The following is a 57,294-nucleotide window of genomic DNA, read 5'->3' as shown; positions in this document are numbered from 1 at the left end:
GCTGCCCGGCCTGGACGGCCTCGACATCCTGCGGCAGGCGCGGCGCCACACCCAGCACCCCATCATCCTGCTCACGGCCCGCGTGGAAGAGGTGGACCGCCTGATCGGCCTGGAGCTGGGCGCGGACGACTACATCTGCAAGCCGTTTTCGCCACGCGAGGTGGTGGCCCGCGTCAAGGCCGTGCTGCGCCGCACAGCGCCCCTGGTGGGCGTGGAAGGTGTGGCCGTGGCCCTGGTGCTGGACGAGCCCCTGTGGCAGGCCACGCTGCATGGCACGCCGCTCAACCTCACCCGCCGCGAATTCAAGCTGCTGCAGGTGCTGGCGCGCCAGCGGGGCCGCATCTTCTCGCGCGCCCAGCTGCTGGACCAGGCCTATGACGACACGCTGGACGTGAACGAGCGCGCCATCGACAGCCACATCAAGAACCTGCGCAAGAAGCTCAAGGCCGCCAGTGGTGATGACACCGATTGGATCCGCTCGGTGTATGGCGTGGGCTTTGCGCTCGACCCGGGCGCAACGAACTGAGCCAGCGTGCCGCAGTGTCGCGCAGGTGCGGCCACGGAGGGTGGCCGACCGGGGCCCGCCGCTAAACTGGCGCTTTCGCCCCTGCCGACCCTGCACAGCGCAGTGCCCCCTCCGGCCCTGTGCCCAGAGAGCCCGCCACCATGTCCGCCACCACCCTGCCCGAGCCCTCCGCCAGCCTTGAACACCCCCTGCAGCGGCCCTTCTTGAGCCCGGCCGAGCGCGAGGCCATCAACCGCGGCCGCTGGTTCGCGGCGCTCACGCCCTCGCTGCGGCACGACATCTTCCGGCTGGGCCGCGTCACGCGCTATGCGCATGGCCAGGCGATCGTCCTGCAGGGCGAACCCGCCCAGGACTGGTTTGCCTGCGCCAGTGGCGCCATCCGCTTTCGGCGCACCACACCCGCAGGCAAGCAGGTGACGCTGGCCTATGTAGAGCCCGGCATCTGGGTGGGCGAGGCCGAGGTGCTGCACGGCGGGCCCAACACCTACGACGGGCATGCCCACGGGCCCACCACGGTGCTCAGCCTGGCCGAGGGCGTGTTCCGCCAGCTGCTGCGCGCACACCCCGAGTTTGGCGAGGCGCTGCTCACGCTGCAGGCACGGCGCATGCGCTACCTGTACTGGATGATGGAAGACATGGCCACCCTGCCCCTGCGCGCACGGCTGGCCAAGCAGCTGCTGCATGTGCTGCGCCGCTTTGGCGAGCGTGCCGCCATGCCGGGCCAGCGCGGCGCCATCGGGCTGTCGCTGGTGCAGGACGAGCTGGCGCAGCTGCTGGGCGGCTCGCGCCAGCGCATCAACGTGGAACTCAAGTGGATGGAGCGCGAGGGCATCATCGGCATCCACCAGCGTAGCATCGTGGTCTACCAGCAGGATCAGCTCGAAGCGCTGGTGCAGCAGGAGGTGTCCGACGCCCGGGCCGAAACAATGGGCGGGAGCCAGGGCGATTCGCCGCGCTGAGAACCGGTGAGGAGGCAGACCGCCCCGTCAGCCCGATCCCTCCCGCCACACCTCAAACCATCAAATTTGATAGCAAACAGCGCTTGATGGACGCGCGCAAACGCCTGTTTTCTTCATAAATCCAGTGGCATACAGGGCACACTGGGGGCGCAGCACCCCACGCTGGCGTCAACGCCCCACCATCTGCGCGGGCACCACCCACTGGTCAAACTGCTCGCCCGTCACATGGCCCGAGGCCACGGCCGCCGCGCGCAGGCTGGTGCCTTCCTTGTGCGCCTTCTTGGCAATGAAGGCGGCCTTGTCGTAGCCAATGTGGGGGTTGAGTGCCGTCACCAGCATCAGCGACTGCTCCACCAGGTCGTTGATGCGCGCCTGGTTGGGCTTGATGCCCACGGCGCAATGCTCGTTGAAGCTGGCCATGCCATCGGCCAGCAGGCGCACGCTCTGCAAAAAATTGTGGATGACCAGGGGGCGGAACACGTTCAGCTCGAAGTTGCCCGAGGCCCCGCCGATGTTGATGGCCACGTCGTTGCCCATCACCTGCGCGCACAGCATGGTCAGCGCCTCGCACTGCGTGGGGTTGACCTTGCCCGGCATGATGGACGAGCCCGGCTCGTTCTCGGGGATGGTGATCTCGCCCAGCCCGCTGCGCGGGCCGCTGGCCAGCCAGCGCACATCGTTGGCAATCTTCATCAGGCTGGCCGCCAGGGTCTTGAGCGCGCCATGGGCATGCACCAGCGCATCGCAGCTGGCCAGGGCCTCGAACTTGTTGGGGGCGGTGACCAGCGGCAGGCCGGTCAGGTCGGCCAATTCCTTGGCCACCGCGTGCGCATAACCGGCGGGGGCATTGAGCCCCGTGCCCACGGCCGTGCCGCCCAGGGCCAGTTCGCCCAGGTGGGGCAGCGCGGCGCGCACATGCTGCTCGCCATGCTGCAGCTGCGCCACCCAGCCCGAAATCTCCTGGCCCAGCGTGAGCGGCGTGGCGTCCTGCAAATGCGTGCGGCCGATCTTCACGATGCCGTCCAACGCCTGGGCCTTGGCCGCCAGCGTGGTGCGCAGGCCGTGCAGCGCGGGCAGCAGGCGGTGCATCAGCGCGTCCACCGCTGCCAGGTGCATGGCGGTGGGGAACACGTCGTTGCTCGACTGGCTCTTGTTCACCTCGTCGTTGGGGTGCACCAGGCGCGCCTCGCCGCGCGGGCCGCCCAACAGTTCGCTCGCACGGTTGGCCAGCACCTCGTTCATGTTCATGTTGGTCTGCGTGCCCGAGCCGGTCTGCCACACCACCAGCGGGAACTCCTGCAGGTGGCCGCCGCCTATCACCTCGTCCGCCGCTGCCACGATGGCGGTGGTCTTGGCCGCATCGAGCAGGCCCAGCGCGTTGTTCACATAGGCACTGGCCCGCTTGACCTGGGCTAGCGCGCGGATCAGCTCCGGCGCCATGCGCTCGCCCGAGATGGCGAAGTGGTGCAGCGAGCGCTGCGTCTGCGCGCCCCACAGGCGCTGGGCAGGCACGTCGATGGGGCCGAAGGTGTCTTTTTCGGTGCGGTATGCGGTCGCGTCGGGGGTGGAGGTTTTCACGGTGGGGCCTTGCCGCTCGGTGAGCGAATGGGAGTGGAATGAAACACCAGACCGCAGCATACCCACCGCAGGCCACGGCGCGCCACCACCCCTCTTCTCCCCTGACAGGCCCGCGCAAGCCCGGCAGGGGATAATTAAGGGTTCGCGTTTTCCCTTAAAACCCCACCGCCATGACCACGACGACCATTCGCCAAGAAGACCTGATCGAATCCATTGCCGGCGCGCTGCAGTACATCAGCTACTACCACCCCACCGACTACATCGCCCACCTGGCCCGCGCCTACGAGCGCGAGAAGAGCCCAGCGGCCAAGGATGCGATCGCGCAGATCCTGACCAACAGCAAGATGAGCGCCACCGGCCAGCGCCCCATCTGCCAGGACACCGGCATCGTCAACGTCTTCCTGAAAGTGGGCATGGACGTGCGCTGGGAGGGCTTCACCGGCAGCCTGGACGACGCCATCAACGAAGGCGTGCGCCGGGGCTACAACCACCCCGACAACACCCTGCGCGCCTCGGTCGTGGCCGACCCGCAGTTCGCCCGCAAGAACACCAAGGACAACACCCCCGCCGTGATCTTCACCGAGATCGTGCCCGGCAGCACCGTGGACATCACCGTGGCGGCCAAGGGCGGCGGCTCGGAGAACAAGTCCAAGATGTACATGCTCAACCCCGGCGACAACGTGGTGGACTGGGTACTCAAGACCGTGCCCACCATGGGCGCTGGCTGGTGCCCGCCCGGCATGCTGGGCATTGGCATTGGCGGCACGGCCGAAAAGGCCGTGCTCATGGCCAAGGAAAGCCTGATGGACGACCTGGACATGTACGAACTGCAGGCCAAGGCCGAAGCCGCCAAGACCGGCGGCCCCGCGCTCGACAAGGTCGAGGAGCTGCGCCTGGAGCTGTTTGAAAAGGTCAACGCCCTGGGCATCGGCGCCCAAGGCCTGGGCGGCCTGACCACGGTGCTGGACGTCAAGATCAAGATGTACCCCACGCACGCGGCCAGCAAACCGATTGCGATGATCCCCAACTGCGCCGCCACGCGCCACGCGCACTTCGTGATGGACGGCTCGGGCCCCGTGTACCTCACGCCCCCCAGCCTGGACCTGTGGCCCAACGTGGACTGGGCGCCCGACTACAACAAGAGCAAGAAGGTCAACCTCGACACGCTGACCAAGGAAGAAGTGGCCAGCTGGAAGCCGGGCGACACGCTGCTGCTCAACGGCAAGATGCTGACCGGCCGCGATGCCGCACACAAGCGCATCCAGGACATGCTGGCCAAGGGCGAAAAACTGCCCGTGGACTTCACCAACCGCATCATTTACTACGTGGGCCCCGTGGACCCCGTGAAGGGCGAGGCCGTGGGCCCCGCAGGCCCCACCACCGCCACGCGCATGGACGGCTTCACCGAGATGATGCTGGCCCAGACCGGCCTGATCGCCATGGTGGGCAAGGCCGAGCGCGGCCCGGTCGCCATCGAGGCCATCAAGAAGCACCAGAGCGCCTACCTGATGGCCGTGGGCGGCGCCGCCTACCTGGTCAGCAAGGCCATCAAGACCGCCAAGGTCGTGGGCTTTGCCGACCTGGGCATGGAAGCCATCTACGAATTCGACGTGGTGGACATGCCTGTGACCGTGGCCGTGGACGCTGGCGGCACCAGCGCCCACATCACCGGCCCGGCCGAGTGGCAAAAGCGCATCGCCTCGGGCGAGTTCAAGGGCATTGGCGTGGCGGCTGCCTGAGATCCGCGTATCGCCCGGCGCCGGTTCACGGCTCCCGGGCACCGCCCTGCCACAACCGCCTTCGGGCGGTTTTTTCATGGGTATCCGCCATGCCCGGCACGGTGGCCACGTCTTTCCTACAATCCACGCTTTACTCCAACTGCCAGCGCTTGGTTTCTGATGCCACAGGCCTCCTCTCCCATCGGTGTTTTTGACAGTGGCGTCGGTGGGCTGAGCGTGTTGCGCGCGCTGCTGGCCGCGATGCCCCACGAACGTTTCGTGTACCTGGCCGACAGCGCCAACGCGCCCTATGGCGAGCGGGGCGACGCCTATGTGGCGGCACGCACCCATGCCATCACGCAGTACCTGTGTGAGCAGCACCAGATCAAGGCCCTGGTGGTGGCCTGCAACACGGCCACGGCAGCAGCCATCCATGAAGTACGCAGCCGCCACCCCGCGTTGCCCCTGGTGGGCCTGGAGCCTGCCGTGAAGCCCGCCCTGGCAGTCACCAAGACAGGGCATGTGGGCGTGATCGGCACCCGGGGCACGCTCACCAGCGCCAAGTTCGGCAAGCTGATGGCCTCGCTGGCCGACCAGGCCCATTTTGTGGTGCAGCCCTGCGATGGCCTGGCCCATGCCATTGAGCGCAGCGTGGCGCAGCCAGAGCCGCCCCCAGAAAGCACCGGCGCCGCCGTCGGCAGCACCGAAACCGGCGCCCTGTGCCAGCGCTACATCGAGGCCATGGGCCCGTTTGGCACGGCGCCCGGGCAGATGGACACCCTGGTGCTGGGCTGCACGCACTACATCTTCGTGGCCCATGAGCTGCGCGCGCTGGTCGGGCCCGGCGTGCAGTTCATCGAGACCGGCGAGCCCGTGGCGCGCCAGACACAGCGCCTGCTGGCGGCGGCCGACTTGCTGCGTGTGCCTGCGGAAACACCGCCAGGCCAGCCCCCTGCACAGCCGCCTGGGGCCACACCCCCGGTGCAGCTGTTGACCACCGGCCCCGTCACCATGCTGGAGGCCGCTGCGCAGCGCTGGCTGGACCTGCCCGCGAGTTGCTGCCAGTCTGTGCAGGTGCCCTGATTCAAAGCCAAAACTGGCTTCTGCGCCCGCCCACCAAGCCCATAAAGCTATTAAAACAATAGCAAATCAAGCCTTGGCGGCATAGCCCTCAAGACAGCTCCGCGCCCCACAGCCGGGTGCCTGCATGCTCCACATGCGTCAGGTACAGGCGCAGGTCGAACTCGTACTGGTGGTACTGCGGCTCCATGTGGGTGCACAGCTGGTAGAAGGCCTTGCCATGGTCCTTCTCGCGCAGGTGGGCCAGTTCGTGGACAACGATCATGCGCAGGAATTCGTCCGGCGCCTGCTTGAACATCGCGGCAATGCGGATCTCGTGCTTGGCCGTCAACCGGTTGCCCTGCACACGCGACACTGCGGTATGCAAGCCCAGCGCATGGCGCACCACATGGATCTTGTTGTCGAACAACACCTTGTTGACCGTGCCCGCATTGCGCAGGTAGCGCGCCTTCAGCTCCTGCGCGTAGTCGTACAGCGCCTTGTCGCTGCGCACGGCATGGGCTGCGGGGTACTTGCGTTGCAGAACCGCCCCCAGCTTTCCCTGCGCCAGCAGATCGCGCGCCTGTTCCTGCAGGGCCGCAGGGTAGGAGCGCAGGTAGGGAAGGTCAGAGGTCATCACAGGAAGTGGCATGGCGGCATGGCTGCCACGGGGTGACAAAGCTGCGGCCGGGCAGGCGTGCCGGCCACATGGGTCTCAGCAAGCCGGTGCAGCCGCCCTGCTCCGTCGAGCGCCTTGCGCAGAGAGGATGTCAGTGCAGGTGGCGGGGACGGCGGCCACCGCCACCGCCATGACCGCTGGCAGGGCCACCCGGGCCACGTGGCGGCTTGCCGATTTCCAGCGAGTTCACCAGCGCATCAAAACGCTGGCTGAACAGCTTGTCGATCTCAGCCACCACGCCCCCCAACTCGGCGCCATCAAAGTGGCGCTCCATCATGTTCACCACGTCCTGAACCAGCAGATCACGCTGCACCTGCATGATGGCGGCCGGGGTGGGGCCCACAAACAGCATGACAAAGTCGTCGCGCGACTCGGCCCCTTGCTCTTCCTCTTCTTCGTCAAAGTCGGCGTCGTAGAACGTGACCTCGATCGCGGCCCCCTGCTCGGCCAGCTCGTTGAGGCTCATGCACATCTCGTCGAGCGACTGGCGAAAGTCCTCATCGCCCCGCACGGTCCAGCACATCTGCAGCAGATGCTCCTGTGCATCGAACTTGATGCCGGGCTCTTCTTCGTAGGCACTGGCCGCGCCATCGGCCAGCGAACGGGCTCCGGCGTACTTCCACAAGGGTTTGAGGGCCTCCTGGAGCTGGTCAAAACTCGCATCAGCGCGCAAGGGGACCTGTCCGTGGACGTGGATTTCAAAGGGAGCGTTGTAACTTGACATGATTGAATCGTAGTGGTGCCCCGAGCCGGGGTCGAACCGGCACGCCCCTTTTCAGGAAAGCGGCGGATTTTAAGTCCGCAGTGTCTACCAATTTCACCATCGGGGCGCCGGCTGCTGAGCGCACACCTGCGTTGCAGCGTAACCCGGGCAGCGCATGCGCGCAATGCCCTGTCGCATCTCTGGCCACAGACTGCCGCTTGAAAAACGACACGGCCCGGACCACCAATAAAAAAGGGAAGCCGAAGCTTCCCTTTAAGAATATGGAGCGGGAAAAGAGTCTCGAACTCTCGACCTCAACCTTGGCAAGGTTGCGCTCTACCAACTGAGCTATTCCCGCATTTTCTTGCCGCCCTAACGTTTCCATCAGTGCTTGTTAGCAAGACTCAAATTATATCGCTATTTTTGGCCTCATTCGATTGCTGACCAAAAATTTTTCCAATCACCTACCAGCCTTGCTCATTTCCGTCACAGCACAGAACCCGAAAGATCCTGAGCCACCAACGGTACAGACCGTATCTGGAGGCGCGGTCCGGAGTCGAACCGGACTAACCGGATTTGCAATCCGGGGCATAACCGCTTTGCTACCGCGCCAGGAATTCACATCCCTCTGACAAAAAAGGGAAGCATTCGCTTCCCTTTTTCTGGAAATTGGAGCGGGAAAAGAGTCTCGAACTCTCGACCTCAACCTTGGCAAGGTTGCGCTCTACCAACTGAGCTATTCCCGCATTTACCGAAGCCTTACATTCTACAACGTTTGCTGCGATGGAATGAATTGTAGCGCATTTTTTGGGGCTCCCCAAAAAAATTTGCGTCAATGTTTCAAACCATCGACCACTGACGACGCAACGGCCGCTTTTTCGGCCGGAGCCGCTGCGACCACCGCCACGTCCTCATCCGTCAGCGGCACAGGTTTGCTCTCCAGCGCGACTTCCAGCACCTTGTCGATCCAGCGCACCGGCACGATCTCCAGCCCGCTCTTGACGTTGTCCGGGATCTCGGCGAGATCCTTCACGTTTTCTTCGGGAATCAGCACCGTCTTGATGCCACCGCGCAGCGCCGCCAGCAGCTTTTCCTTGAGTCCCCCGATGGCAGTGACTTCACCGCGCAGCGTGATTTCCCCCGTCATGGCCACATCGCCGCGCACGGGGATGCCCGTGAGCGCCGACACAAACGCGGTGGTCATCGCCGCCCCGGCGCTCGGGCCGTCCTTGGGCGTGGCGCCGTCTGGCACGTGGATATGGATGTCGCGCTTCTCGAAGGCTTCGTCCTTGATGCCCAGAATGCGCGCCCGGCTGCGCACCACGGTGCGTGCGGCCTCCACCGATTCCTTCATCACATCGCCCAGCGAACCGGTGCGCGTGATCACGCCCTTGCCGGGCATGATGGCCGCTTCGATGGTCAGCAGATCGCCGCCCACTTCGGTCCAGGCCAGTCCCACCACCTGCCCCACCTGGTTTTGCAACTCGGCGCGGCCATAGGTGTACTTGCGCACGCCCAGGAAGTCGGGCAGGTTGTCCGCCGTCACCACCACCTGGGGCGTGAGCTTCTTGAGCTGCAGGCCCTTGACCACCTTGCGGCAGATCTTGGACAGCTCGCGCTCGAGCGAGCGCACACCGGCTTCACGGGTGTAGTAGCGCACCATGTCGCGCACGGCAGGCTCGGTGATCAGCAGTTCCTCATCCTTCACGCCATTGTTCTTGAGCTGCTTGGGCAGCAGGTACTTCATGGCGATGCTGGTCTTCTCGTCCTCGGTGTAACCCGACAGGCGGATCACTTCCATGCGGTCGAGCAGGGCCGGCGGGATGTTCATCGAGTTCGACGTGGCGACGAACATCACGTCGGACAGGTCGAAGTCCACCTCGACGTAGTGGTCGCCGAAAGTGTGGTTCTGCTCGGGGTCCAGCACTTCCAGCAGCGCGCTCGATGGGTCGCCGCGGAAGTCGGTGCCGAGCTTGTCGATCTCGTCCAGCAGGAACAGCGGATTGCGCGTGCCCACCTTGGACAGGCTCTGCAGCACCTTGCCCGGCAGCGCACCGATGTAGGTGCGGCGGTGCCCGCGGATCTCGGCCTCGTCGCGCATGCCGCCCAGGGCCATGCGCACGTACTTGCGGCCCGTGGCCTTGGCAATGGACTGCCCCAGCGAGGTCTTGCCCACACCTGGAGGGCCCACCAGGCACAGGATGGGCGCCTTGACCTTGTCCACGCGCTGCTGCACTGCAAGGTACTCAAGGATGCGGTCCTTGACCTTGTCGAGGCCAAAGTGGTCTTCGTTGAGCACCCCCTCGGCATTGACCAGGTCGTGCTTGATCTTGGTCTTCTTGCTCCACGGAAGCGCCGTGAGCACGTCGATGTAGTTGCGCACCACGGTGGCCTCGGCCGACATGGGCGACATGAGCTTGAGCTTCTTGAGTTCTGCGTCGGCCTTCTTGCGCGCTTCGGCAGGCATCTTGGCGAGCTTGATCTTCTTCTCGATCTCTTCGATGTCAGCGCCTTCGTCGCCCTCGCCCAGTTCCTTCTGGATGGCCTTGACCTGTTCGTTCAGGTAGAAGTCGCGCTGATTCTTCTCCATCTGGCGCTTCACACGGCCACGGATCTTCTTGTCGACATTCAGGATGTCGACTTCGCGATCGAGCTGCTCGAACAGGTTTTCGAGGCGCGCCTTCACGTCCGACAGATCCAGTACCACCTGCTTGTTTTCGAGCTTGAGCGGCAGATGGGCAGCGATGGTGTCGGCCAGGCGACCGGGATCGTCGATGCTGGAAATGGAGGTAAGGATCTCGGGCGGGATCTTCTTGTTGAGTTTGACGTACTGGTCAAACTGCTGCATCACCGCGCGGCGCAGGGCCTCGATCTCGCTGGGCTTGTTGGCCTCGGGCGTGGCCTCGACCGGCGTAACAGTCGCCATGAAATGCGTTTCGGTGTCGTCGATGGAGGCGACCAGCGCGCGCTGCTGCCCTTCGACCAACACCTTCACCGTGCCGTCGGGCAGCTTGAGCATCTGCAGGATAGTGGAGACGCAGCCGACATCGAACATGTCCGACACCGAAGGCTCATCCTTGGCAGCTGCCTTCTGGGCGACCAGCATGATGCGGCGGTCGGCCTCCATGGCCATCTCAAGCGCCTTGATGCTCTTGGGACGGCCCACGAAGAGCGGGATCACCATGTGGGGGAACACCACCACATCGCGCAAGGGCAACAGTGGCAGGTCGATGGGGGTGGCTGGCAGGGGGGTATGTCCGGACATGGAAATCCTCAAAGTGCTCTGTGGAAGTGGTTCCACATGTGGGGATTTTCAACCCTTGCACGCAGCCGTACTGGCGCAAGGGTTGATGGTTCAAGGGGCGGCAACAGAGCGCCCGCTCCGGTCTTCTCAGAAGGTATGAATGAATCCGGCGTGGCCGAGCGGGCCGCACAAACGGGCGCCATCAAGGCGCAAAGCGCAGCCATAGCTCGGGCTATGGCGAGCATTTGCAACGCCGAGGGGGTGCGTTTTTGCGGGACGAGCGGGCATGGTGGATTCGCTCACACCTTCTCAGGCCTTCTTGGCCGCCTCGCGGTAGACGAGCAGCGGCGGCTTGTTCTCTTCGATGGTGGATTCGTCCACCACCACCTTTTCGACATTGCTGGTATTGGGCAGGTCGAACATCGTGCCGATCAGCGATTGTTCCAGGATCGAGCGCAATCCGCGCGCACCTGTCTTGCGGGCCAGGGCCTTGCGGGCAATGGCCTTGAGTGCCGCAGGGCGGATCTCCAGGTCCACACCTTCCATCGACAACAGCTTGCTGTACTGCTTGACGAGCGCGTTCTTGGGCTCGGTCAGGATCTGCACGAGCGCATCCTCGCTCAGCTCGGCCAGCGCGGTCACCACGGGCATGCGGCCCACCAGCTCGGGGATGAGGCCGAACTTGATCAGGTCCTCGGGCTCGATCTCGGTGAACACCTCGGTCAGCGAACGCTGCTTCTTGCTCTTGACCGATGCGCCAAAGCCGATGCCCGAGGCCTCGGTGCGGTTCTCGATGACCTTCTCCAGGCCCGCGAACGCGCCGCCGCAGATGAACAGGATGTTGGTCGTGTCGATCTGCAGGAAATCCTGGTTCGGGTGCTTGCGCCCGCCCTGGGGCGGCACGCTAGCCATGGTGCCTTCGATGAGCTTGAGCAGCGCCTGCTGCACGCCCTCGCCCGACACGTCGCGCGTGATGCTGGGGTTGTCGGACTTGCGCGAGATCTTGTCGATCTCGTCGATGTAGACAATGCCGCGCTGGGCACGCTCGACCTCGTAGTTGCAGCTTTGCAGCAGCTTCTGGACGATGTTCTCCACGTCCTCGCCCACATAGCCGGCTTCGGTCAAGGTGGTGGCGTCGGCCATCACGAAGGGCACGTCCAGCATGCGCGCCAGGGTCTGGGCCAGCAGCGTCTTGCCCGAGCCCGTGGGCCCGATCAGCAGGATGTTGCTCTTGGACAGCTCCACGTCGTCCTTGTGGGCCTTGTCCTTGTGCCGCAGCCGTTTGTAGTGGTTGTAGACCGCCACCGCCAGCGTGCGCTTGGCCACTTCCTGGCCAATCACGTAGTTGTCGAGGTTGGTCTTGATCTCCACCGGCGTGGGCAGGTCGCTGCGGCCTTCGCGGGCCAGGTCACCGGCCGGAAGTTCGTCGCGAATGATCTCGTTGCACAGGTCAATGCACTCGTCGCAGATAAAGACCGACGGGCCGGCGATCAGCTTCTTCACTTCATGCTGGCTTTTGCCGCAGAAAGAGCAGTAAAGGGTTTTTTCGCTGGAAGAGCCTTTTTTCTCGGCCATGGGGGCAATGCCTTGTTACGTACGGAAAGTTGTCGGGATGATAACCAAATAAAAAACGGCGTCTTCCCCCGGGGAAAACGCCGCTGTGCGAGCCTTGGCGATCAGGAGCGCTTGCTGATCACCTGGTCCACCAGGCCGTATTCCTTGGCCTCGTCGGCCGACAGGAAATAATCGCGCTCGGTGTCGCGCTGGATCTTCTCCAGCGACTGGCCCGTGCGCTCGGCCAGGATGCTGTTGAGCTGCTCGCGGGTCTTGAGGATCTCGCGCGCGTGGATCTCGATCTCGGTGGCCTGGCCCTGCATGCCGCCCAGCGGCTGGTGGATCATGACCTTGGAGTTGGGCAGCGCAAAACGCTTGCCCTTGGCCCCTGCTGCCAGCAGGAAGGCGCCCATGCTGGCCGCCATGCCCGTGCACAGGGTCGAGACATCGGGCTTGATGAAGTTCATGGTGTCAAAGATCGCCATGCCGGCGCTCACCGAACCGCCCGGGGAGTTGATGTAGAACGAAATGTCCTTGTCGGGGTTTTCGCTCTCCAGGAACAGCAGCTGCGCCACCACCAGGTTGGCGGTCTGGTCATTGACCGGACCCACCAGAAAAATCACGCGCTCCTTGAGCAGGCGCGAGTAGATGTCATAGGACCGTTCGCCACGGCCCGACTGCTCGATGACCATGGGGACCATGCCCAGGCCTTGTGTTTCCAATGCGCTCATGTTTTCTCCAGTCAAGCAGGTACTGTACCCAGAAATGAATTGGGGCTTGTGCACGAAAGCACAAGCCCCTGTGTGTGACGGAAACAACCGGGCAGTTCGGCAACAAGCCGCCCGGCCAGGCCCATCAGCCCTGCTGGGCCATCAGTTCGTCAAACGACACGGCCTTCTCGACCACCTTGGCCTTGCCCAGCACGAATTCGGTCACGTTGTTTTCGATCACAACGGCTTCGACTTCGGCCAGACGCTGGCGGTCGCCGAAGTACCAGCGCACCACGTCTTCGGGCTTCTCGTAGCTGGCGGCCAGCTCGTCGATGTGGGCCTTGAGCTGCTCGGGCTTGGCCTGCAGTTCGTTGGCGCGCACCAGCTCGGCCAGCACCAGGCCCAGGCGCACGCGGCGCTCGGCTTGGGGGCGGAACACGTCTTCAGGGATCTCGGCCTTGTCGGCGTCCTTGATGCCACGCTGCTTGAGCTCGGCGCGGGCGCCTTCCAGCAGGCGGGCGATTTCAGCCTGGATGCTGGCATTGGGCAGGTCCAGTTCGGCCTTGGCCACCAGGGCGTCCATCACGGCTTGCTTGTTGCGGGCCAGCAGGCGGAACTTGACTTCGCGCTCCAGGTTCTTCTTGATGTCGGCGCGCAGGCCGTCCACGGAACCGTCGGCAATGCCCAGCGACTTGGCCAAGGCGTCATTCACTTCGGGCAGGTGGGCGGCTTCGATCTTCTTCACGGTCACGAGGAAGTCGGCGGTCTTGCCGGCCACATCCTTGCCATGGTATTCAGCAGGGAAGGCCAGGGGGAAGGTCTTGCTTTCGCCCGACTTCATGCCACGCACGGCGTCTTCGAATTCCTTGAGCATCTGGCCTTCGCCCACCAGGAACTGGAAGTCTTCGGCCTTGCCGCCGTCAAACGGCTCGCCGTCGATCTTGCCTTCGAAGTCCACGGTCACGCGATCACCGTCTTGCGCAGCGGCGTCGAGGGCGCGCTGGGCGAAGCTGCGGCGCTGCTTGCGCAGGATGTCGATGGTCTTGTCGATGGCGGCATCGGTCACTTCGGCCGACAGCTTTTCGACTTCGGCGTCCGACAGGTCGGCGATCTTGACTTCAGGGAACACTTCGAAGATGGCGTCAAAAGTCACCTGACCTTCTGGAGCGCCTTCTTTTTCGGTGATGCGGGGCTGGCCGGCCACACGCAGGTTGGCTTCATTGGCGGCCACGGCAAAGGCTTCACCGACCTTGTCGTTGAGCACTTCGTACTGCACCGAGTAGCCATAGCGCTGGGCCACCACGTTCATGGGCACCTTGCCAGGACGGAAACCGTCCATCTTCACGGTGCGAGCCAGGCGCTTGAGGCGCGTGTCGACTTCGGACTGGATCAGGGTAACGGGCACGCTCAGCGTGATCTTGCGCTCGAGCTTCTCAAGGGTTTCAACAGTAACGGCCATGGCTATTCCTCTTATGAATGTGGATCGTGCTGGCTGCAGCGCAGCAGCGCCGTGTTCCGCAAAGTCTCACATGGGTGGTGCGCGGGGGGGGACTCGAACCCCCACACCATTGCTGGCGTCAGGACCTAAACCTGGTGCGTCTACCAATTTCGCCACCCGCGCGGTTCTACAACAAACAAACAGGCGGCAACCTCAGCTGCCGCCTGCATGAAATCGGTCAACCTTCTATTTTACCCTGATGCGGGCAGAGTGGGAATCAAACCCCTCCAAGAACCTCTGGCGCGGGCCGTTTGACCCGGAACCAGGCGGCATACATCGCAGGCAGCGCCAGCAGCGTGAGCACGGTGGCTACGACCAGCCCGCCCATGATGGCCACGGCCATTGGCCCCCAGAACACACTGCGCGACAGCGGGATCATGGCCAGCACCGCCGCGGCGGCCGTGAGCACGATGGGGCGCAGGCGGCGCACGGCCGACTCGACGATGGCGTCCCACGCCGGCACGCCCCGGGCGCGGTCCTGCTCGATCTGGTCGATCAGGATCACCGAGTTGCGCTGGATCATGCCCATGAGCGCGATCACGCCCAGCAGCGCCACAAAGCCGAAGGGCCGGTTGAGCAGCAGCAGCGCCGCCGCCACGCCCGCCATGCCCAGCGGGCCGGTCAGGAACACCAGCATGGCGCGGCTGAAGCTGTGCAGTTGCAGCATCAGCAGCGTGAACGTGATGAACAGCATGATCGGAATGCCTGCCGCGATCGAGGCCGAGCCCTTGGAGCTTTCCTCCACCGCGCCCGCCACCTCGATGCGGTAGCCCGTCTGCCCGGCCTCGCGCCACTTCGCCTCGATCTCCTTGAGGGACGGCAGCAGCGCCGCCGTCACCGTGGCGCCCTGCAGGCCCTCGGTCACGTCGCCCTGCACCGTGATGGCGTAGTTGCGGTTTTCGCGCCACATCACGCCCGGCTCCCAGGTGAACACGGGCTTGGCGATCTGCGTGAGCGGGATCGACTTGCCCGAGGCCGTGGGCAGGTAGGCGTTGGCGATGTCGGTGATGGCGTTGCGCTCATCCAGCGGCTGGCGCAGCAGGATGTCGATGAGCTTGTCGCCCTCGCGGAACTGCCCCACCTGGGTGCCCGAAAGGATGGTCTTGGAGGCCTGCGCAATCGACTGGCTCGTCACGCCCAGGGCGCGCGCCTTGGCCTGGTCGACCTCCAGGCGCAGCACCTTCACGGACTCGTTCCAGTTGTCGTTCACGCCCCGCATGTCGGGGTTCTGGCGCAGCTGGGCCTTCACCTCGTCGGCACGCTCGCGCAGCACCAGCGGGTCCGGGCCCACCACACGGAACTGCACGGGGTAGGGCACGGGCGGTCCGTTGGGCAGCAGCTTGACGCGGCCGCGCACTTCAGGGAACTCCTGCGCCAACAAGGCCGGCAGCTTCACCCGCAGGGATTCGCGCAGCTTCAGGTCCTGCGGCAGCACGATGAACTGCGACACATTGCTCTGCGGGAACACCTGGTCCAGCGGCAGGTAAAAGCGCGGCACGCCCGAGCCCACCCAGGTGCTGACGGCGGTGACGCCCGGCTCGGAGAGCAGGCGCTGCTCCACGCGCTTGGTCACGTCCTCATTGCCCGCGAACGAGGTGCCCTCCGGGAACCAGATGTCCACCATGATCTCGGGGCGGCTCGAATCGGGGAAAAACTGCTGCTGCACCTTGCCCATGCCCACGATACCCAGCACAAAGGTCAGGATGGTGATGCCGATGGTGAGCCAGCGGTGCGCCACGCACCAGTTCACCAGGCGGCGAAAGGCCGTATAGAACGGGCTGTCGAAGACCTCGTGCGGGTCGTCGGTGATGCCCTTGTGGGCTTGCGCAGCCAGCACATGGGGCGGCACCTTGAGCAGCAGCGTGCCCAGGTAGGGCACGAAGTACACCGACACGATCCAGCTGAGCACCAGCGCAATCACCGTCACCGCAAAAATGGCGAAGGTGTATTCCCCCGTGGTGGACTTGGCGATGCCGATCGGCAAGAAGCCCGCCGCCGTGATCAGCGTGCCCGTGAGCATGGGCATGGCCGTGATTTCGTAGGCAAAGGTGGCGGCGCGCACCTTGTCGTAGCCCTCTTCGAGCTTGAGCACCATCATCTCGACCGCGATGATCGCGTCGTCCACCAGCAGGCCCAAGGCAATGATGAGCGAGCCCAGCGAAATCTTGTGCAGGCCAATGCCCCAGTACCACATGGCCAGGAAGGTCACGGCCAGCACCAACGGAATCGTGATGCCCACCACCAGGCCCGGGCGCGGGTCGATGTACCAGCGCTTCCACAGCGGGTTGTTGCCAGGGCGCTTGTGGAAACCCAGCGCGACAAAACTCACGGCCAGCACAATGACCACAGCCTCGATCAGCACCTTGACGAACTCGTTCACCGAGCTCGCCACGGCCTTGGGCTGGTCTTGCACATTGACCAGTTTCACCCCCGCCGGCAGCGTGCCGGCGATGCGGTCGGTGGCCTGGTGCAGCGCCTTGCCCAGCGCAATGATGTCGCCACCCTTGGCCATGGACACGCCCAGTGCAATCACCTCCTGCCCCTGGTGGCGCACCTTCACCGTGGCCGGATCCACATAGCCGCGCTTGACTTCGGCAATGTCCGACAGACGCAGCTGCGCACCCGATGCCCCCCGGATCGGCATGGCCTGCAGCTCCTCGATGGCGTTGAACTGCCCCTGCACCCGCACCTGCACCTGGTCCTGCGGCGTCTGCACGGCGCCCGCACTTTCCACTGCGTTCTGCTGGCCCAGCTGGGCCAGCACGGCGTTCATGTCCAGGCCCAGCTGCGACAGGCGCTTTTGCGAAATCTCGATGAACAGCTTTTCGTCCTGCACGCCAAACAGCTCGACCTTGGCCACGTCGGGCACGCGCAGCAGCTGTTGGCGCGCGTCATCGGCAAATGCTTTCAGTTCGGCGTAGCTGAAACCCTCGGATTCGAGCGCGTAGATCACGCCATACACGTCGCCGAAGTCGTCGTTGAAGAACGGGCCCTGGATGCCCTGCGGCAGGGTGTAGCGCATATCGCCCACCTTCTTGCGCACGCTGTACCAGACATTGGCCACATCGCCAGGCTTGGACGAGTCCTTGATCTGGAAAATGATCTGTGACTCGCCGGGCTTGGAGTAGCTGCGGATCTTGTCGGCATACGGCACCTCCTGCAGCGTGCGCTCGATCTTGTCGGTGACCTGCTCGGCCACCTGCTGCGCCGTCGCGCCCGGCCAATAGGTGCGCACCACCATGGCGCGGAAGGTGAACGGCGGGTCTTCGTCCTGCCCCAGCTGGAAGTAGGCCGCAAAGCCCAGCAGCATCAGCACCACCATGAGGTAGCGGGTGAGCGCCGGGTGGTCGAGCGCCCATTTGGAGAGGTTGAACCCCTCTTTGGGTTGTTGTTGTGTCATGGCAGGCCTCAGTTGGCGGCAGAGGCCGTGGCGGCGGATGCGGGCGCTGCGGCGGCAGGCACAGGGGTAACCGCAGGAATCGCTACAGAATCAGGAGCTGTCTGCGCTTTGTTGGCGGACGGTGGCACCGCTTTTGGCTGATACACCGTGACCTTCTGCCCCGGCGACAGCACATGCACGCCAGTGGCCACCACCTGCATGCCGGGGGTCAGCCCAGCAGCCACCACCGCCTCGTTGCCATCGGCTGTGGCGATCTGCACCAGCTGCGATTTCACCGTGCTGCTGGCCGCGTCATACACCCACACGGCGGTGGACTGCCCTTGCTGGCGCAAGGCACTGGTGGGCAGCTTGATGGCCGCAATGCCGGCGTGGCTCAGCGCCTTGGGCGTCACATACACGGTGGACCCCAGGGCCGGCGCCTCGGCGCGCTCAATGGCCACCTTGATCTGGTAGGTCCGGGTCGCAGGATCGGCACTGGCGGCCACCTCGCGCACCCGGCCGGCCAGCGGCGCACCGCCCGACCAACCCCGCACGGCCACCTCCGAGCCCTGCGCGATCTGGGCCACCTTGTCCTCGGGCACGGCAAACACCACATCGCGAGGCCCGTCCTGCGCAATGCGCACCACGGGCGTGCCGGCGGCCACCACCTGGCCCGGCTCGGCATCAATGCCCGTGACCACGCCCGACACATCGGCCACCAGCGTGGTGTAGGCCGCCTGGTTGCCCTGCGACGACAGCTGGGCACGCGCTTGGTCCAGCGTGGCCTGCGCGGCCTTGAGGGTGGCATCGCGGCGCTCCAGCTCGGCACCGCTGATGAAGTTCTGGTCCTTCAGCGCCTGGTAGCGCTTGTAGTCCGCAGCGGCCAGGTCCCGCTGCGTGGTGGCCGATGCCAGCTGTGCCCGCGCGGCGTCGGTGGCCAGCTGATAGTCCTTGGGGTCCAGCTGGGCCAGCACCTGGCCCGCCTTCACATGCTGGCCCAGCTCGGCCTGGCGCTGCACGACCTTGCCCGCCACCCGAAAGCCCAGGCGCGACTCCACCCGTGCGCGCACCTCGCCGGAATACTCCAGGCTCGACTGCAGCGCGCCCACACCCACCGTGAGCAGCTTGACGGAGCGCACAGGCTCCTCGGGCGGCGCGGGGCGCGAACAGGCGGCCAGCAAAGAGGCGGTGGCCAGCACCAGCAAGAACCGGGAGTGCCGTTGGAGGGGCCGCAGAGCGGAGGGTGTGCGCATGGGAAATCCGGTGAAAAAAGGGCCACAAGGAAGGAGCGACGGAACACCAGGCACAGCACAGGCCTCACGACCTGCGCTGCAACGGGGGGGGGTGGGCCAGCCTCCTTGTCCCTGAATGGAATGGCTTTTTTAATTACTGACTGACCGGTTAGTAATCTATGAGAAGCGCCCCCACCTTGTCAAGCGACAATCCTGGGTGTGAACGACCGCCCCAGCCCCCCCTCCCCCGCAGCCGTGCCCGTGGCCCCCCCTGCCGTCCAGCCCGCCCTTGCAGCCCCAGCGGCACTGGCCGCGCCCGTGACGCACTATGAGAACTTCCCGGTGGCCTCCGTGCTGTGCCCGCCCCAGCTGCGCCAGCCGATTGCCGCCATCTATGGTTTTGCCCGCACCGCCGACGACCTGGCGGACGAGGGCGACGCCCTGCCCACCAGCCGTCTGGCCGACCTGGCCGCCTACCAGGCCGACCTGCACACCATCGCCCAGGGGCAGGCGCCCTCGCCCCGCTGGGCCAGCGTGTTTTTGCCGCTGCAGGGCGTGCTGCGCAGCCACCAGCTGCCCCTGCCGCTGCTCGAAGACCTGCTCAGCGCCTTTGCCCAGGACGTGGAAAAAACCCGCGACGCCGAGGGCTACGCCGACCGCGCCGAGCTGCTGGATTACTGCCGCCGCTCCGCCAACCCCGTGGGGCGCCTGCTGCTGCACCTGTACGGCGTGGGCGACGCCCAGGCGCTGCGGCAAAGCGATGCGATCTGCACCGCGCTACAGCTGATCAACTTCTGGCAGGACCTCTCGGTGGACATCCCCCGCAACCGCCACTACCTGCCGCGCGCCGACTGCGCGGCCCATGGCGCCTGCCAGGCCGAACTGCTGGCCCTGCAAAGCACCCGCGAGAACGCGCGCCTGATCGCCGACTGTGCCGACTGGGCCCGCGCCACCATGCACAGCGGCGCCCCCCTGGTGCACCGCCTGCCCGGCCGCGCGGGGTGGGAGCTGCGCCTGGTGGTGCAAGGCGGCCTGCGCATCCTCGACAAAGTAGAGGCCCTCAAAGGCGGCAGCCTGCACACCCGCCCCCGCCTGCATGCCTGGGACTGGGTGGTGATGCTGGCGCGCGCGCTGCGCATGTAGCAGCCACCGCCGAGCCCCTTGCCCGCCACCCGCGCCTGACCGCCTGGGCGCAGGCGGCGCGCAGCAGCGCCCCACCGGAACGCCGTGGCCTATGGCACGCCTGCAACGCTTGCAACGCTTGCAACGCTTGCAGGGTCCAGCACTTCGAGCAGGCGGTCCAGCCCACCTTCGTTGATCGCCACATCGGCCTGCGCGCGCACCACGGGCTTGGCCCGGTAGGCCACGGCCAGGCCAGCCGCGCCCATCATCGGCAGGTCGTTGGCACCGTCGCCCATGGCGATGGCCTGCGCGGGCGCAATGCCCATCTCTGCACACACCGCGAGCAGCTTGCGTTTCTTCTCCTCGCCATCAACGATGTCGCCCCAGGGCTGGGGCAGCAGGCGGCCCGTGACCCGGCCCCCAACCACCTCCAGCACATTGGCGCGCACATCGTCCAGGCCCAGCCGCGCCTGCAGGCGGTCGGTGAAGCAGGTGAAGCCGCCGGTCACCAGGATGCAGCGCAGCCCGGCCGCCTTGCAGGCGCCGATGAGCGCCTGCACGCCAGGGTTCAGGCGCAGCCGGCGCTCGTAGACCTCGGCCAGCGCCGCCTCGGGCAGGCCGGCCAGCAGGGCCACGCGCTGGCGCAGGCTCTCCTTGTAGTCGCTGATCTCACCGCGCATCGCGGCCTCGGTGATGGCCTCCACCGCCGCACGGCAACCGGCCAGGTCGGCCAGCTCGTCCACGGTTTCGATGGCGATCAGCGTGGAGTCCATGTCGAACGCGATCAGGCGGTAGTCGGACAGGCGCTGGTGCAGCGCCGTGCCGCGCACTTGCAGGCCAGGGGCAAAGTCAAGCATGGGTCATGCCTTCAGAAATTCAGGGAAAGCAACAAAGGGATCAGACACCCGCATGCCCCTGCAGGCCCAGCCAGTCGATGAACTGGCGCGCCAGCCCGGCCAGCGGGTTGTCCGTGCGGTACTGCGCATACACACCCGGGCCCTGCAGGCGCGGGTGGGCGAACAGCGGGCGCAGCCGGTCCGCGTGCACATCCTCCTGCAGCAGGCACCAGGGCACCAGGGCAATGCCCAGGTCGTTCATGGCGGCCTGCATGCACAGGAACTGGTGGTCGAACACCGGGCCCGGCAACTGCGCCGGCACCTGCAGCCCGGCCAGGCCGAACCACCGGGGCCAGGCGTCCATGCCGCCGCTGACCTGCAGCAGCGGGTGGCCCAGGCAGTCGGCTGCGGTGTGCAGGCGGTTGTTCTGGATGAAGCGCGGCGAGGCCACGGGCAGCAGGTAGTCGTCGAGCACGCGCACGCAGGTGTGCTCGGGCCGCTGCATGGGCATGCGCTGTATCACCACGTCGTTGCTGGCGTCGGCGCGCTCGATGAACTGGCGGCCCATGGTGGACAGCTGCACCTCCGCCTCGGGCACCAGGGCCTGGAAGCCGCTGAGCCGCGGTATCAGCCACTTCATGGCCAGCGACGGCGAGGTGCACACGCGCAGCGTGCGCCGCCCGCCCGGCGACTTGACGGCCCCGGTGGCCGCCGCAATGCGGTCCAGGCTGGCCTGCACCTCCAGGAAATACTCGCGCGCATGGGGCAACAGCACCACGCCGCGCGCCTCGCGGGTGAACAGCGGCTGGCCCAGGTAGTCCTCCAGCAGGCGAATCTGCTGGCTCACCGCGCTGTGGGTGATGCTCAGCTCATCCGCAGCCGCCGTGAAGTTGGCGTGGCGCGCCGCCGCCTCGAAGGCGCGCAGGGCCTTGAGCGGCGGAAGCACGCGGGTCGCCATGCCGTCGCCCTCAGCCCTGCCCGCGCACGGCGCAGCGCATGCACGGAACCATCTGGCGGGCGACAACGGGGAGCATGGGCAACGGGGTGGCTTTCAACGCGAAGGGGCACAACAAGCGCTTACATCTTAGGGGAGGCGCCCATTAGAAAAACTAACCGCACACCCCATAAAAAAGCGCTGGTGGCCGCAGCACCCCGCTCCCTATCATGGCCCACCAGCGGTCACCGCACCCACCCTACACGCCATGGCATCCATCACCATCGACGGCATCGTCAAGCAGTTCAGCGGCCAGACCGTGCTGCAAAACCTCTCGCTGCACATCCCTGACGGCGCCTTCTACACCCTGCTGGGCCCCAGCGGCTGCGGCAAGACCACGCTGCTGCGCTGCATCGCGGGCTTCTACGAGCCCGATGGCGGGCGCCTGCTGTTCGACAAGGACGACGTGACCCGCGTGTCCACCCACCACCGCGACATCGGCATGGTGTTCCAGGACTACGCGCTGTTCCCCGACAAGTCGGCCTTCGACAACGTGGCCTACGGCCTGCGCGCGCGCAAGGTGGCCAAACCCGAGATCGTGCGCCGCGTGGGCGAAGCCCTGGAGAAGGTGGGCCTGTCGGCCCTGGCCGACCGCTACCCCGCGCAGATGAGCGGCGGCCAGCGCCAGCGCGTGGCCCTGGCCCGCGCCCTGGTGATCCGCCCGCGCGTGCTGCTGATGGACGAGCCCCTGTCCAACCTCGATGCCAAGATGCGCCTGCAGATGCGCGACGTGATCCTGGACCTGGTGCGCGAGGCGGGCATCACCACCGTCTTCGTCACCCACGACCAAGAGGAAGCCCTGGCCATGTCCGACCGCATCGCCATCATGGACCGCGGCTCCATCGCGCAGCTGGGCACGCCCGAGGAGCTCTACGGCACCCCCGTGAATGCCTACGTGGCCGACTTCATCGGCTCGGCCAACGTGATCCCCGTGGCCGCCCGGCGCGTGGACGACGGCGCCGCCAGCACCGCCCCCCACGTGCGCTACCAATTGGCCGGCCAGGCGCTGGACGGCGTGCAGGGCGGCCCCCAGCTGGGCAACGACAGCGTGCTCATCGCCCGGCCCGAGGACCTGTCGCTCATGGCCCCGGCCCCGCATGTGCCCAACGCCCTGCACGGCCAGGTGCTGCGCCGCCAGTACCTGGGCTTCAAGACGGCCTACCGCATCGCGCTGCAGGACGGCCCCGAGATCCGCGTCGAGCTGCACGCGGGCAACACCGTGGCCGACTTCCAGGCCGGCGATGCCGTGCAGGTGCTGGTGCCTGCCGACAGCCGCGTCGTCAGCGCATGACCACCCACCCCGAAAGCAAGCCATGAAAATCAACTGGTGGCCCTGGGGCGTGCTGACGCTGGTCAGCCTGGTCCTGCTCTCCTTCTTCGTGCTGTACCCGCTGGCCGTGCTGTTCGGCAACAGCGTGGTGGACGACGGCGGCGGCTATTCGCTGGCCGCCTTCGCCGCGCTGGCAAAGGACAGCCAGTACCTGCTGGCCTTCAAGAACACGCTGGTGCTGGGCTTCTCCGTCACCGCCTGCACCGTGCTGGTGGGCGTACCGTTCGCCTACATGGTGGCGCGCTACGAGTTCCCGCTCAAGAACCTGGTGGCCGTGCTGCCCATCATGACCATCGTGATCCCCGAGATCATCGTCGGCCAGTCATGGCTGCTGATCCTGGGCAACAACGGCCTGCTGACCAACTTCTTCGCCGACATGGGCGTGGAACTGCCCTCGTTCTACGGCTGGACGGGCATGGTCTTTTCGATGACGCTGGTGTACTACACCTACATCTACCTGGGCGTGCTGGCCGCGCTGCGCGGCTTTGATGGTGCACTGGAAGAAGCGGGCCTGAGCCTGGGCACCTCGCCCTTCGTGACCAAGATGCGCGTGCTGGTGCCGGTGATGCTGCCCGCCGTGCTGGTCAACGCGCTGGTGGTGTTCACGCTGGTGGTGGGCAACTTCGCGCTGTCCATGCTGCTGGGCAGCCGCGTGCCGCTGCTGTCGGTGATGACGTACAACACCTTCGTGAGCGAGATGGGCGGCAGCCCGGCGCTGCAAAGCGCCATGTCGGTGGTGTCCATCGCCATCGTGGCCATCGTGCTGTTCTTCCAGAAGCGCGTGGTCGAGCGCAAGATGTACACCATGACCCAGGGCCGCGCACCCGCGCCGGTGCGTGTGCGCTCGGGTGCGGCGCTGCTGTTCACCGTCACTGTGGGCCTGGTCATCCTGGCGTCCATGCTGCCGCTGGTGATCGTGTTCGTGGGCGCCTTCACCGAAACCAGCGGCCCGGTCATGCGCTGGGGCAGCTGGTCGTTGGGCAGCCTGCAGCGCGCGCTGCAGGGCGCGCCCGAGCCCATCATCAACTCCATCCAGTTCTCGTCCATCGCCACGCTGGCGGGGGTGGCCTTCGCGCTGCTGGTGAGCTACCTGACCATCAAGAAGCGCAACACCTTCACCCAGGCGCTCGACTACATCGTGGTGCTGCCGCTCACCATCTCGGGCACGGTGCTGGGCATTGCGCTGGTGCAGACCTTCAACACCGGCTGGCTCATCCTGGCGGGCAGCTCGGGCATCATGGTGCTGGCCTACACGGTGCGCCGGCTGCCGTTTGCGGTGCGCAACGCATCGTCCACGCTGTTCAACATCCCGGACTCGATCGAAGAGGCCTCGATCAGCCTGGGCGTGTCGCCGCTCATGACCTTCTTCAAGGTCATCCTGCCGGCCATGAAGGCCTCGCTCATCTCGGCCGCCATCCTGATGTGGGTGACCACCATCTCCGAGCTGTCGGCCTCGGTGGTGGTCTACACCGGCGGCCTGGAGACCATGCCCATCGCCATCTTCCGCCAGGTCGATGGCGGGCGGCTGGGCCTGGCATCGGCCTATGGCGCAGCCCTGGTCAGCGTGATCCTGCTGCCCATCGTGGTCGCCATCAAGGTCTTCCGCATCAACCTGTTCTCGAGCAAGTAACTCCCCACCTTTTCACCACCAAGAGGCCTTCCATGAAGATCAAGACCCTGTTGCAATGCACGCTGGCCGCCATCGGCCTGGCCGCCAGCCTGGCCCAGGCCCAGACCGTGGTGCTGTACTCCTCCAACAACACCGAGACCATCGAGACCGCGCTCAACGTGGTCAAGCAGAAGGCCGGCTCGCTCAACGTGCAGCAGGTTACCGGCGGCACGGGCTCGCTCATGAAGCGCATCCAGGCCGAGGCCAAGAACCCGCGCGGCGACGTGCTGTGGAGCGGCGGCTTCGGCACCATGGGGGCCTACAAGGACCTGCTGGAGCCCTACAAGTCGCCCGACCTGGCCGCCATTCCCGCCGAGTTCCGCGGCCCCGACAACCTGTGGGTGGGCACCAACCTGCACGTGATGGTGCTCATGGTCAACGAACGCCAGCTCAAGGGCCTGGCCGCGCCCAAGACCTGGTCGGACCTGATGAAGCCCGAGTGGAAGGGCAAGTTCGCCATCACCGACCCGAGCAAGAGCGCCACCGCCTACATGCTGGTGTATGGCCTGCTCAAGCAGTTCGGCAAGGACGGGCTGGAGAAGATTGCGGCCAACGCCGTGGTCACCTCGTCCTCGGGCACCACCTACAAGGGCGTGGCCGCAGGTGAGTACCCCGTGGGCCTGACCATCGAGTACGCCGCGCAGGAGTACGTGGCCGGCGGGCAAAAGGAAATCAAGCTGGTCTACCCCGCCGAAGGCAGCTACCTGGCGCCCGAAGGCATGTTCATCGTCAAGGGCGCCAAGAACATGGAAGCCGCCAAGGCGCTGTACAACGGCCTGCTCAGCAAGGAGGTGCAGCAGGCCCTGCTGGTGAAGAACTTCCGCCGCCCCACACGCACCGACATCGCAGTCTCCAAGCTCACCGCGCTGCCCGACCTCAAGGCGATCAAGATCTTCCCGCTGGACCAGGACAAGGCCTCAGCCGAGTATGAGCAGCTCGTGGCGCTGTGGAACATCGCAGTGAGCAAGGCGCGCTGATCACCGCGCCGAGTGGTACGGATGGTGCGTCCGCGCCACCCGGCCAAATGTAAGAAACATTCATGGGCCGCAAGCCGCACCAACAAGAAGACCCCGGCGCGCTCCACCATGGCCATACCGGCCTGCAAGCCAATGCCATCCAGCGGAAACAGCTATATAAACAATAGCATCCGTGCGCCACACACCGCCCGGGGGTCACGGCACCTGCAGGCCACTCAGGGATAACGCCTGTGCGGCCCCGGCCCGGCAGGGGTAGCCTCACGGCCACCCTTGCACCACAAATGCGGGCGATGCGAAGAAATCATGCTGCCATGGCAGCCCCACCCCGCGACGGAGCCCATCCACACCTTCGCGGGTTTCTCCTTGCGTGGCGGCATGGCCCGCCCCATGCGCCCGTGGAACCGACCCGGTACCCATCCACCATGTCCGTCAGCGTTTTCGACCTCTTCAAGATCGGCATCGGGCCGTCCAGCTCCCACACCGTGGGGCCCATGATTGCCGCGCGGCAGTTTGCCTGCCACCTGCAGGCCAGCGTGGGCCTGGCGGCCGTGCACAGCGTGGTGGTCGAGCTGTTCGGCTCGCTGTCGGCCACCGGCGTGGGCCACGGCACGGACCGCGCCGTGCTGCTGGGCCTGGCCGGGCACGAACCCGACCGCATCGACCCCGACCAGATCGCCCCCGCCATCGCGCAGATCCGCAGCAGCGGCACCCTGGTGCTGCTGGGCGAGCACGCCGTGCCCTTTGCCGAAAAGGAGCACCTGCTGTTCCGCCGCAAGAGCCTGCCCATGCACCCCAATGGCATGGCCTTCCGCGCACTGGATGCGCAGGGCCAGGAGATCGCCCTGCGCGAGTACTACTCGGTGGGCGGCGGCTTTGTGGTCGATGCAGCGGGCGAGCGCGTGCTCAACGCCACCGGCCCCACGGGGCCCGACGCCGCCGGGCATGGCAACGGCCTGCCCCACCCCTTTCGCACCGGGGCCGAGTTGCTGGCGCAGTGCCAGGCCACTGGCCTGACCATGGCCCAGCTCATGGCCGCCAACGAGCAGCACTGGCGCAGCAGCGCCGAGGTGCGGCGCCAGCTGCTGACCATCTGGCACACCATGGCCGGCGCCGTGCGGCGCGGCTGCGCCAGCACCGGCACCTTGCCCGGCCCCATGCATGTGCGCCGCCGCGCGGCCGAGCTGCACCAAAAGCTCAGCCGATCGCCCGAGGCCGCGCTGCGCGACCCGCTCTCCATGCTCGACTGGGTGAACCTCTACGCCATGGCCGTCAACGAAGAAAACGCCGCCGGTGGCCGCGTGGTGACCGCGCCCACCAATGGCGCAGCGGGCGTGATACCGGCCGTGCTGCACTACTACGTGAACTTTTTGCCCGGCGCCAACGAAGACGGCATCGCCACCTTCTTGCTCACCGCAGGCGCCATCGGCATCATCTACAAGGAAAACGCCTCGCTCTCGGGCGCCGAGGTCGGCTGCCAGGGCGAGGTGGGCGTGGCCTGCTCCATGGCGGCTGGCGCCCTGGCGGCCGTGATGGGCGGCAGCCCCGAGCAGATCGAGAACGCGGCCGAGATCGGCATGGAACACAACCTCGGGATGACCTGCGACCCCGTGGGCGGCCTGGTGCAGATCCCCTGCATCGAGCGCAACGCCATGGGCGCCATCAAGGCCATCAACGCCGCGCGCATGGCGCTGCGCGGCGACGGCCAGCATGTGGTCTCGCTCGACAAGGTCATCAAGACCATGATGCAGACCGGTGCCGACATGAAGATCAAATACAAGGAAACCTCGCGCGGGGGCCTGGCGGTGAATGTGGTCGAATGCTGACCCACAGCCTCTTGCCCGCCCTCCGCCCCCATGCACCTGCCGCCTGAAGAGCCCGCCACCCCCTTGCCCCTGGAGCGCGGGCTCAACCGCCTGAGCGCCCTGGCCATGCCCCTGGCCCTGTTGATCGTGCTGCTGCTGTTCCTGCAGTGGCCGCTGCGCGACGGCGTGGGTGCGGGCTCCAGCCAGGCCAACGACCTGGCCCAGGCCGTGTTCGCGCTGTACGTGGCGGTGGCGCTGCGGCATGCCGGGCGGCGCGGCGCGCACCTGGTGAGCCGGCCCGACCTGGCCCACGTGGGCGGCCCATGGCTGCGTGCACTGCGCGGCATGGGGGCCCCCCTGGCGGTGCTGCCCTGGGCGGTGTTCGTGTGCATCAACGCGGCCCCCACGGTATGGCGGTCGGTGCGCGGGCTGGAGAGCTTTCCGGAAACCGCCAACCCCGGCTACTTCGTGGTCAAGGCCGCGCTGCTGTTGCTGGCCAGCCTGCTGGCACTGCAGGCCTTGGTGGACCTGTGGCGTGCCGCATGCGCCACGCGCGCGGCCACGGCCGCCACAGCAGCCAAGGGGCCCGCCGCATGAGCGCGGTGGGTTTGCTGCTGCTGGGGCTGGCCCTGGTGCTGATGATGACCACCGGCTGGGCCACCTATGCCGTGCTGCTGGCCGTGAGCACCCTGGGCGCCCTGGCGGGCCTGGCCCTGGGTGCGTTCGACATTGCGGTGCTGCGCAGCCTGCCCGAGCGCATCGTGGGCCTGCTGGAGCACGACCTGCTGCAGGCCCTGGTGCTGTATGCCGTGGTGGGCGCGCTGCTCAACCACCTGGCGCTGGTCGGCGGCCTCTACAGCGGCTTGCACAAGGCCATCGCGCGGCTGGCCGGGCGGCGGGCCGCGTCCGAGATGGCCGGCCTGGCCGTGGGCATGCTCCTGGCGCCCATGAACGGGTCGGTGGGCGCCAGCCTGCTCACCCTGTCGCGCACCGCCGGGCAGGCCTGGGCCCATGAAGGCATGCCCCCCGCGCGCCGCACGGCCCTGGTGGCCGTGGCCAGCACGCTGGGCATCATCGTGCCGCCGTCGCTGGTGTTGCTACTGCTGGGCGACGCCATGCTGCGCGCCCACACCGAGGGCCTGGCGCTGGCCGCCCAGCGCGGCCTGGCCACCGCCCAGGCCGGCACGCGCATCATCAACACCCAGGACGTGCTGCAGGCCGCCCTGGCACCGGGCGTGATGCTGCTGGTGCTGTGGCTGGCCGTGACCTGGTGGCTGACGCGCACCGCCGCCCCGACCACCGACACCCGCCATGCCCCGCGCGGGCCCCTGACCCGCCGCGAGCGCTGGACGCTGGTGCTGGTGCCCACCTTCATCGTGGCGCTGCTGGCCCTGGTCACCACCGGGCAGGTGCGGGCCGTAGAGGCTGCCGCCACCGCCGGGGTGCTGCTGCTGGCCTGGGGTGTGGTGTCGCGCCAGCTCACCCGGCAGCGGCTGGGGCAGGTGCTGGACGACGCGCTCGCGCTCACCGGCGCACTGTTTGCCTTGCTGGTGGCCGCCGTCACCTTCTCGCTGGTGCTGCGTGCGTTTGGCACTGACCTGCTCGTGGCCGATTGGATGCGCGCACTGCAAGGCCAGCCCCTGCTCGCCATGGCCGTGGTGCTGGCGGTGCTGCTGGGCTCGGCCTTTGTGCTGGATGCGTTCGAGCTGATCTTCCTGATCATCCCCATCGTGATGCCGCCGCTGCTGGCGCTGGTGGACGACGCCGCCTGGGTGGCGGCCCTCACGCTGCTGGTGCTGCAGGCCGGCTTTTTGCTGCCCCCGCTGGGCTACGCACTGGTGCTGGCGCGTGCCCAGGCGGCGCCGCGCCCCGCCATGGCCGCCGTGGCCCGGGCGCTGGCCCCCTATCTGCTGAGCCTGCTGGCCGTGCTGGCCCTGGTGCTGGCCGTGCCCGCCACCACCCAGTGGCTGCGCACCACACCGGCCACACTGCCGGAAACCACCATCCAGGGCGACGACCTCGACGCCCTGATGCGGGAGATGTCGCAGCGCCCGGACGATGCCCCCGATGCGCCGGAGAACCCCGGCGCACCCGCTGCCCCCGACATGCCGGCATCTGCCACCGAAAAGCTACAAAATCAATAGCTGCTTGCGCTCACCCATCCTGCCGCAGCGCCCTAAAACACGATAAATGCCACGGGGCCGCCCGCCCCCGTGCGCCATGGGACAATCTCGCCCCATGACACCGCAGCAGTACGTACAGCAAAAAGCCGTGGCCTCAGGCAGCAGCTTCTATTACGCCTTTCTCTTCCTGCCCGCGCCACGCCGCGCGGCCATCACGGCGTTCTATGCGTTTTGTCGCGAGGTGGACGATGTGGTCGATGAAGTGACCGACCCCGGCGTGGCCCGCACCAAGCTCGCCTGGTGGCAGGCCGAAGTGAGCAAGGCCTACGCGGGCCAGCCCAGCCACCCCGTGATGCAGGCCCTGATGCCGCTGGCCGCCGACTACGGCATCGAGCAGCGCCACCTGCAGGCCGTGATCGACGGCTGCCAGATGGACCTGGAGCAGACCCGCTACCTCGACTTTGCCGGCCTCAAGGGCTACTGCCACCTGGTGGCGGGCATCGTGGGCGAGGTCGCCGCACGCATCTTCGGCCAGACCGACCCGCGCACCACCGAATATGCCCACAAGCTGGGCCTGGCGTTCCAGCTCACGAACATCATCCGCGACGTGGGCGAAGACGCCATGCTGGGCCGCATCTACCTGCCCGTGAACGAGCTGCAGCAGTTCGATGTGAAGGCGCACGAGATCCTGAAACGCACCTACTCCGACCGCTTCACGGCGCTGATGCGCTTTCAGGCCGAGCGCGCGCACGGGCTGTACGACGAGGCGTTTGCCCTGCTGCCCGATGCGGACCGCCGCGCGCAGAAACCCGGCCTCATGATGGCCAACATCTACCGCACCCTGCTGCGCGAGATCGAGCACGAGAACTTCCAGGTGCTGCACCAGCGCATCCGCCTCACGCCGCTGCGCAAGTTCTGGCTGGCGTGGAAGGTCCAGGCCCTGGGCAGAATGTGAATGCAACCCCCTGTGCGGCTGCGCCGCTTCCCCCTTCTCTCGGCTTCGCCGGGAAGGGGGACGCCACCAGCGCGGCGGGGCGGCCCTTGCGCGGTGGCGCTGGCCTGGGCCACGCCGGTCGCATGCGTCCGGATCCTTCTCTGGAGATGTAGTTGGGTATGAAAGTCGCCGTGAACGTCGCGGTGGTTGGCGCGGGCTGGGCCGGCATGGCCGCCGCCATTGCCCACACCCAAGCGGGCCGCCGGGTCACCGTGTTCGAGGCCGCGCGCACCGTGGGTGGCCGCGCGCGCGCCGTGCAGGGCACCTTGCCGGGCGGCAGCCCCGCCACGCTCGACAATGGCCAGCACATCCTCATCGGCGCCTACACCGAAAGCCTGCGCCTGATGCGGCTGGTGGGGGTGGACGCACAAACCGCCCTGCTGCGCCTGCCGCTCACGCTGCAGTTTCCCGACGGCCAGGGCCTTCAACTGCCCAACCTGCCGCCCCCGCTGGATGCTTTGCTGGGCATCGCCCGCGCCAAAGGCTGGCACTGGCGCGACAAGCTGGCGCTGCTGCGCACGGCCACCGCCTGGCAACTGCGCGGCTTTCGCTGCGCACCCCAGACCTCGGTGGCCGCACTGTGCGCCCCGCTCACCCCGCGCCTGATGGCCGAGTTCATCGACCCGCTGTGCGTGTCGGCCCTCAACACCCCGGCACATGAGGCCAGCGGCCAGGTGTTTCTGCGTGTGCTGCAGGACAGCCTGTTCAGCGGACGTGGCGGCTCCAACCTGCTGCTGCCGCGCGCTGACCTGGGCGCCCTGTTTCCCGAGGCGGCCGCACGTTGGCTGCCACGCCATGGCGGGCAGGTCATCACCGGCCAGCGCATTCAGCGCCTGTTGCCCCTGCCAGGCGGGCGCTGGCAACTGGTGGGCACCGGCAACGCAGCCAAAGAGGCCGATGCCCCCGAAGCGTTCGACCACGTCACCCTGGCCTGCCCCTCCTGGGAGGCCAGCCGGCTCGCCGAAGGCCTGGCAGGCACCGCGGGCCTGGCGGCGGCGGGCCGCTGGAGCGCTGCGGCCAGCACCCTGCGTTTTGAGGCCATCACCACCGTCTATGCCCATGCCCAGAGCGCACGCCTGCCTCAGCCCATGCTGGCGCTGCGCAACACCGCCGCGCACCCGGCGCAGTTCGTGTTCGACCGGGGCCAGCTTGACGGCCAGCACGGGCTGCTGGCTTTCGTGGTGAGCGCCAGCGACGGCGACCGGGCCCAGATCGAGCAGCAGGTGCTGCAACAGGCCGCCACGCAACTGGCACTGCCTGGCCTGCAGCCCGTGCAGACCGTGGTGGAAAAACGTGCCACCTTTGCCTGCACCCCCGGCCTGCAGCGCCCCGGCATGCAGGTGCTGCCCGGGCTGACAGCCTGCGGCGACTATGTGCAAGGCCCCTACCCCGCCACGCTGGAGGGCGCCGTGCTCAGCGGCACCGCCGTGGCCGCCTGCATCACGGCGGGCTGAAGCCGCCCCCCGGGGCATGACCCCCGGGTAACTACCAATCCCGCTGACAGCATTCCGAAAGCCCGCGCCCGGCACCATGGCGCCACACGCATACCGCATGCGCCTTTTGCTTTGACGGAGACACCCCCCATGCTTTCACACGAACACCCCGCCCTTTTGTCCCCCACCCGGCGCCATCTGCTCGGCGCCGGCAGCGCACTGGCCCTGGGCGGCCTGCTGCCCGCAGGCGCCTCGGCGCAGGCCGCCTGGCCCGCCAAGTCCGTGCGCTTCGTGGTGCCGTTTGCCCCCGGCGGCAGCTCCGAGATCGTGGCCCGATCCACCGCTGTCGAACTGGGCAAGACCCTGGGCCAGAGCGTGTACGTGGACAACAAGCCCGGCGCCGCCGGCAACATCGCCATGGGCGAAGTTGCCCGCGCGGAAGACCAGCACACGCTGATCCTGGGCCACATCGGCACACTGGCCGTGAACCCCTTCATCTTCGACAAGCTGCCCTACGACGCCAACAAGGACTTCAAGCCCGTGAGCCTGCTGGCCAAGGTGCCCAGCCTGTACGTGGTGCACCCCGATGTGCCGGCCAAGAACCTCAAGGAGTTCATCGCCTACGTGAAGAAGAACCCGGGCAAGTTCAGCTACGGCTCGGCCGGCAACGGCAGCGCGGGGCACCTGGCGTTTGAATACCTCAAGATGACGGCCGACCTGTTCATGCTGCACGTGCCCTACCGCGGCACCGGCCCCATGATGACCGACCTGCTCTCGGGCCGCCTTGAGGCCTCGGCCGTGGGCGCCGCCGCCATCCTGCCGTTCATCAAGTCGGGCAAGGTGCGCTGCATTGCCACCGGTTCGGCCAAACGCCTGCCCCAGTTGCCCGACGTGGCCACGGTGGCCGAACAGGGCTTTCCGGGCTTCGAGATGACCCAGTGGTACGGCATGCTCGCCCCCGCCAACCTGGCCCCGGCCCATCTCGACAAGCTGGCCACCGAAACCGCCAAGGCCGTCAAGGCCCCCGCCTCGCTGGAGCGCCTGAATGCCGATGCCGCCGAAGCGATTGGCGGCACGCCCGCGCAGTTCGCGCAGTTCATCGCGGCCGAGCAGGAGCGCTGGAAGAAGGTGCTGCTGCGGGCGAAGGTGAAGCCAGACTAGGAAGCCCCCCTGAGCCGCTTCGCGCCTTCCCCCCAGGGGGACGCCACCCGTGGCCGGGCAGAGCCCGCTCCACGGTGGCACTGGCTTGGGGCGCGCCAGTGTCCACCAGTGCGCGCTAGAGCGAAGCCGTCCCACAAGGGCAGTAGCATCCCCCCATGCGCATCCTCCTGGCCGAAGACGACCACAACCTGGGCACCTGGCTGAGCCGGGCGCTGGAGCACGCGGGCATCCAGGTGGAATGGGTGAACGACGGGCGCCTGGCCGACCGCGCGCTGCAACGGCACGACCACGATGCGCTGGTGCTGGACCTGGGCTTGCCCGGGCTGGACGGCCATGCCGTGCTGCAGCGCCTGCGCGACCGCGACCAGCGCCTGCCCGCACTGATCCTCACGGCCCGCGACTCGCTGGACGAGCGTGTGCGTTCGCTCAACGCCGGGGCCGACGACTTTCTGGCCAAGCCTTTTGAGCTGGCCGAGCTGGAGGCCCGCCTGCATGCGCTGGTGCGCCGTGCGCGTGGCAACGAGCACCCGCGCCTGGCCTGCGGCCCGCTGGTGTTCGACAGCGCTCGCAAGCAGTTCGCGCTGCATGGCGAGCCCCTGGCCCTGTCACCACGCGAGCAGGCCGTGCTGCGCGTGCTGGTGCAGCGCAGCGGCGAGCCCTTCTCCAAGCAGCAGATCCTGGACCGCGTGTTCTCCGACGACGAGGACGTGCACCCCGAAGCGGTGGAGGTGTTTGTGCACCGGCTGCGCAAACGGCTGGATGGCAGCGGCGTGCGCATCGTGACGCTGCGTGGGCTGGGTTATGCGCTTGAGTCGGCGGACTGAGCCATGGGCCTGAGCGCACGCCTGCGCCGTGCCAGCCTGTGGCGGCTGCTCGCCTGGCTGCTGCTGCCGCTGCTGGCCGTGGTGACCGGGGTGGAGCTGTGGATGACGCGGCACGACGCACTGGAGGCGGCCAACGCGGCCTATGACCGCTCGCTGCTGGGCGCGCTCAAGGCCATTGACGCCAACATCTCCAGTGCGTCGGGCGGGCTTGCGGTCGAGCTGCCCTACAGCATGCTGGAGTTCTTTGAACTCACGGCCAGCGGCAACGTGTATTTCCGGGTCGCGTCGTCCGATGGCCTGGTCGAGCTGGGCAACGCCGACCTGCCTCTGCCGCCCGCACCGCTGGAGCCCGGCGTGCCGCAGTTCTATGACGCCACCTACTTCGGTGAATCGGTGCGGCTGGCGGCCTACCGCCGTGCCACCGACTCCGCTTCGCCCGCGCCCACGGTGCTGGTGCAGGTGGCCGAAAGCACCCGGTCGCGGCAGGACTTCACCCACCGCTTCGTGCGCCGCGCCGCGCAGCGCGACGCCCTGGTGCTGGCCCTGATGGTGCTGGGCACGGCCACGCTGCTGGCGATTGCGCTGCGCCCGCTGGCACGGCTGGCCCACGAGGTGCAGGCACGCAAGCCCGATGACATGACGCCACTGGCCGATGCCGACCTGCCCGCCGACATCCGCCCGCTGGTGGGTGCCGTCAACCAGCAGATGGCGCGCATGCAGGGCCTGGTGGCGCAGCAGCGGCAGTTTCTGGACGATGCCTCCCACCAGCTGCGCACCCACCTCACCACGCTGCAGATGCAGATCGACTACGCCCGCCGCGAGGGCGACGCCGCCCAGGTGCAGCACACGCTGGCCGCCATCGGTGGCGAGATCGCCCGCGCCACGCGCAGCACCCAGCAGCTGCTGGCGCTGGGCCGCAGCGACACGGCGGCGGTGGAACTGGCCCCGTTCGACCTGGCCGCGCTGCTGCGCACCGTGGCGCTGGAGCTGCTGCCCCAGGCACGCGCCAAGCAGATCGACTTTGGCATCCAGACGCCCGCCCCGGGCATCGAGGCCGTGGGCGACAGTGGCCTGCTGCGCGAGGCCCTGACCAACCTGGCAGCCAATGCCATTGCCTACACCCCGGCCCAGGGCACCATCACCGTGTCGGCCGCAGGCGACAGCCTGGGCTGGAGCATCGGCGTGGAAGACAACGGCCCCGGCCTGCCGCCCGACGAGCGCGACGCCCTGGGCCAGCGCTACCGGCGCGGCTCGCAGGCCACGGCGGGCGGCTCGGGCCTGGGGCTGGCCATTGCGCGGTCGATTGCCGAGCGCCACCGGGGCAGCCTGCGCCTGCAGGCGCGCGCTGCAGGCCCGGGGCTTCTGGCGATACTCTGGTGGCCCCGCGCCTGACCGCGCCGCACGCTATCCCGCCCCTCCGCACCATGCCGCCCCGCCCGCACCCACCTGCCGCCGCGCCCCAGCCGCCCGCGCAGGGCAACCGCCGCCAGGCCCTGCTGACGCTGGCGGCCTGTGCCAGCGCCGGCATGGCGCCCATGGCCAGGGCCGTGGGCGACGCCTCCACCGAGCCGGCCGAGTGCATTGCCCCCTCGCGCCCAGGCGGCGGGTTCGACCTGACCTGCGGACTGGCCGCCCAGGCCCTGCAGGCCGTGCGCCCCGGCAGGGCGCCGCTGCGCACGCGCTACCTGCCCGGGGGCATTGGGGCGGTGGCGTTCGACCAGGTGGCCACCGGGCGGCTGGGCGGGCCTGGCACGCTGGTGGCGTTTTCGAGCGGCTCGCTGCTCAACATTGCACAGGGCCGCTTCGGCCCCCACCCGGTCAGCGCCGTGCGCTGGATTGCCACGCTGGGCAACGACTACGGCGTGGTGGCCGTGCACCGCGATGCCCCCCACCAGCGCCTGCAGGATGTCGTCACCGCCTTGCAAAGGGATTCGGTCCGCGTGGTGTTTGGCGCGGGCGGCACGCTGGGCAGCCAGGACTGGGTCAAGGCAGCCCTGCTGGTGCGGGCTGCGGGGCAAGACCACAAGCGCATGCGCTTCGTGTCCTTCGAAGGCGGGGGCGAGGCGCTCAAGGCCCTGGGCGGGCGGCACATCGACCTCTTCACCGGCGATGCGGCCGAGGCCATGAAGGCCGCCGCCGAGGGCGTGCCGCTGCGCATCCTGGCGGTGCTGGCCCCCGCACGCCTGCCAGGCGCGCTGGCCGCCCTGCCCACGGCGCGCGAGCAAGGGGTCGACCTGCTGTGGACCACCGTGCGCGGTTTGTACATGGCCGCCAGCGTGCCCGACGCCGATGCCCGCGCCTGGACCCACGCACTGCAGGAGGCCCAGGCCGCCCCGGGCTATGCCGCGTTGTGCGCCCGCCATGGCCTCTACCCCTTTGCCCTGAGCGGCGCCGCGCTGGAGGACTATGTGCAGCGCAGCCTGGCCGACTACCGCCGCCTGGCGCAGGAGCTGGGGCTGCGGTCCTGGCCGCGTTGAGAACCTGTTGACGACCTGAAGGCGGCGGCCAATCCATTGCGCCGGCAACCCCCGTCCCGTGCGCTGCCTCCCTCAGCCCGCACCTTGCAAAGCGGCCGCATGGCCCCCCTGCCCCGCCTGGGGTGCTGCTGGCACCCGATGCGCAGGTGCACCCGCCCCCGCCGGGGGCACCGGCGCTTGCGCCGCATAGGCCGTCAGCGTGTTGCGCCACGCCGCGTTCGATGCGTCCAAGGCACGGCGCATGCGCATGGTCCCCCAGGCGGCGGCCAACATCGTCAACCCCAATAGCCCCAGAAGGCCATACGCCAAGGAAGCGGGAAAGTACCCCGTGCCCACCTTCTCCAGCCGCGCCAACAAGGCCAGCGTGGCTTGGCGGTCCTGCTCGGCCTGCGCCCGCATGCGTTCGATTTCAGCCTGCAGGGCCTGCATGCGTGCCCCTTCAGACCCCAGCCCGGACAGCGCATTGCCCACCAGGGCCGAGGGCTGCGCCGCGCCCAGTGTGGCGGCATCCGGTGCGGACTGCGCCCCGGACATTGCCGGCGTGACCAGCATCGACAGGGGTTCCATCACCAGCCGGGGCCTGGCCGGGCCCGCTGCGGTTGTGATCGCGTCGGGCGCCGCTGGCGCAGATGCCAACGTCGGGGCCTCGGCGGGAGACGGTGCTTTTGCCTCGGCCTGTGCCTCGGCCTTGGCCACCACCTGGGGTGCGGGAGACATGGCCTCCTGCGGCCGCTCGGCCGGTGCGCCATGGCTGCGCGGCGCCACCGTGGCGCCCGAAGGGCTGCGCGCCACAGACACCGAGGGCCGGCGCACCGCCCTGCGCGCCACGCGCTCACCCGCTGAGGCCTTGCGCGGCGGCAGGGCTCCGCCCTCCACCGCGAGGGCCCCGTCCGCCGCAGCAGCTCCCCCCCGGGGCGCTGCAACCTCCAGCGCCGGCACGTCCCAGGGGATCGCAATGGGCCGGGTACCCCCTGCAACAGTGGGCGGCAGGTCCGCCAAAAAGGTGTATTCGCGCATCACCCTGCCGGTGCAACTGATCGACACCTGGGCCATCAGCACCGGCTCGTCCGCCAGGTGCGAAGACTGGACCCGCACCACCGGATTGCGCCCCGGCTCACCCGGCTGCAGGCCCACCTGCACGCGCCCCGCCGGGATCGGCTGGTCGCCAGACACCAGGCGCGCCTGCGGGCACGCGGCGTCCACCGACATGCCCGGGTCCAACTGGACTTCAAAGCCCAGGTCGATGGGTTTTCCCAGCCACACCTGTCCCTGGGGCGCCCCCAGGGACAGCGCCCCGGCGCCCTCCACCGCAAGGCCCACGACAACGACGATCAACGAGTTACGAATCATCACAACCCCTCCTGTCATCTCGGTGTGTTTCTACATGAAACAGAACCCGACGGAAAGCAATGAATGCGTACGAACCTGTTCAAAGCCGCAAAGCCACGGGGGGGCGGGCCCCGCCAGACCTGGCCGCCTCTCCGGGCACGCAGCGCCCGGAGAGAGCGCATCGGTGAGAGGGCGCGATCGCTCTTTTCGGGGCCACACGATCGCCAGGGCGCGCGGCCGGGAAGAAAGCTGACGCACAACCAGGCACTCTGCCCCGGCCCTCACAGCCCAGCAAGCACTGCCCTGGGTGCGGTGGATTCTTCCCTAGGCCGTCAGGGCGCCTGCAGCACGCGCCACACCGCCATCTCCTCGCCCGCCACGGGCGGCGGCAGGATGCCATTGGCCACCAGCCCGTCATCGCTTTCCGCCTCGCAGGCATAGACGGCGATGGCGCCATGGGGCTGGCCGCTGGGCACCACGCACCAGCCCTCGGGCAGGGCGCGCTCGGTGCGCGCGTGGCGGGCGCGCCAGTAGGTGCTGGCCTGGGCTTCCAGGATCTTGGGGCCGGGCTCGGCGCAGGGCGCGATGAAGGTGGGCACCTCCAGCTGCAGCCGGGTGCCAGGCGGCACCGGCGCCACCTGCAGCCCGTGGCCGCGCAGATGCTCGGCCGCAGCGGCGGGCATGGCATAGCCCCAGGGGCGCTGCACCCGGGCCGTGGGCACGAAGTGCGCAAAGTGCGGCACCTGCACGCTCACCGGCGCGCCCTGCAGCGTGTAGGGCGCGCGCGTGAGCACCTCCACCTGGGTGTCCGGCACGGCCTCCAGCGCGTAGCGGATGGCCACCTGCGGCGGCGGCTCGGCGCAGGCGGCCAGCAGCTGCACGATCTCCGGGCCATGTGCGGCCACGTAGTGCAGCGCTTCGCGCAGCACGGCGTAGGTGACCTGCACCCGCGCCGCGAAGCCGATGTACGCATACGCCTCCAGCAGCACGTCGAGCCGGTTGGTCAGCCCCCGGTAGTTGCAGCCAAAGCGCGGGTGGTGGGTGTAGGTGATCCAGCCCTGGCCTTGCCCGCCCTCGTCGCGCACGAAGTTGCCGTACCAGAAGGTGTCCAGCCCCTCGGTGCGCTTCACAGCCGCCTGCACGGCGGGCATCATGCGCTCACGCAGGTAGGCCACGGGTTCGCTGCGGCCGCTGTGTTCGGTGTGCGGGATGTCGTAGGTCAGCGCATAGCGGTGGATGGAGCCGTTGGTGGCGTGGCAGTCGAGCGTGAGGTGCGGGTTCCAGGGCTGGCACACGCGGGTCTGCAGCAGGCGCATCTCGGGGGCCTGCTGGCGCATGTAGTCGCGGTTCAGGTTCACGCCGGCCGCATTGTTGCGCGTGCCCACCAGGGCCGGGCCGTCCTGGCCACGCAGGTGGGCGATGTCCAGCGGGCGGTGGTCGGCACTCAGCCGGTCGTTGCCATCGGGGTTGAACAGCGGCACCACCAGCAGCGTGCAGTGCTGCAGCAGGTCGCCATGCTGGCCCTGCAGCAGGTCACGCACCAGCATCATCGCGGCCTCCTTGCCCTCCACCTCGCCCGCATGGATGCCGCAGAGGATCAGCACCACCGGCAGCCCACTGGCCAAGGCGGCAGCGGGGGTGAAGTGGCCATGGGCCGACAGCACCAGCAGCGGCAGCAGGCGGTCTTCGGGGGTTGCGCCAAAGTCGCCAACGTGCAGCCGCGCATCGCCCAGGGCACCCAGCGCGTCCACAAAGGCCAGCACGTCGGCGTGGGTGGAGGTTTCGGTGAATGCGCTGGTTTCGGCGCGGGTGCGCAGAGTGGCAAGGGGGTGGGTCATGGAAGGGTCCGCAGCGTGGTGGCCGGGGAGCACAACCACGCGCTCACCTCTCCAGCCACCACTGGATCACGATTTTGGCAAGAAACCCCACAAACCCCACGCCCAGGCCCAGGAAGAGCACAAAGGTGCCAAAGCGGCCGGCCTTGGACTCCCACGCCAGCTGCCCGATGATGAACAGCATGTAGGCGATGAACGCCCCCACCCCGTAGGTGAGGAAGAAGCCCGAGATCTGCGCCTCGGTGAAACCAAAAATCACGATGCCCCTCCAGGCGTGCGCACGGGTGCTGCCAGGTCGCGCTCGGGCAGGCTGGATGCGTCCACCAGGTCGCGGTACGCATGCCAGCTGGCATGGCCCAGCATGGGCATCACGGCGATCAGGCCCAGCAGCAGCGAGCCCAGGCCCAGCAGGGTGAAACCCAGGATCAGCGCCGCCCAGAACGCCATGGGCAGCGGGTTGACCACCACGGCCTGCCAGCTGGTGAGCACCGCCTGCAGCAGCGTGGCGCGGCGGTCCAGCAGCAGCGGCATGGCCACCACGCTGGACGCAAAAATCGGCGCCGCCATGAGGCTGCCCAGCGCCAGCCAGATCTCGAACAGCCAGCCCTCGCGGGCCATCACCACATGGCGCAGAAAGTCGAGCGGTGTTTCGATCGGCACCGGCGCCAGCAGCGTGATGAGCGCCGCCGAGGTCATGACCCAGCCCGAGGCCGCCAGCGCCAGCAGGGCGCCAAACTGCACCATGCACCAGTAGTCGTTGCCCCATTTGTTCACATGGCTGTTCTGCCAGTTGAACCAGGTCTTGAGCACCACGCCCAGGTTGGCGCTCTCGCGGCGCTCCAGCGCGCGGCTCAAGGCGTACAGGCTGGTGGCCAGCACGGGCGCCACCACCAGAAAGCCCGACAGCGCCCCCGCCAGCAGCCAGAACCGGTAGTGCCCCACCGCAAAGATGGCGGCCCCAAACAGCGTGAGCGCCAGGCCATGCGCAAAGCTGATCCAGCCCGCCCGCGCCATGTCGCGCCAGGCCAGCACCAGCCAGGTCATGGGCTGCATCAGGCCGATGGTGCGGACGGTGGGCAATGGGGGGGGATTACGGGGCATGGTGGGAGGGGTCGCACAGCGACGGGTGAGTGTGGCGTCATTGGGCAGCGGCATCAACCACCGCACGCCCAAACCTTGACCTGAAGCAAGAAGCAAGAAGCAATTCGGGAGCCCGCCATTGCGCAACCCCGTGGTGGATCGAAGCACGCGCCCGTGACACGGGCGCGCCCCAAGCCAGGGACGCCGAGCAAGGGCCGCCCCGCAGCGAAGGTGTCGTCCCCCCGGGGGAAGGCGCCGAAGGCGACACAGGGGGTCTCCATTTCAGGCCAGCAGTCTGCACAGTGCAGTAAGGCTGTCCACCGTGGCATGCGGCGGCGTGTCGCCGTGCGGCCAGGGGTGGTTGGCGCTGTTGATCCACACGGCCTGCATGCCCGCATGCAGAGCCCCCTGGGCATCCAGCGTGGCGTCGTCACCCACATGCAGCACCTCGTGGGGCAACACGTCGGCCGCCGTGGCGGCGGCATGGAAGATGCGCGCATCGGGCTTGGCCACGCCAAACTCCGACGCGCTGATGCTGTGGCGAAAGTAGTGGCCGATGCCGATGCGGTGCACATCGGCATTGCCGTTGGACACCGCCACCACCGGGTAGCGCGCCGACAAAAACGCCAGTGTGTCGTGGGCATCGTCAAACAGCTCCACACGCATGCGTTCGGCAAAGAACAGGTCAAACGCTGGTTCGGCCAGCGCGGGCTCGTCACCGGCCTGGGTCAGCGCCAGGCGGATGGACTCGCGCCGCAGCGCGCTCAGATCGTGCAGCAGGTCGGGCCGCAGCGCCACCATCTGGTTGCGGATGGCGCGCAGCGATTCGGCGCTGGAGAACAGGGCCGCCGTGGCGGGCGCATGGTGCGTGAGCCAGTCCAGCAGCACGTTTTCTGCCCGCGTGATGGTGGGCCAGATGGGCCAGAGCGTGTCGTCCAGGTCGATGGAGATGGCGCGGATGCGGGAGATGTCCAGGGAAGGGGTCAGCACAAGGGCGCACCTGCAAAAAACAGCATGGGATGAAGGGCCCGGCAGAACACTGGGCGGCGGCCGCAAAGCATACCGCAGGCCCTGGAATCAGCGGGCCGGCCCCGAAGCCGGAGGCCGCTCAGCCAGGCCTCTGTACTAGTCACCCAAGGACGAGCCCCGCACCATGAGCTGCCCCGGCAACAGGCTTTCGCGCGGGGGGCCCTGCAGGCCGCCCAGCCGGTCCAGCAGGCATTGCGCGGCGCGGTGGCCGATGGCATCGGTGGGCTGCGCCACCGTGCTCAGGCCGGGCCGTATCAGCGGGGCCCACTCGGGGTCGTCAAACCCCACAAAGCCCAGCTCCTGCCCAAAGGTCCAGCCCATGCGCGACACCGCAGCCGCCACCCGCAGCGTGACCACCGAGTTACCCGCCACCACGGCACAGCGCTCGCCGGGCCCGGCCCGCTCGCGCAGACCTGCCAGCGCCTGGTCAAGCACCTCATCGCCCTGCTCTGCGGCCAGTTCCAGCACCTCGCCGCGCACCAGGGCGGCTTCAGCGCCCTGTGCAGCCAGGCAAGCCCGGAAGGCGGCCGTGCGCTCGATGCGCGAACTCACCCCCAGCAGGGGCTGGGTGATGTACAGCAGGTGGTGCCAGCCCTGCTGCACCAGGTGCATACAGGCATCGCGCATGGCGCCTTCGTTGTCGAGCGAGACAAAGTCCGCCGCCAGGCCCGCATGGCGCCGGTCCACCAGCACGGCGGGTTTGCCATGCAGGGTGTGCAGGTCGGCCTGCCCATCGCCCTGCCCCAGGGTGTTGAGGATGAAACCGTCCACCTGGTAGCTCGCCAGGGCGTCAATGGCGGCACGCTCGCGCTCGCGGTCGTTGCCCAGGTTGAACAGCATCACCAGGTAGCCCGCCTCCTGGCAGGCCTTCTCGGCGCCGCGCAGCACGGCCACCGAATAGGGGTTGGTGATGTCGGCCACCACCAGGCCGATGAGGCGCGAGCGGCCATGGCTGAGCGCCTGGGCCATGGGGCTGGGCACGTAGGCCAGCTTGGCGATGGCGGCCTCGACACGCGCGGCGATGTCGGGGCTGAGCAGGCGCTCGCGGTGGTTGAAGTAGCGCGACACCGTGGCCTTGGACACACCCGCCTCGGCCGCGACATCGGCAATGGTGGGGCGGACGCGGGGCGTGGCCGATGGTGCGGGTGTCGGTGGGGTCATGCTTGCGCGGCGTTATACACGGCGGCGGGCCGCTCTCCGGCCAGCGCCTGCAGCAGGTTGGTGGTGGCCAGCACGGCCATGGCGTGGCGCGTGCCATGCGTGGCCGAGCCGATGTGCGGCAGCGGCGTCACGCGCGGGTGGGTGCGCAGGGGCGAGTCGAGCGGCAGCGGCTCGGTGGCAAACACATCCATGCCCGCCGCGCGCAGCGTGCCGTGGTCCAGCGCGTGCAGCAGGTCCTGCTCCACCACCGTGGCGCCGCGCCCGCCGTTGATGAAGATGGCGCCGGGCTTCATGGCTGCAAAGACGTCGGCGTTGACCAGGCCCCGCGTGCTGCCCGACAGCGGCAGCATGGCCACCACGAAGTCCGATTGCGCCAGCAGCGTGGCCAGTGGCACCTGCGTGGCCTTGCCCTGCAGCTCGGGGGCGGTGTCGGCCAGGTCCACCGGCCGGCGCGCATGGTAGAGCACCGGCATGCCAAAGCCCAGTGCCGCCCGGCGCGCGATGGCCTGGCCGATGCGGCCAAAGCCCAGCAGCCCCAAAGTCTTGCCATGGACATCGCTGCCGAACAGGTCTTCGCCGATGTTCTTGGTCCACCGGCCCTCGCGCACCAGCTGCGCCAGCTCCACCACACGGCGGCTGGTGGCCATGAGCAGCGCGAACACGGTGTCGGCCACGGTTTCGTCCAGCACGCCAGGCGTGTGGCACAGCACGATGCCCCGGGCCTGCAGCGCGTCGAGCGCATAGTTGTCCACGCCCACCGAGACGCTGGAGACCACCTCCAGCCGGGGCGCACGCGCCAGCAGCGCGGCATCCACCGGAAAACTCGACCCGATCAGCCCCTGGGCCTGGCCAAGCGCCGCGTCGAACAGCGCGCGCTCTTCCGGCTTGCGGGGGTTGGCCACGGTCACGTCGTGCACAGCCGCCAGCCGCGCGAGCTGGTCGGGCGGCAGCTCGCGAAAGACCAGCACCTTCTTGCGCAAGGACGCGCCTTCCACCGCAGATGCAGATGGAGATGCAGGCCCGTTCACAGGCCCGCCTCCTGCAATTGCGCCCGCGTGGGCAGCCCTTCGGTATCGCCCAGCACCTGCACCGCGCGCGCACCGATCCATGCGCCACGGCGCACGGCGGCCGGCACGGGCAGGCCTTCGAGCAGCGCGCTGACCACCCCCACCGCAAAGCCGTCGCCCGCGCCCACGGTGTCCACCACCTGGGCCACGGGCACGCCGGGCACGCGGCCAGTGCCGGCCACGTCGCTGTCGTAGTAGGCGCCCTCAGGCCCGAGCTTCACGACAACCAGCTTCGCACCCCGCTCGCGGTAGAACCGCGCCACGCCTTCGGGCGTGGTTTCGCCGGTCAGGAACACGCCCTCCTCCAGGCCCGGCAGCACCCAGTCGGCATAGGCTGCCAGGGTGTTGATCCCGTGGCGCATGGCCTCGGGCGAGGCCCAGAGCGTGGGGCGCAGGTTGGGGTCGAACGAGATGGTGCGGCCCGCGGCGCGCATCACCTCCAGCGTGCGGAGGGCCGCCTGCTGGCTGCTGTCCGAGATGGCCGCGAACACGCCCGTGGCGTGCAGGTGGCGCGCGGACCGCAGCCAGGGCTCGTCCACATCGGCCGGGCCCATCTGGCTGGCGGCCGAGCCCTTGCGGTGGTATTCGACCTGCGGGTCGCGCCCGTCGGTCACGCGTTCCTTGAACTGAAAGCCCGTGCGCTGCGTGGCGTCGCAGACCACGTGCGAGCAGTCGATGCCCTCGCCGCGCATGGCCGCGATCAGCGCACGGCCCATGGAGTCGGTGCCCAGGCGGCTGGCCCAGCCCACCTTCAGGCCCAGGCGCGCGAGGCCGATGGCCACGTTGGTCTCGGCACCGGCCGTGCGTTTGTAAAAACCCGTGGCGTTCTCCAGCGGGCCGGGCTCATTGGCCACCAGCAGCAGCATGGCCTCGCCAAACAGGGCGACGTCGAAAGTGGTGGCGTCGCTCATGCCGCACCTCGCACCGCACGGATGAAGTCCACCTGCTCGCGCGTGACGCCCGCCAGGTCGTCGCCCACCAGCGGGTATTCAATGGCGTGTGGCACATCGGCCGGCAGCGCGCGCAGCACGGCGCGCCAGGGGGCCACCGACTCGGCCAGCGGCACCGCAATCCACTTGGCCGGCAGGCGCTGCACGCCCTTGCAGTGCACATAGCGCACATGCGGCGCCAGGGCCTGCGCGGCCTGCAGCGGGCATTCGCCCTGCCAGTGCCAGTTGCCCATGTCAAAGGTCATGCCCAGGTCGAGCCCGGCCTGCGCCTGCGCCGCAAAGAACACCTGCATGGCGGCCAGCGTGCCGGCGGTGGCGGTCTGGTCATTCTCGATCACCAGCTCCACCTGCGGGGCGGCGGCCAGCAGCGCCTTCAGGCGCTGCAGCGATGCCTGCGACTGCGGCAGGTGCGCGCCGAAGCCGCCAATGGACATCTTGAGCCGGGGCGCCTGCAGCACCTGCGATGCGTGCAGACCGCGCTGCAAGGCTGCCTCGTCCAGCGCGCCGCCGTGGGTCCACAGGCCCTCGGGGCTGGAGTACACCGCCGCCCGGCCCGCCAGCGCGGGCAGCTCGGTGGATGCGTCGCGCAACAGCTCGCCGCGCACTTCCACGCCGTCGGCACCGGCGTGGCGGGCCAGGTCGGTGCACCACAGCTGGCCGTGGCGCCCCGTTTCGGCCGCACCGAAGGAGGACAGGGAGATCAATACCTTCATGGGTGTTTCTTTCAAGCCCGTCGACGGGGCCTTCACAAGGCTTTTGCCGGGGCTGCATCAACAAAGCCCAGTGCATGCATTCAACGCACGGAGCGGACTCAGCGAATTCAGTGGGCGTGGTGCGAACTCAGGATCTGGCCGAGGAACTGGCGCGTCTTCTCGTGCTGCGGCTGGCCGAAGAACTGCGCGGGCGGCGCCTGCTCCAGGATCTTGCCGTCGGCCATGAAGATCACACGGTCGGCCACGCTGCGCGCAAAGCCCATTTCGTGCGTCACGCACAGCATGGTCATGCCGTCTTCGGCCAGGCCGATCATGGTGTCCAGCACTTCCTTGACCATCTCCGGGTCCAGCGCCGAGGTGGGCTCGTCGAACAGCATCACCTTGGGCGCCATGCACAGCGCGCGCGCAATGGCCACGCGCTGCTGCTGCCCGCCCGACAGCTGGCTGGGGTGCTTGTGCGCCTGCTCGGGGATGCGCACGCGCGTGAGGTACTTCATGGCCACCGCCTCGGCCTCTTCGCGGCCCATGCCACGCGATCGCATGGGCGCCAACGTGCAGTTCTCCAAAATGGTGAGGTGCGGAAACAGGTTGAACTGCTGGAACACCATGCCCACCTCGGCGCGCACGGCATCCACGTTCTTGCCGCCGGCGGTCAGGTCGATCCCGTCCACCTCGATGCGGCCCTTCTGCACGGTCTCCAGCCGGTTGATGCACCGGATCAGCGTGGACTTGCCCGAGCCCGACGGCCCGCAGATCACGATGCGCTCCCCGGGCCGCACCGACAGGTGGATGTCGGTCAGCACCTGAAAGCTGTCGTACCACTTGTTGACCCCTTCCATGCGGATGATCGGCGGGGTGCCGGGGGCGGTCGTGACTGCGTCGCTCATCAATGGCTCCTTGTGCTGTCCTGTCTGGAGGTGTCTTACTGCAGCTTGGGCAGGTCGGCGCCCAGCCATTTCTGGTACAGCTTGTTCAGCTCGCCGTTGGCCGTGTTGCGCGCCACGAAGTCGTTGACGGTTTTCACCAGTTCGTCCTGGCCGGGGCGCAGGGCAATGCCCATGGCCTGCTGCAGCAGGTTGAACTTGTTCTCGAAGGTGTTGGCGGGCACGCGCTTGGCGATCTGCGCCGCCACGGTGACCGAGCAGCCGATCGCATCGACCTGGCCCGAGATCAGTGCCTGCATGGCCGATGCGTCGTCGTCGAAGCGGCGGATCTCGGTGCCCTCGGGCGCAGCCTTGGTCACCGCCACGTCTTGCGTGCTGGCACGGGCCACGCCCACGCGCACGGTCTTGAGGTCGGCCGCACTCTTGATGTTGGCGCCCGTCTTGCCGTACAGCACGATGGTGGCGGCTGCATAGGGCTGCGAGAACTGCACCTGCTTGGCGCGCTCAGGGGTGACGGCGAGCGAGGCCACCAGCACGTCGACCTTGTTGGTCAGCAGGAAGGGAATGCGGTTGGGGCCGGTCACGGGCACGATGTTGGCCTTCACGCCCAGCTCCTTGGCCAAGAGCTTGGCCACGTCGGCGTCGTAGCCGTCGGGCTGGTTTTGCGCATTGGTGGTGCCGTAGGGTGGAAAGTCCACCAGCATGCCAATGGTCAGCTCGCCCTTCTTCTTGATGTCGGCCACGGACTGCGCGGCGGCCAGCGGCGCAAAGGCCGTGAGGGCGGCACCCAGGCCGAGGGCGGCCAGGGCGGTGGTGACGGTGCGGCGGTGCAGGGAAAAGGTCATGGCATGTCTCCGGGTGGTTGTAGACGGGAACGAGAAAACAAACAGCAAAAGAAAAAGTGCGTGGGGCCGTGCGGGCCGGTCAGCGGGCCAGCGCCCGGGCCCGCTGGCGCTCCATGCGCGCCGCCAGCAGCGACAGCGGCCAGCAGATCACGAAGTACAGCGCGGCCACGGTGGTGAACACATGCAGCGGCTGGAAGGTGGCGTTGTTGATGATCTGCCCCGCCCGCGTGATCTCGGTGAAGCCGATGATGGCGGCCAGCGAGGTGCCTTTGATGATCTGCACCATGTAGCCCACCGTGGGCGGCAGCGCGATCTTGAAAGCCTGCGGCAGCACCACAAACCGCATGCGGTTGATGTAGCTCAGGTTCAGGGCCTGCGCGGCCTCCCACTGGCCGCGTGGCACCGCTTCAATACAGCCGCGCCAGATCTCTGCGAGGAAGGCCGCGCTGTTGAGCACCAGCGCCACGCCCGCCGCCACCCAGGGGTTGATGTCCAGCCCCATCACCGGGGCACCAAAAAAGATCAGAAACAACTGCAGCAGCAGCGGCGTGCCCTGAAAGACCTGGATGAACACCCGCGACGCGTTGCGCGCCATGGCGTTCTCAGAGGTGCGCGACAGCGCCACCACCAGGCCCAGCAGCGCCCCGCCCACAAAGGCGATGGCCGACAGCGCCAGCGTCCACTGCGCAGCCTGCAGGATGAAAAGGAATTCCGAGAATCCGAAAGTACGCATGGCAGGTTTTCCTCAGCGACGGTCGGGGTAGTTCAGCGTGCGCTGGTAGATCAGCTTGAACAGCGCCGAGAACGACAGCGCCAGCACCAGGTAAATGGCCGCCACCACGATGTAGATCTCAAAGCTGCGGAAGGTCTGCGACTGCAGGTTGGCCGCCACCGAGGTCAGGTCGTCCGCCGAGATCACCGACACCACAGCCGAGCTGAGCATCAACAGGATGAACTGGCTGGTGAGTGCGGGGTAGATGGCCTTGAGCGCGGGTTTGAGGATGACGAAGCGGAAGATCTCCCAGGGCTTGAGGTTGAGCGCCTTGCCCGCCTCGATCTGCCCCTTGGGGATGGACTCGATGCCCGCCCGCACGATCTCGGCCGCATAGGCGCCCAGATTGACCACCATGGCCGTGAGCGCCGCCGTGTAGGGCGACCAGCGCAAGCCGATGGACGGCAGTGCAAAGAAGAAAAAGAACAGCTGCACCAGGAACGGCGTGTTGCGGATGACCTCGATGTACGCATTGATCAGGAACCGCAGCCACGCGGGCCCGCCCGTCTTGCCCCAGGCGCAGAAGATGGCAACCACCAGCCCGAGCAAGGTGGCCGTGAGCGACAGCTGCACGGTGATCCACGTGCCCTTGAGCAACAAGGGCCACGCGGCCAACACGGCATCGAACTGGAACTGGTAATTCACGGTGGACAGTCGTTATTCCGAAGTGATGCGAGTTTATGAAACCGGTTTCATGACCACATCGGGGATTACCCGCAGCCCGCCAAAAAGGCCTGGGACGGGCCGAAAAGAGCCCTGCCCGCACCAGCCAGGCGCGTGGGTGAAAATGCCGCATGCCTTCTTTCCGCCCCGAACCCCCTTACACCCACGGCCAGGCCGAACGCACCGCCGTGCTGCTGTGCAACCTGGGCACGCCCGACGAAGCCACGGCCCCTGCGGTGCGCCGGTATCTGGCGCAGTTTCTGGGTGACCACCGTGTGGTGGAGATTCCCAAACTGGCGTGGTGGCCCATCCTGCACGGCATCATCCTGCGCACCCGCCCCGCCAAATCCGCCGCCAAATACGCCACGGTGTGGACGCCCGAGGGCTCGCCCCTGGCGGTGTGGACGGCCAAACAAGCCACACTGCTGCGTGGCTGGCTGGGCGAGGCGGGCCACAGCGTGCTGGTGCGCCATGCCATGCGCTATGGCAACCCGTCCATCGCCAGCGAGCTGGACGCGCTGAAGGCCGAAGGTGCCACGCGCATCCTCATCCTGCCGCTGTACCCGCAGTATTCGGCCACCACCACGGCCAGCGTGTTCGACGCGGTGTATGCCTGGGCGGCCAGCACCCGCCACGTGCCCGAACTGCGTTTTGTGAATCGCTACCACGACGCCCCCGGCTACATCGACGCCCTGGCCCGCACCATCGAAACCCACTGGAAACACCACGGCCAGCCCGACCAGCTGGTGATGAGCTTTCATGGCGTGCCCGAGCGCACCCTGCACCTGGGCGACCCCTACCACTGCGAGGCGCGCAAGACCGGCCGCCTGCTGGCCGAGCGCCTGGGCCTGCGCGAGGAGCGCTTTCGCATCACCTTCCAGTCACGTTTTGGCAAGGCCAAGTGGCTGGAGCCCTACACCCAGCCCACTATCGAGGCCCTGGGCAAGGCGGGCACGCGGCGCGTGGACGTGGTGTGCCCCGGCTTCACCAGCGACTGCCTGGAGACGCTGGAAGAAATCAACATGGAAGTGCGCGAGGCCTTCTTGCACGCAGGCGGGCAGGAGTTTCACTACATCCCCTGCCTGAACGACAACAACCACTGGATCACGGCCCTGAGCCGCGTGGCCCAGCAGCACCTGGCGGGCTGGCCCACCGAGGCCCCCACCGCTGCCGCGCTGGCCGATGCACGCAGCCATGCGCAAGCGGGCGGTGCACCTGCCGGGGCCTGCCCCGCGGGCCGTTGACCGACCGCCCCGCACAAAACACAGAGCGCGCCCCAATGCAGGTTGCTACATTTTTTATAGCTATTTCCGCTTACCTATAGGGCGCCACAGGCCTTTTTGCCTCACACTCCCGAGATGGCGCCCCCCGGGGCCCGCTCCCAACCACCGCACCCATGCCCGCCTTTGCCCTCGCCCCCCACCAGCTGCGGCTGACGATTGACCCCGCCACGCTGGGCTTTGCCAGCACGGCCGAGCTGCAAGACCTGCCCCTGCCCTGGATCGGCCAGGAGCGCGCGCAGGCCGCCGCGCAGTTTGGCCTGGGGCTGCACCAGCCCGACTACCACCTGTTTGTGCTGGGCGAAGTGGGCAGCGGGCGCGCGTCGCTGCTGCGCCAGGCCATGCAGGCGGCGGCCAGCCAGCGCGCCGTGCCGCCCGACCTGTGCTACCTGCACAACTTCGACATGCCCGACCGCCCCCGCGCCCTGCGCCTGCCAGCAGGCCAGGGCCGCCAGCTGCGCCAAGGCCTGGCCGACATGGCCAAGAACCTGCAGGCCGACATCCCCAAACGCCTGGCCGCCGCCGACTTCAAGGCCGAAGCCGAGCGCATCGAGAAAGCCTGGCAGGCGCAAGAAGGCGAGGCCTTTGCGGTGCTGGACGCGTTTGCCGAGGCGCGCCAGTTCCGCCTGACGCGCGACGGCGGGCAGATGGTGTTCACCCTCACCGGCCCCAAGGGCCAGCCGCTGACCGAAGCCGAAGCCCGCGCCCTGCCGCGCGAGCGCCGCGCCGAGATCGATATGGCCGAGCAGGAAGTGCGCACCGAGATCGCCCGCTTTCTCGAAGCCGCCCGCCCGCTGGAGCGCACCCGCGACGACGCCCTGGCCGCCTTGCGCCGCCAGACCATCAAGCCCCTGGTGGAACACGCGCTGCACGACATCCGCCAGGGCCTGCGCAAGCAGATCAAGGACACCGTCAAGCTCACGCACTGGCTTGACCAGGTGGAGCATGCGGTGCTGGCCGACATCGACCTGTTCGAGCCCCTCGACCCCGACCAGGGCGCCGATGCCGAAGACGACCGCAAGGACGCGCTCGATGACCTGCTGGCCCGCTGCCAGGTGAACCTGGTGGTAGACAACCACGGCCGCACCGCCGCCCCCGTGGTGGTGGAGGACAACCCCACCCAGCGCACACTGTTCGGCAGCATCGAACATGGATCGGACGCCGACACCGTGCAGGCCGACCACACCAGCATCCACGCGGGCAGCCTGCTCAAGGCGCACGGCGGCTTCATCCTGCTGCACCTGCACGACCTGGCCGCCGAAGAAGGCCTGTGGCAACGCCTGCGCCGCTTTTTGCGCTGCGGCCGCCTGCAGATCGAAGAAGGTGGCGGCGGCCCGGGCCATGCCCCCGGCGGCGCCGTGGCGCTGCAGCCCGAGCCGGTGGACGTGGACGTGAAAATCGTGCTGATCGGATCGGTGGACGAGTACTACGCGCTGCAGGATGCCGACCCCGACGCCGCGCGCCGCTTTCGCGTGAAGGTGGATTTTTCAGACCACTTTGCCGCCACCCCCGCCACCCACCACGCCACCGCCATCCTGGTGGCGCAAGTCTGCAAGAAGCGCGGCCTGCCCCCCTTCGGCCCCGACGCCGTGGCCCTGCTGCTGGAGCAAACCCACCGCGAGGCCGACGACCAGCGCCGCCAGAGCGCACGCTTTGCGCACACCGAAGCGCTGGCCATCGAAAGCGCCGCCCTGTGCAAGGCGCGCGGCGGCACGCTGGTGCAAGCCGCCGACGTGCAGGCCGCCCTGGCCGCCCGCACCCAGCGCCACAACCAGCCCGAAGAAGAACTGCACGACTCCATCACCGAGGGCGAGCGCCTGATCTCGCTGGCAGGCTCCATCACCGGCCAGATCAACGCCATGACGCAAATCGACCTGGGCGACTACCGCTTCGGTTTTCCGGTGCGCATCACCGCGCGCACCTTTGCCGGGCAAGAGGGCCTGCTCAACATCGAGCGCGAGGTCGATATGTCCGGCCCCATCCACGACAAGGGCGTGCTCATCCTGCACAGCTACCTGACTGCCCTGTTCAGCCACGTGGCGCCGCTGGCGCTCAATGCCTCCATCGTGTTCGAGCAGGAATACAGCGGCGTGGAAGGCGACTCGGCCTCGTGCGCCGAGCTGTACGCGCTGCTGTCCAGCCTGTCAGGCCTGCCCCTGCGCCAGGGCATCGCCGTGACGGGCGCATTGAACCAGCACGGCGAAGTGCTGCCCGTCGGCGGCATCAACGAAAAGATCGAAGGCTGGTTCCGCGCCTGCCGCACCGCAGGGCTCGACGGCACCCACGGCGTACTGATCCCCGCCCGCAACCAGCGCCACCTGATGCTGGACCGCAGCGTGCTGGACGCGGTGGAGCGCGGGCTGTTCCATGTCTACACCATGGGGCATGTGAGCGAGGGAATTGCGCTGCTGACGGGGGAGGCATCAGGGATGAGCCCGGCCGAACTGCTGCAGGCGCAGGCTGATGAGTTGGCCCACCGTGCTGCGGCCGTGGAAGACACCGTGATGCAGCGGGCCGAGCTGACCTTGCGCGCGTACCGACGGGCTTGTCAGATTGCGGGGGCTGCGCGGAGGGGGCGCGGGGTTCGGGGTCGGTAGGTGGGTCAGGGGCCCACGAGATTAAATACTCGGGGTTTTGGTTGATTGGCAGCGGGAGCGGCCACTCGTCCTATGTCAAAGCTGCCAGTCAAGCAGGTGGAATCACCACCACCTGCACCCACGACGACGTTCAGCTCTGAAGTGCAGGCATGACGACTTCTTGCACGATGCGGACGCCCTCGGGGGTACTCCAGTTGCCGGCCAATTCGGCAATCAGTTGGTTGGTGCTAGTCAAGGTCACACCAGCCTTTTCCATCCGGCGCAGCGCCATGTCGTCGCCCATCTTGCTCGGCGAACCACCAGCATCCGCGACGACCTGAACTTCATAGCCTTGCGAAATCAAAGTCAGGGCTGGATAGACAGTGCAGACATCGTTGGTCACGCCAGCCAGCACGATGCGCTTGCGGCCGGTGGCCTTGACGGCTTCGGCAAAGGCCTCATCGTCCATGGCATTGACGACTCCCAGGCGCTTGATCCGGGCGGCGAATTCGCCGGGCAGGATGTCCTGGAGCTCGTTCAGCAAAGGTCCCTGAGCGTACTCCTCCATGCTGGAGGTCAGTACAACCGGCATGCCGAGAATCTTCGCGGTCTTTGCCAGCATCAGCGCATTGCGCTTCATCTCCTCGAAGGGAATGGACTGGACCCAGCCCATGGTGCCGACCTGATGGTCGACCAACAGCATGACGGCATCGCCGCCTGTGAAACGCTTGAAGCTCATATTCATCTCCAGAATCAGATGGTGGCGGGGTTGAAAGGGGTACCGCCAAAGACCATCACTTTGGCGGCCCCACCAGGGGACTGAAGCTTGGTTTCTCGCGGCGCGCGTTCCGCCGGGTAAACGGGGGCCAAAAGGTCTTCGAGCGCGAAGGGCCGCCCATTCACGCTCACCGGCCCCAACACCGGTAGCACGAAGGTGGTACGGCCTGGCGCGATGGGAATGTCCAGCTCCGCCCCGGCCTCCAGACTGATGTCGAGCATGTCCACCGCAGTCGGCGCATCGGTCGGTGAGCATTGCCCCGCGAACTCACCCGCGACCACGCGGACCTTGACACCTGGGCGCAGCACCGTCGGTACCTGTTGAGGCGTCAGGCTGAGTGCTTGCGGCGCGGCGGAACGCTTCTCGGGCGGAAGCTGTACAAAGATTTGAAGCGAATGCACGGTCCTTCCCGGCTCCGCAGGAACTTCCTCGTGGACCACGCCCTTGCCCGCAACCATCCAGTGCACGCCGCCCGGTTGGATGAGGTTGACCGTGCCGAGGGAGTCGCGATTGGCGATGCCGCTCTCAGAGTTGAGGAACACATAGGACACTGCCGAGAAGCCCGCATGCGGATGCGGCGGGAAGGTCGGCGCACTCATCCACGCATGGTCGACCCCAATGAACGGGTCAATCAGCGCCGCCGCGCCACGCAGGCCGAAGGCCCGAAAGTGGCTGCCGTGGTTGGCCCGCTGAAGTTGAACGACGGTGGGCATTTCGGTCGTCCTCCCTCAGGCCTGCACGGGCTCGGCAGCCTGCGTCGGATAGTCGATGTAGCCCGCGTCACCGCCGCCAAAGAAGCTGTTGCGGTCCGCCGGATTCATGGGGACGTTCGCCTTCACACGCGCGACGAAGTCCGGGTTGGCCAGAACCATCTGGCCATAAGATTCCAGATCGGCTAGTCCCGATGCGAGGTCTGCACCCATCTGCTCGCGTGCACGACCCGAGCGGTTCAACATCAGCGTGCCCGTCCAGAGCGCCCGGATGTCGGACAGCAGGGCTTCGTTGCCCTGGTGCATGACGTGCAGGTAGGCCAGACCCAGCTTGTTCAGTTCGGCCACCAGATAGCGATACAGCGCCGGCCCCTCAGCCCCCTCGTCAATGCCCCACAACGTGGTGCCCGGCGACAAGCGGATGGCCGTGCGATCTGCGCCAATCTCATCAGCGATGGCCTGGGCCACCTCGATGGCAAAGCGCGCACGGTTCTCGATGGAGCCGCCGTAGGCGTCGGTACGTGTATTGGCGCTTGGCGCCAGGAACTGTTGAATCAGGTAGGCATTGGCACCGTGAATCTCCACGCCATCGGCGCCGGCTTCGATGGCACGCCGTGCCGCGAGCCGGAAGTCAGCGATGGTCAGGCCGATCTCGTCGAGGCTCAGTGCGCGCGGAACGGGAGCCGCCTGCATGCCCGTCGGGGTGAACATCTGTGCACCCGAGTCAATGGCCGAAGGTGCGACACCTTGGCGGTGATGCGGCGTGTTGTCTGGATGCGAGAGACGGCCAGCGTGCATCAGTTGGATGAACAGGTGGCCACCACGTGCATGCACCGCTTCGCTCACTGTGCGCCAACCTGTGACGTGCTCGTCGGTGTAGATGCCGGGCGTCATCAGATAGCCCTGGCCATCGTCCGAGGGTTGGGTGCCTTCAGTCACGATCAAGCCGATGTCTGCGCGCTGGGCGTAATAGATGGCGGCCGACGCGCCAGGCGTGCCATCGGACTGGGCACGCGAACGGGTCATCGGCGCCATGACCAGGCGGTTGGCAAGGGTGTAGCGGCCGACTTGGACGGGAGTGAAAAGCTTTGACATGGCGTTCTCGGTGATGTGTTGAAAAAGGGGCTTTTGGTTCAGGCCGGTTGGCTGGCGTCCGTGCGCGCCACCAGGGCCTGGGATTCGTTCAGGAAGGCAGCAATGTGGGCGGGCACCAGACCGGGCGACGGCAGAATGGCCTGCGCCTTGCTGTTGAACAGCGCGCCGCTGCGAGCCTCCAACTCGGGTGCCACCAGCAGCGGGGCGATCCGCTTGGCGTAGTCGTCCGCCGTCGGCGTCACCAGACCGATCAGGCCCTCCAGCAGTGCAAACACAAACTTGCTGCCGCCCAGGAAGTTGCTGCGGATGTCGGTCTTGATGAGGCCCGGATTCAGGCCGTAGACATTGAACTGCTTGTGGCGACGGGCGCCGTCCAGCACCAGCATCTCGTTGCCAGCCACCGTGTTCATGTGGACCCCCATGGCACGGTAAGAGCGCTCGGCGTTCAGATCGCCCAGCGCGCCCGCCTGGCCGGTGCCGGGATAGCCCATGACGAACACACGAGGCTTGGCACGTCCAGCGGGGCGTCCGGTCCCAAGGCGAGGCGCGATCGCTTGCAGGATGACCAGGCGGCTCAGATAGCTCACCGCCATGTCTCGCTCCAGGCCCTCGGCAGTCTGCTGCCGCTTCGGGGCGGCAAAGATGCCGGTCGTGAAGATCACAAGGTCCAGGCTCTCGGCCGGCAGCAGGCTGGCCACACGGCGGGCTTCGCTCATCAGGCTGAGGTCGGCGCGGATGAATCCGATGTTGGCCATGTCCGCATCGCGGAAGGTCTGTCCCACGACAACGACGTTGGCGCCGTAGCCGGCCAGTTCCCTGGCCAGTGCGCGGCCAATGCCGCCTGTCCCGCCCACGATGGCGACATTGCGGCCCAGCACCTCTTCGCGTTTGAGCGGCGCTGGTTTGAACTGGAGGGTGTCTTTTTTCATTGAGAGCGATCCTTGATGCGATGGGCTGAATCTTGAATTAACCTACCCATGAGATAAAGATGGCTTCGTGAGAAACATTGATTCATTGATGGAGCAATAAGATGGAACTGCTGAACGACATGGCGTTGTTCGTGGAGGTGGTCAACGCCAAAGGCTTCAGGGGCGCAGCGGAAGCGACGGGCGTGCCCAACTCCACCGTGTCCAGGCGTATCAGCCTCCTGGAAAAGGCCATTGGCCTGCGGCTGCTGCATCGCACGACCCGTCGGGTGGAATTGACAGAGGCAGGACGGATTTACTACGACCGCTGCCGACGCATCGTGGACGAGGCCCGCATCGCTCACGAGCAACTGGGCGAAATGCTTGCGCAACCCAGCGGTGTGTTGCGCGCCTCACTGCCGGTGGATTTCTCCACCATTTACTTGGCACCCATCATCACCGCGTTCGCCGAGCGCTACCCGGGGATCAGCTTCGACTTCGATCTGACGCCGCGGCGCGTTGACTTGGTGACCGAGCCCTTTGATGTGGCCATCCGAATGGGCGAGCAGCCCAGCTCGACCTTGATCGCACGCCAACTCGCGATGCTGAAGGCGCAGGTCTATGCCTCGCCGCGTTATCTGGCGCGGGCTGGCGAGCCCAAGAATCCGGACGACCTTTCGCGACATGAGTGCCTGGGATTTCCCAAGGCAGACACATGGACGTTGCAGAACGGCGCCGACACGGTCCAGGTCCATGTCGGCGGACGCTATGTACTGAACAGCGTAGGCATGTTCCGTCGCCTGGCAACGCTCGACCAGGGATTGATCCTGTTGCCCAAGGCTGTTGTAGCCGACGACTTGGCCAGAGGTGAACTGCTGCACGTGCTGCCTGGTTGGCAGGGCAAACCGATGCCGGTCTACGCCTTTACCGAAACACGGCTACTGCCCGCAAAGACGCAGCGGTTCATCGAGTTCCTGAAGGAGCGACTGTCTGCTTTGGATTGATGATCTCAGGGACTGCTCTTGTTTAGGGTTGTGAGAT

At 67.4% G+C, this 57,294-nt stretch carries 48 protein-coding genes and 5 tRNA genes (1 of these 53 only partly in view); 20 read left to right on the top strand and 33 right to left on the bottom strand.

The features are described 5' to 3' along the window. On the top strand, positions 1-526 hold the 3' portion of the coding sequence (locus tag DBV10_RS09345) for a response regulator (RefSeq protein WP_124512878.1). It extends 164 nt beyond the left edge of the window; 526 of the gene's 690 nt are visible here — the last part of the coding sequence; the start codon falls outside the window, past its left edge; its stop codon occupies positions 524-526. 140 nt (positions 527-666) lie between these two features. Beyond that, the gene (locus tag DBV10_RS09340) at positions 667-1,485 is read left to right on the top strand and encodes a Crp/Fnr family transcriptional regulator (protein WP_124512876.1); all 819 of its coding nucleotides are present in this window, start codon (positions 667-669) and stop codon (positions 1,483-1,485) included. Positions 1,486-1,653: 168 nt separating this feature from the next. Here the strand turns inward: DBV10_RS09340 and fumC are convergent, their stop codons facing one another. Then, positions 1,654-3,063 (bottom strand): class II fumarate hydratase, encoded by a 1,410-nt coding sequence (fumC, locus tag DBV10_RS09335; RefSeq protein ID WP_124512874.1) that lies wholly within the window; start codon positions 3,061-3,063, stop codon positions 1,654-1,656. A gap of 170 nt (positions 3,064-3,233) precedes the next feature. On the opposite strand from fumC, the gene DBV10_RS09330 reads away from it, so the two are divergent. Beyond that, on the top strand, positions 3,234-4,802 hold the full coding sequence (locus DBV10_RS09330) for a fumarate hydratase (RefSeq protein ID WP_124512872.1): 1,569 nt from the start codon (positions 3,234-3,236) through the stop codon (positions 4,800-4,802). Positions 4,803-4,961: 159 nt separating this feature from the next. Continuing rightward, complete coding sequence (locus DBV10_RS09325) at positions 4,962-5,864, top strand: glutamate racemase (protein WP_124512870.1); 903 nt, start codon at positions 4,962-4,964, stop codon at positions 5,862-5,864. Between the two features lie 88 nt (positions 5,865-5,952). Here the strand turns inward: DBV10_RS09325 and DBV10_RS09320 are convergent, their stop codons facing one another. From DBV10_RS09320 to DBV10_RS09260, 13 genes are all read right to left on the bottom strand, one after another. Beyond that, a complete protein-coding gene (locus tag DBV10_RS09320) occupies positions 5,953-6,477 on the bottom strand; it encodes a M48 family metallopeptidase (protein WP_124512868.1) in 525 nt (174 codons plus the stop codon). Between the two features lie 133 nt (positions 6,478-6,610). Then, complete coding sequence (locus DBV10_RS09315) at positions 6,611-7,243, bottom strand: DUF6806 family protein (protein ID WP_124512866.1); 633 nt, start codon at positions 7,241-7,243, stop codon at positions 6,611-6,613. Positions 7,244-7,256: 13 nt separating this feature from the next. Then, positions 7,257-7,349: transfer RNA gene (locus DBV10_RS09310), tRNA-Leu, on the bottom strand. Between the two features lie 155 nt (positions 7,350-7,504). Next, positions 7,505-7,580 (bottom strand) — tRNA-Gly (locus tag DBV10_RS09305). Positions 7,581-7,760: 180 nt separating this feature from the next. Then, positions 7,761-7,834: transfer RNA gene (locus tag DBV10_RS09300), tRNA-Cys, on the bottom strand. Between the two features lie 58 nt (positions 7,835-7,892). Next, positions 7,893-7,968: transfer RNA gene (locus tag DBV10_RS09295), tRNA-Gly, on the bottom strand. Positions 7,969-8,054: 86 nt separating this feature from the next. Beyond that, positions 8,055-10,487: an endopeptidase La gene (gene lon, locus DBV10_RS09290; protein ID WP_124512864.1), complete on the bottom strand. Its 2,433-nt coding sequence runs from the start codon at positions 10,485-10,487 to the stop codon at positions 8,055-8,057. 288 nt (positions 10,488-10,775) lie between these two features. Beyond that, positions 10,776-12,041 (bottom strand): ATP-dependent Clp protease ATP-binding subunit ClpX, encoded by a 1,266-nt coding sequence (gene clpX, locus DBV10_RS09285; RefSeq protein ID WP_124512862.1) that lies wholly within the window; start codon positions 12,039-12,041, stop codon positions 10,776-10,778. A 101-nt stretch (positions 12,042-12,142) separates the two neighbouring features. Beyond that, positions 12,143-12,751, bottom strand: coding sequence for an ATP-dependent Clp endopeptidase proteolytic subunit ClpP (clpP, locus tag DBV10_RS09280; protein WP_124512860.1), 609 nt, complete (start codon positions 12,749-12,751; stop codon positions 12,143-12,145). A gap of 124 nt (positions 12,752-12,875) precedes the next feature. After that, positions 12,876-14,189, bottom strand: coding sequence for a trigger factor (gene tig, locus DBV10_RS09275; RefSeq protein WP_124512857.1), 1,314 nt, complete (start codon positions 14,187-14,189; stop codon positions 12,876-12,878). A 75-nt stretch (positions 14,190-14,264) separates the two neighbouring features. After that, a tRNA-Leu gene (locus DBV10_RS09270) sits at positions 14,265-14,351 on the bottom strand. 94 nt (positions 14,352-14,445) lie between these two features. After that, the gene (locus DBV10_RS09265) at positions 14,446-17,628 is read right to left on the bottom strand and encodes an efflux RND transporter permease subunit (RefSeq protein ID WP_124512855.1); all 3,183 of its coding nucleotides are present in this window, start codon (positions 17,626-17,628) and stop codon (positions 14,446-14,448) included. A gap of 8 nt (positions 17,629-17,636) precedes the next feature. Next, on the bottom strand, positions 17,637-18,860 hold the full coding sequence (locus DBV10_RS09260; RefSeq protein ID WP_124512853.1) for an efflux RND transporter periplasmic adaptor subunit: 1,224 nt from the start codon (positions 18,858-18,860) through the stop codon (positions 17,637-17,639). 198 nt (positions 18,861-19,058) lie between these two features. Between DBV10_RS09260 and hpnC the strand changes: the two genes are divergently transcribed. Further along, positions 19,059-19,982: a squalene synthase HpnC gene (hpnC, locus tag DBV10_RS09255; protein ID WP_124512851.1), complete on the top strand. Its 924-nt coding sequence runs from the start codon at positions 19,059-19,061 to the stop codon at positions 19,980-19,982. An 89-nt stretch (positions 19,983-20,071) separates the two neighbouring features. Here hpnC and serB read toward each other — a convergent pair whose 3' ends face one another. Further along, on the bottom strand, positions 20,072-20,818 hold the full coding sequence (gene serB, locus DBV10_RS09250; RefSeq protein ID WP_124512849.1) for a phosphoserine phosphatase SerB: 747 nt from the start codon (positions 20,816-20,818) through the stop codon (positions 20,072-20,074). 40 nt (positions 20,819-20,858) lie between these two features. Then, entirely contained in the window at positions 20,859-21,755 is an 897-nt protein-coding gene (locus DBV10_RS09245; RefSeq protein WP_124512847.1) for a LysR substrate-binding domain-containing protein, read from the bottom strand. Positions 21,756-21,999: 244 nt separating this feature from the next. On the opposite strand from DBV10_RS09245, the gene DBV10_RS09240 reads away from it, so the two are divergent. The 12 genes from DBV10_RS09240 to DBV10_RS09185 all read left to right on the top strand — a co-directional run bounded on the left by DBV10_RS09240 (position 22,000) and on the right by DBV10_RS09185 (position 36,581). Beyond that, on the top strand, positions 22,000-23,082 hold the full coding sequence (locus tag DBV10_RS09240; RefSeq protein WP_124512845.1) for an ABC transporter ATP-binding protein: 1,083 nt from the start codon (positions 22,000-22,002) through the stop codon (positions 23,080-23,082). Positions 23,083-23,104: 22 nt separating this feature from the next. Then, positions 23,105-24,751 carry an iron ABC transporter permease gene (locus tag DBV10_RS09235; protein ID WP_124512843.1) on the top strand — a complete coding sequence of 549 codons (1,647 nt, stop codon included), beginning with the start codon at positions 23,105-23,107 and terminating at the stop codon, positions 24,749-24,751. A 32-nt stretch (positions 24,752-24,783) separates the two neighbouring features. Continuing rightward, the gene (locus tag DBV10_RS09230) at positions 24,784-25,767 is read left to right on the top strand and encodes an ABC transporter substrate-binding protein (protein WP_124512841.1); all 984 of its coding nucleotides are present in this window, start codon (positions 24,784-24,786) and stop codon (positions 25,765-25,767) included. A 422-nt stretch (positions 25,768-26,189) separates the two neighbouring features. Continuing rightward, positions 26,190-27,590, top strand: a complete 1,401-nt coding sequence (locus tag DBV10_RS09225; RefSeq protein WP_124512839.1) for an L-serine ammonia-lyase — start codon at positions 26,190-26,192, stop codon at positions 27,588-27,590. Between the two features lie 30 nt (positions 27,591-27,620). Then, positions 27,621-28,166, top strand: a complete 546-nt coding sequence (locus DBV10_RS09220; RefSeq protein WP_124512838.1) for a C4-dicarboxylate ABC transporter substrate-binding protein — start codon at positions 27,621-27,623, stop codon at positions 28,164-28,166. Further along, complete coding sequence (locus tag DBV10_RS09215; protein ID WP_233589866.1) at positions 28,112-29,713, top strand: TRAP transporter large permease subunit; 1,602 nt, start codon at positions 28,112-28,114, stop codon at positions 29,711-29,713. The genes DBV10_RS09220 and DBV10_RS09215 overlap by 55 nt, the downstream gene beginning before the upstream one ends. 94 nt (positions 29,714-29,807) lie before the next feature. Beyond that, positions 29,808-30,647 carry a presqualene diphosphate synthase HpnD gene (hpnD, locus tag DBV10_RS09210; protein ID WP_124512834.1) on the top strand — a complete coding sequence of 280 codons (840 nt, stop codon included), beginning with the start codon at positions 29,808-29,810 and terminating at the stop codon, positions 30,645-30,647. Between the two features lie 170 nt (positions 30,648-30,817). After that, positions 30,818-32,140: a hydroxysqualene dehydroxylase HpnE gene (gene hpnE / locus DBV10_RS09205; protein WP_124513069.1), complete on the top strand. Its 1,323-nt coding sequence runs from the start codon at positions 30,818-30,820 to the stop codon at positions 32,138-32,140. 129 nt (positions 32,141-32,269) lie between these two features. Next, a complete protein-coding gene (locus DBV10_RS09200) occupies positions 32,270-33,280 on the top strand; it encodes a tripartite tricarboxylate transporter substrate binding protein (protein ID WP_124512832.1) in 1,011 nt (336 codons plus the stop codon). Positions 33,281-33,435: 155 nt separating this feature from the next. After that, positions 33,436-34,104: a response regulator gene (locus DBV10_RS09195; protein WP_124512830.1), complete on the top strand. Its 669-nt coding sequence runs from the start codon at positions 33,436-33,438 to the stop codon at positions 34,102-34,104. 3 nt (positions 34,105-34,107) lie between these two features. Next, positions 34,108-35,496, top strand: coding sequence for a sensor histidine kinase (locus DBV10_RS09190; protein WP_124512828.1), 1,389 nt, complete (start codon positions 34,108-34,110; stop codon positions 35,494-35,496). Positions 35,497-35,528: 32 nt separating this feature from the next. Beyond that, positions 35,529-36,581 (top strand): tripartite tricarboxylate transporter substrate binding protein, encoded by a 1,053-nt coding sequence (locus tag DBV10_RS09185; RefSeq protein ID WP_124512826.1) that lies wholly within the window; start codon positions 35,529-35,531, stop codon positions 36,579-36,581. A 72-nt stretch (positions 36,582-36,653) separates the two neighbouring features. Here the strand turns inward: DBV10_RS09185 and DBV10_RS09180 are convergent, their stop codons facing one another. The 13 genes from DBV10_RS09180 to DBV10_RS09115 all read right to left on the bottom strand — a co-directional run bounded on the left by DBV10_RS09180 (position 36,654) and on the right by DBV10_RS09115 (position 48,891). Continuing rightward, the gene (locus DBV10_RS09180) at positions 36,654-37,931 is read right to left on the bottom strand and encodes a hypothetical protein (protein ID WP_124512824.1); all 1,278 of its coding nucleotides are present in this window, start codon (positions 37,929-37,931) and stop codon (positions 36,654-36,656) included. A gap of 311 nt (positions 37,932-38,242) precedes the next feature. Beyond that, on the bottom strand, positions 38,243-39,748 hold the full coding sequence (locus DBV10_RS09175; protein WP_124512822.1) for a M14 family metallopeptidase: 1,506 nt from the start codon (positions 39,746-39,748) through the stop codon (positions 38,243-38,245). A 43-nt stretch (positions 39,749-39,791) separates the two neighbouring features. Then, positions 39,792-40,004: a DUF2788 domain-containing protein gene (locus tag DBV10_RS09170; protein WP_124512820.1), complete on the bottom strand. Its 213-nt coding sequence runs from the start codon at positions 40,002-40,004 to the stop codon at positions 39,792-39,794. After that, positions 40,001-40,846, bottom strand: a complete 846-nt coding sequence (locus DBV10_RS09165) for a DUF2189 domain-containing protein (RefSeq protein WP_124512818.1) — start codon at positions 40,844-40,846, stop codon at positions 40,001-40,003. The genes DBV10_RS09170 and DBV10_RS09165 overlap by 4 nt, the downstream gene beginning before the upstream one ends. A 261-nt stretch (positions 40,847-41,107) precedes the next feature. Beyond that, on the bottom strand, positions 41,108-41,815 hold the full coding sequence (locus tag DBV10_RS09155; RefSeq protein ID WP_124512814.1) for an HAD-IA family hydrolase: 708 nt from the start codon (positions 41,813-41,815) through the stop codon (positions 41,108-41,110). Between the two features lie 135 nt (positions 41,816-41,950). Then, positions 41,951-43,015: a LacI family DNA-binding transcriptional regulator gene (locus DBV10_RS09150; RefSeq protein ID WP_124512812.1), complete on the bottom strand. Its 1,065-nt coding sequence runs from the start codon at positions 43,013-43,015 to the stop codon at positions 41,951-41,953. Continuing rightward, on the bottom strand, positions 43,012-44,043 hold the full coding sequence (locus DBV10_RS09145; RefSeq protein WP_370451135.1) for a 2-hydroxyacid dehydrogenase: 1,032 nt from the start codon (positions 44,041-44,043) through the stop codon (positions 43,012-43,014). Before DBV10_RS09145 ends, DBV10_RS09150 begins: the two co-directional genes overlap by 4 nt. Beyond that, positions 44,040-44,993, bottom strand: coding sequence for a sugar kinase (locus DBV10_RS09140; protein ID WP_124512807.1), 954 nt, complete (start codon positions 44,991-44,993; stop codon positions 44,040-44,042). Before DBV10_RS09140 ends, DBV10_RS09145 begins: the two co-directional genes overlap by 4 nt. Then, a complete protein-coding gene (locus DBV10_RS09135; protein ID WP_124512805.1) occupies positions 44,990-45,745 on the bottom strand; it encodes a sugar phosphate isomerase/epimerase in 756 nt (251 codons plus the stop codon). Before DBV10_RS09135 ends, DBV10_RS09140 begins: the two co-directional genes overlap by 4 nt. Before the next feature lie 107 nt (positions 45,746-45,852). Further along, a complete protein-coding gene (locus tag DBV10_RS09130) occupies positions 45,853-46,632 on the bottom strand; it encodes an amino acid ABC transporter ATP-binding protein (RefSeq protein WP_124512803.1) in 780 nt (259 codons plus the stop codon). Positions 46,633-46,667: 35 nt separating this feature from the next. Next, positions 46,668-47,474 (bottom strand): transporter substrate-binding domain-containing protein, encoded by an 807-nt coding sequence (locus DBV10_RS09125; RefSeq protein ID WP_124512801.1) that lies wholly within the window; start codon positions 47,472-47,474, stop codon positions 46,668-46,670. 79 nt (positions 47,475-47,553) lie between these two features. Then, a complete protein-coding gene (locus DBV10_RS09120) occupies positions 47,554-48,207 on the bottom strand; it encodes an amino acid ABC transporter permease (protein ID WP_124512799.1) in 654 nt (217 codons plus the stop codon). A 12-nt stretch (positions 48,208-48,219) separates the two neighbouring features. Then, positions 48,220-48,891, bottom strand: a complete 672-nt coding sequence (locus tag DBV10_RS09115; RefSeq protein ID WP_124512797.1) for an amino acid ABC transporter permease — start codon at positions 48,889-48,891, stop codon at positions 48,220-48,222. A 149-nt stretch (positions 48,892-49,040) separates the two neighbouring features. Between DBV10_RS09115 and hemH the strand changes: the two genes are divergently transcribed. Together hemH and DBV10_RS09105 are read left to right on the top strand one after the other, a co-directional pair. Then, positions 49,041-50,153 carry a ferrochelatase gene (gene hemH / locus DBV10_RS09110; protein ID WP_124512795.1) on the top strand — a complete coding sequence of 371 codons (1,113 nt, stop codon included), beginning with the start codon at positions 49,041-49,043 and terminating at the stop codon, positions 50,151-50,153. A gap of 152 nt (positions 50,154-50,305) precedes the next feature. Next, positions 50,306-52,786, top strand: a complete 2,481-nt coding sequence (locus DBV10_RS09105) for a Lon protease family protein (RefSeq protein ID WP_124512793.1) — start codon at positions 50,306-50,308, stop codon at positions 52,784-52,786. Between the two features lie 130 nt (positions 52,787-52,916). On the opposite strand, the gene DBV10_RS09100 is transcribed toward DBV10_RS09105, so the two are convergent. From DBV10_RS09100 to DBV10_RS09085, 4 genes are read right to left on the bottom strand one after another with little or no spacing between them, the layout of a single operon-like run. Further along, on the bottom strand, positions 52,917-53,504 hold the full coding sequence (locus DBV10_RS09100; protein ID WP_124512791.1) for an isochorismatase family protein: 588 nt from the start codon (positions 53,502-53,504) through the stop codon (positions 52,917-52,919). 14 nt (positions 53,505-53,518) lie between these two features. Continuing rightward, complete coding sequence (locus tag DBV10_RS09095) at positions 53,519-54,256, bottom strand: pirin family protein (RefSeq protein ID WP_124512789.1); 738 nt, start codon at positions 54,254-54,256, stop codon at positions 53,519-53,521. Between the two features lie 15 nt (positions 54,257-54,271). Beyond that, on the bottom strand, positions 54,272-55,348 hold the full coding sequence (locus DBV10_RS09090) for an alkene reductase (protein ID WP_124512787.1): 1,077 nt from the start codon (positions 55,346-55,348) through the stop codon (positions 54,272-54,274). 38 nt (positions 55,349-55,386) lie between these two features. Further along, positions 55,387-56,277, bottom strand: coding sequence for an SDR family NAD(P)-dependent oxidoreductase (locus DBV10_RS09085; protein WP_124512785.1), 891 nt, complete (start codon positions 56,275-56,277; stop codon positions 55,387-55,389). 101 nt (positions 56,278-56,378) lie between these two features. Here DBV10_RS09085 and DBV10_RS09080 point away from each other — a divergent pair, with 101 nt between their 5' ends. Next, the gene (locus DBV10_RS09080; protein WP_124512783.1) at positions 56,379-57,257 is read left to right on the top strand and encodes a LysR family transcriptional regulator; all 879 of its coding nucleotides are present in this window, start codon (positions 56,379-56,381) and stop codon (positions 57,255-57,257) included. The last annotated feature ends 37 nt before the right edge of the window (positions 57,258-57,294 follow it).

The sequence above is a fragment of the Acidovorax sp. FJL06 genome (assembly GCF_003852545.1).
Lineage (GTDB): Bacteria > Pseudomonadota > Gammaproteobacteria > Burkholderiales > Burkholderiaceae_C > Acidovorax.
This window is presented reverse-complemented; position numbering and strand designations above follow the sequence as displayed.

What these genes read in the sequence shown, in the direction of transcription:
- DBV10_RS09340 (WP_124512876.1), top strand. Translation starts at nt 667, where the DNA reads ATGTCCGCCACCACCCTGCCCGAGCCCTCCGCCAGCCTTGAACACCCC.
- DBV10_RS09330 (WP_124512872.1), top strand. Translation starts at nt 3,234, where the DNA reads ATGACCACGACGACCATTCGCCAAGAAGACCTGATCGAATCCATTGCC.
- DBV10_RS09325 (WP_124512870.1), top strand. Translation starts at nt 4,962, where the DNA reads ATGCCACAGGCCTCCTCTCCCATCGGTGTTTTTGACAGTGGCGTCGGT.
- DBV10_RS09320 (WP_124512868.1), bottom strand. Translation starts at nt 6,477, where the DNA reads ATGACCTCTGACCTTCCCTACCTGCGCTCCTACCCTGCGGCCCTGCAG.
- DBV10_RS09315 (WP_124512866.1), bottom strand. Translation starts at nt 7,243, where the DNA reads ATGTCAAGTTACAACGCTCCCTTTGAAATCCACGTCCACGGACAGGTC.
- lon (WP_124512864.1), bottom strand. Translation starts at nt 10,487, where the DNA reads ATGTCCGGACATACCCCCCTGCCAGCCACCCCCATCGACCTGCCACTG.
- clpX (WP_124512862.1), bottom strand. Translation starts at nt 12,041, where the DNA reads ATGGCCGAGAAAAAAGGCTCTTCCAGCGAAAAAACCCTTTACTGCTCT.
- clpP (WP_124512860.1), bottom strand. Translation starts at nt 12,751, where the DNA reads ATGAGCGCATTGGAAACACAAGGCCTGGGCATGGTCCCCATGGTCATC.
- tig (WP_124512857.1), bottom strand. Translation starts at nt 14,189, where the DNA reads ATGGCCGTTACTGTTGAAACCCTTGAGAAGCTCGAGCGCAAGATCACG.
- DBV10_RS09265 (WP_124512855.1), bottom strand. Translation starts at nt 17,628, where the DNA reads ATGACACAACAACAACCCAAAGAGGGGTTCAACCTCTCCAAATGGGCG.
- DBV10_RS09260 (WP_124512853.1), bottom strand. Translation starts at nt 18,860, where the DNA reads ATGCGCACACCCTCCGCTCTGCGGCCCCTCCAACGGCACTCCCGGTTC.
- serB (WP_124512849.1), bottom strand. Translation starts at nt 20,818, where the DNA reads ATGCTTGACTTTGCCCCTGGCCTGCAAGTGCGCGGCACGGCGCTGCAC.
- DBV10_RS09245 (WP_124512847.1), bottom strand. Translation starts at nt 21,755, where the DNA reads ATGGCGACCCGCGTGCTTCCGCCGCTCAAGGCCCTGCGCGCCTTCGAG.
- DBV10_RS09240 (WP_124512845.1), top strand. Translation starts at nt 22,000, where the DNA reads ATGGCATCCATCACCATCGACGGCATCGTCAAGCAGTTCAGCGGCCAG.
- DBV10_RS09235 (WP_124512843.1), top strand. Translation starts at nt 23,105, where the DNA reads ATGAAAATCAACTGGTGGCCCTGGGGCGTGCTGACGCTGGTCAGCCTG.
- DBV10_RS09230 (WP_124512841.1), top strand. Translation starts at nt 24,784, where the DNA reads ATGAAGATCAAGACCCTGTTGCAATGCACGCTGGCCGCCATCGGCCTG.
- DBV10_RS09225 (WP_124512839.1), top strand. Translation starts at nt 26,190, where the DNA reads ATGTCCGTCAGCGTTTTCGACCTCTTCAAGATCGGCATCGGGCCGTCC.
- DBV10_RS09220 (WP_124512838.1), top strand. Translation starts at nt 27,621, where the DNA reads ATGCACCTGCCGCCTGAAGAGCCCGCCACCCCCTTGCCCCTGGAGCGC.
- DBV10_RS09215 (WP_233589866.1), top strand. Translation starts at nt 28,112, where the DNA reads ATGCGCCACGCGCGCGGCCACGGCCGCCACAGCAGCCAAGGGGCCCGC.
- hpnD (WP_124512834.1), top strand. Translation starts at nt 29,808, where the DNA reads ATGACACCGCAGCAGTACGTACAGCAAAAAGCCGTGGCCTCAGGCAGC.
- DBV10_RS09200 (WP_124512832.1), top strand. Translation starts at nt 32,270, where the DNA reads ATGCTTTCACACGAACACCCCGCCCTTTTGTCCCCCACCCGGCGCCAT.
- DBV10_RS09195 (WP_124512830.1), top strand. Translation starts at nt 33,436, where the DNA reads ATGCGCATCCTCCTGGCCGAAGACGACCACAACCTGGGCACCTGGCTG.
- DBV10_RS09190 (WP_124512828.1), top strand. Translation starts at nt 34,108, where the DNA reads ATGGGCCTGAGCGCACGCCTGCGCCGTGCCAGCCTGTGGCGGCTGCTC.
- DBV10_RS09185 (WP_124512826.1), top strand. Translation starts at nt 35,529, where the DNA reads ATGCCGCCCCGCCCGCACCCACCTGCCGCCGCGCCCCAGCCGCCCGCG.
- DBV10_RS09180 (WP_124512824.1), bottom strand. Translation starts at nt 37,931, where the DNA reads ATGATTCGTAACTCGTTGATCGTCGTTGTCGTGGGCCTTGCGGTGGAG.
- DBV10_RS09175 (WP_124512822.1), bottom strand. Translation starts at nt 39,748, where the DNA reads ATGACCCACCCCCTTGCCACTCTGCGCACCCGCGCCGAAACCAGCGCA.
- DBV10_RS09165 (WP_124512818.1), bottom strand. Translation starts at nt 40,846, where the DNA reads ATGCCCCGTAATCCCCCCCCATTGCCCACCGTCCGCACCATCGGCCTG.
- DBV10_RS09150 (WP_124512812.1), bottom strand. Translation starts at nt 43,015, where the DNA reads ATGACCCCACCGACACCCGCACCATCGGCCACGCCCCGCGTCCGCCCC.
- DBV10_RS09140 (WP_124512807.1), bottom strand. Translation starts at nt 44,993, where the DNA reads ATGAGCGACGCCACCACTTTCGACGTCGCCCTGTTTGGCGAGGCCATG.
- DBV10_RS09135 (WP_124512805.1), bottom strand. Translation starts at nt 45,745, where the DNA reads ATGAAGGTATTGATCTCCCTGTCCTCCTTCGGTGCGGCCGAAACGGGG.
- DBV10_RS09130 (WP_124512803.1), bottom strand. Translation starts at nt 46,632, where the DNA reads ATGAGCGACGCAGTCACGACCGCCCCCGGCACCCCGCCGATCATCCGC.
- DBV10_RS09125 (WP_124512801.1), bottom strand. Translation starts at nt 47,474, where the DNA reads ATGACCTTTTCCCTGCACCGCCGCACCGTCACCACCGCCCTGGCCGCC.
- DBV10_RS09120 (WP_124512799.1), bottom strand. Translation starts at nt 48,207, where the DNA reads ATGCGTACTTTCGGATTCTCGGAATTCCTTTTCATCCTGCAGGCTGCG.
- hemH (WP_124512795.1), top strand. Translation starts at nt 49,041, where the DNA reads ATGCCTTCTTTCCGCCCCGAACCCCCTTACACCCACGGCCAGGCCGAA.
- DBV10_RS09105 (WP_124512793.1), top strand. Translation starts at nt 50,306, where the DNA reads ATGCCCGCCTTTGCCCTCGCCCCCCACCAGCTGCGGCTGACGATTGAC.
- DBV10_RS09100 (WP_124512791.1), bottom strand. Translation starts at nt 53,504, where the DNA reads ATGAGCTTCAAGCGTTTCACAGGCGGCGATGCCGTCATGCTGTTGGTC.
- DBV10_RS09095 (WP_124512789.1), bottom strand. Translation starts at nt 54,256, where the DNA reads ATGCCCACCGTCGTTCAACTTCAGCGGGCCAACCACGGCAGCCACTTT.
- DBV10_RS09090 (WP_124512787.1), bottom strand. Translation starts at nt 55,348, where the DNA reads ATGTCAAAGCTTTTCACTCCCGTCCAAGTCGGCCGCTACACCCTTGCC.
- DBV10_RS09085 (WP_124512785.1), bottom strand. Translation starts at nt 56,277, where the DNA reads ATGAAAAAAGACACCCTCCAGTTCAAACCAGCGCCGCTCAAACGCGAA.
- DBV10_RS09080 (WP_124512783.1), top strand. Translation starts at nt 56,379, where the DNA reads ATGGAACTGCTGAACGACATGGCGTTGTTCGTGGAGGTGGTCAACGCC.